The sequence below is a fragment of the Thermococcus sp. P6 genome (assembly GCF_002214525.1).
Taxonomy (GTDB): domain Archaea; phylum Methanobacteriota_B; class Thermococci; order Thermococcales; family Thermococcaceae; genus Thermococcus.
This window is the reverse complement of record NZ_CP015104.1, coordinates 831523-886864: the sequence shown is the minus strand read 5'-3', so window position 1 is coordinate 886864 and position 55342 is coordinate 831523. Positions and strand designations below refer to the sequence as shown.

Annotated in this window: 56 protein-coding genes and 1 tRNA gene (2 of these 57 running past the window's edge); 27 read left to right on the top strand and 30 right to left on the bottom strand. The window is 55.2% G+C overall.

Annotation, left to right across the window (positions count from 1 at the left end):
• From A3L12_RS04810 to A3L12_RS04785, 6 genes are all read left to right on the top strand, one after another.
• Window positions 1-658: the 3' portion of a 1-phosphofructokinase family hexose kinase gene (locus tag A3L12_RS04810; protein WP_088882560.1), read on the top strand. The gene continues 284 nt to the left of window position 1, outside the view; only the last 658 of its 942 coding nucleotides appear in the window; its start codon lies beyond the left edge, outside the window; it ends in the stop codon at window positions 656-658.
• Complete coding sequence (locus A3L12_RS04805; RefSeq protein ID WP_088882559.1) at window positions 655-1116, top strand: PTS sugar transporter subunit IIA; 462 nt, start codon at window positions 655-657, stop codon at window positions 1114-1116. Before A3L12_RS04810 ends, A3L12_RS04805 begins: the two co-directional genes overlap by 4 nt.
• Window positions 1117-1157: 41 nt before the next feature.
• Window positions 1158-2588, top strand: coding sequence for a PTS fructose transporter subunit IIC (locus A3L12_RS04800; RefSeq protein ID WP_088882558.1), 1431 nt, complete (start codon window positions 1158-1160; stop codon window positions 2586-2588).
• Window positions 2589-2633: 45 nt separating this feature from the next.
• Complete coding sequence (gene ptsP / locus A3L12_RS04795; protein ID WP_088882557.1) at window positions 2634-4520, top strand: phosphoenolpyruvate--protein phosphotransferase; 1887 nt, start codon at window positions 2634-2636, stop codon at window positions 4518-4520.
• A 127-nt stretch (window positions 4521-4647) separates the two neighbouring features.
• Complete coding sequence (locus tag A3L12_RS04790; protein WP_088882556.1) at window positions 4648-5370, top strand: proteasome assembly chaperone family protein; 723 nt, start codon at window positions 4648-4650, stop codon at window positions 5368-5370.
• Between the two features lie 9 nt (window positions 5371-5379).
• Complete coding sequence (locus A3L12_RS04785) at window positions 5380-5760, top strand: DUF473 domain-containing protein (protein ID WP_088882555.1); 381 nt, start codon at window positions 5380-5382, stop codon at window positions 5758-5760.
• Here A3L12_RS04785 and nucS read toward each other — a convergent pair.
• Together nucS and radA are read right to left on the bottom strand one after the other, a co-directional pair.
• Entirely contained in the window at window positions 5757-6509 is a 753-nt protein-coding gene (nucS, locus tag A3L12_RS04780; RefSeq protein WP_088883220.1) for an endonuclease NucS, read from the bottom strand. The genes A3L12_RS04785 and nucS overlap by 4 nt on opposite strands.
• A gap of 35 nt (window positions 6510-6544) precedes the next feature.
• Complete coding sequence (gene radA / locus A3L12_RS04775; protein WP_088883219.1) at window positions 6545-7618, bottom strand: DNA repair and recombination protein RadA; 1074 nt, start codon at window positions 7616-7618, stop codon at window positions 6545-6547.
• A 1285-nt stretch (window positions 7619-8903) separates the two neighbouring features.
• Here radA and A3L12_RS04760 point away from each other — a divergent pair.
• The 5 genes from A3L12_RS04760 to A3L12_RS04740 all read left to right on the top strand — a co-directional run bounded on the left by A3L12_RS04760 (window position 8904) and on the right by A3L12_RS04740 (window position 16827).
• Window positions 8904-10151 (top strand): ORC1-type DNA replication protein, encoded by a 1248-nt coding sequence (locus tag A3L12_RS04760; protein WP_088882552.1) that lies wholly within the window; start codon window positions 8904-8906, stop codon window positions 10149-10151.
• Window positions 10151-12154: a DNA-directed DNA polymerase II small subunit gene (locus tag A3L12_RS04755; RefSeq protein WP_088882551.1), complete on the top strand. Its 2004-nt coding sequence runs from the start codon at window positions 10151-10153 to the stop codon at window positions 12152-12154. Before A3L12_RS04760 ends, A3L12_RS04755 begins: the two co-directional genes overlap by 1 nt.
• Before the next feature lies 1 nt (window position 12155).
• Window positions 12156-15971 carry a DNA polymerase II large subunit gene (locus tag A3L12_RS04750; RefSeq protein ID WP_088882550.1) on the top strand — a complete coding sequence of 1272 codons (3816 nt, stop codon included), beginning with the start codon at window positions 12156-12158 and terminating at the stop codon, window positions 15969-15971.
• A 39-nt stretch (window positions 15972-16010) separates the two neighbouring features.
• Window positions 16011-16697 (top strand): hypothetical protein, encoded by a 687-nt coding sequence (locus A3L12_RS04745; protein WP_088882549.1) that lies wholly within the window; start codon window positions 16011-16013, stop codon window positions 16695-16697.
• Window positions 16698-16751: 54 nt separating this feature from the next.
• Window positions 16752-16827: transfer RNA gene (locus A3L12_RS04740), tRNA-Gln, on the top strand.
• A gap of 72 nt (window positions 16828-16899) precedes the next feature.
• Here the strand turns inward: A3L12_RS04740 and tpiA are convergent.
• Complete coding sequence (gene tpiA, locus A3L12_RS04735; RefSeq protein ID WP_088882548.1) at window positions 16900-17586, bottom strand: triose-phosphate isomerase; 687 nt, start codon at window positions 17584-17586, stop codon at window positions 16900-16902.
• A 25-nt stretch (window positions 17587-17611) separates the two neighbouring features.
• Window positions 17612-18100, bottom strand: a complete 489-nt coding sequence (gene coaD / locus A3L12_RS04730; protein WP_088882547.1) for a phosphopantetheine adenylyltransferase — start codon at window positions 18098-18100, stop codon at window positions 17612-17614.
• 70 nt (window positions 18101-18170) lie between these two features.
• Between coaD and A3L12_RS04725 the strand changes: the two genes are divergently transcribed.
• The 3 genes from A3L12_RS04725 to A3L12_RS04715 all read left to right on the top strand — a co-directional run bounded on the left by A3L12_RS04725 (window position 18171) and on the right by A3L12_RS04715 (window position 21749).
• The gene (locus A3L12_RS04725) at window positions 18171-19343 is read left to right on the top strand and encodes a hypothetical protein (RefSeq protein ID WP_088882546.1); all 1173 of its coding nucleotides are present in this window, start codon (window positions 18171-18173) and stop codon (window positions 19341-19343) included.
• Window positions 19344-20678, top strand: a complete 1335-nt coding sequence (locus tag A3L12_RS04720; RefSeq protein WP_088882545.1) for an acetate--CoA ligase family protein — start codon at window positions 19344-19346, stop codon at window positions 20676-20678. It begins immediately after the preceding gene.
• A gap of 93 nt (window positions 20679-20771) precedes the next feature.
• Window positions 20772-21749: a bifunctional N(6)-L-threonylcarbamoyladenine synthase/serine/threonine protein kinase gene (locus tag A3L12_RS04715; RefSeq protein ID WP_088882544.1), complete on the top strand. Its 978-nt coding sequence runs from the start codon at window positions 20772-20774 to the stop codon at window positions 21747-21749.
• Here A3L12_RS04715 and A3L12_RS04710 read toward each other — a convergent pair.
• From A3L12_RS04710 to A3L12_RS04680, 7 genes are read right to left on the bottom strand one after another with little or no spacing between them, the layout of a single operon-like run.
• A complete protein-coding gene (locus A3L12_RS04710) occupies window positions 21746-22582 on the bottom strand; it encodes an NAD(+) kinase (protein ID WP_088882543.1) in 837 nt (278 codons plus the stop codon). The two genes, A3L12_RS04715 and A3L12_RS04710, sit on opposite strands and share 4 nt — an antisense overlap.
• Window positions 22583-22640: 58 nt before the next feature.
• Window positions 22641-23648, bottom strand: coding sequence for a flippase-like domain-containing protein (locus A3L12_RS04705; RefSeq protein WP_088882542.1), 1008 nt, complete (start codon window positions 23646-23648; stop codon window positions 22641-22643).
• A 2-nt stretch (window positions 23649-23650) separates the two neighbouring features.
• Window positions 23651-24802: an RsmB/NOP family class I SAM-dependent RNA methyltransferase gene (locus tag A3L12_RS04700; RefSeq protein ID WP_088882541.1), complete on the bottom strand. Its 1152-nt coding sequence runs from the start codon at window positions 24800-24802 to the stop codon at window positions 23651-23653.
• A gap of 10 nt (window positions 24803-24812) precedes the next feature.
• Entirely contained in the window at window positions 24813-25331 is a 519-nt protein-coding gene (locus tag A3L12_RS04695; protein ID WP_088882540.1) for a DUF3201 domain-containing protein, read from the bottom strand.
• Window positions 25332-25373: 42 nt separating this feature from the next.
• Window positions 25374-26273: an LEA type 2 family protein gene (locus tag A3L12_RS04690; RefSeq protein WP_088882539.1), complete on the bottom strand. Its 900-nt coding sequence runs from the start codon at window positions 26271-26273 to the stop codon at window positions 25374-25376.
• A 46-nt stretch (window positions 26274-26319) separates the two neighbouring features.
• Window positions 26320-28689, bottom strand: a complete 2370-nt coding sequence (locus A3L12_RS04685; protein ID WP_088882538.1) for a COG1361 S-layer family protein — start codon at window positions 28687-28689, stop codon at window positions 26320-26322.
• Window positions 28686-30941: a hydrophobe/amphiphile efflux-3 (HAE3) family transporter gene (locus A3L12_RS04680; RefSeq protein ID WP_088882537.1), complete on the bottom strand. Its 2256-nt coding sequence runs from the start codon at window positions 30939-30941 to the stop codon at window positions 28686-28688. Before A3L12_RS04680 ends, A3L12_RS04685 begins: the two co-directional genes overlap by 4 nt.
• 117 nt (window positions 30942-31058) lie before the next feature.
• On the opposite strand from A3L12_RS04680, the gene A3L12_RS04675 reads away from it, so the two are divergent.
• Together A3L12_RS04675 and A3L12_RS04670 are read left to right on the top strand one after the other, a co-directional pair.
• Window positions 31059-31586, top strand: a complete 528-nt coding sequence (locus tag A3L12_RS04675) for a GbsR/MarR family transcriptional regulator (protein WP_088882536.1) — start codon at window positions 31059-31061, stop codon at window positions 31584-31586.
• Between the two features lie 33 nt (window positions 31587-31619).
• Window positions 31620-32126 carry a CDP-2,3-bis-(O-geranylgeranyl)-sn-glycerol synthase gene (locus A3L12_RS04670; RefSeq protein WP_088882535.1) on the top strand — a complete coding sequence of 169 codons (507 nt, stop codon included), beginning with the start codon at window positions 31620-31622 and terminating at the stop codon, window positions 32124-32126.
• Between the two features lie 2 nt (window positions 32127-32128).
• Here A3L12_RS04670 and A3L12_RS04665 read toward each other — a convergent pair whose 3' ends face one another.
• The 5 genes from A3L12_RS04665 to A3L12_RS04645 all read right to left on the bottom strand — a co-directional run bounded on the left by A3L12_RS04665 (window position 32129) and on the right by A3L12_RS04645 (window position 36375).
• A complete protein-coding gene (locus tag A3L12_RS04665) occupies window positions 32129-33124 on the bottom strand; it encodes a biotin-dependent carboxyltransferase family protein (protein ID WP_088883218.1) in 996 nt (331 codons plus the stop codon).
• On the bottom strand, window positions 33117-33812 hold the full coding sequence (pxpB, locus tag A3L12_RS04660) for a 5-oxoprolinase subunit PxpB (RefSeq protein WP_088882534.1): 696 nt from the start codon (window positions 33810-33812) through the stop codon (window positions 33117-33119). Before pxpB ends, A3L12_RS04665 begins: the two co-directional genes overlap by 8 nt.
• A gap of 4 nt (window positions 33813-33816) precedes the next feature.
• Entirely contained in the window at window positions 33817-34584 is a 768-nt protein-coding gene (locus A3L12_RS04655) for a LamB/YcsF family protein (RefSeq protein WP_088882533.1), read from the bottom strand.
• Between the two features lie 43 nt (window positions 34585-34627).
• Complete coding sequence (locus A3L12_RS04650; protein WP_232462915.1) at window positions 34628-36076, bottom strand: sodium:solute symporter; 1449 nt, start codon at window positions 36074-36076, stop codon at window positions 34628-34630.
• A gap of 95 nt (window positions 36077-36171) precedes the next feature.
• A complete protein-coding gene (locus A3L12_RS04645; protein WP_157726698.1) occupies window positions 36172-36375 on the bottom strand; it encodes a hypothetical protein in 204 nt (67 codons plus the stop codon).
• Window positions 36376-36622: 247 nt separating this feature from the next.
• Between A3L12_RS04645 and A3L12_RS04640 the strand changes: the two genes are divergently transcribed.
• Both A3L12_RS04640 and A3L12_RS04635 read left to right on the top strand, forming a co-directional pair.
• Window positions 36623-36886: a ubiquitin-like small modifier protein 1 gene (locus tag A3L12_RS04640; RefSeq protein ID WP_088882530.1), complete on the top strand. Its 264-nt coding sequence runs from the start codon at window positions 36623-36625 to the stop codon at window positions 36884-36886.
• A 2-nt stretch (window positions 36887-36888) separates the two neighbouring features.
• Window positions 36889-37578 carry a ThiF family adenylyltransferase gene (locus A3L12_RS04635; protein WP_088882529.1) on the top strand — a complete coding sequence of 230 codons (690 nt, stop codon included), beginning with the start codon at window positions 36889-36891 and terminating at the stop codon, window positions 37576-37578.
• Between the two features lie 4 nt (window positions 37579-37582).
• Here A3L12_RS04635 and A3L12_RS04630 read toward each other — a convergent pair whose 3' ends face one another.
• The gene (locus A3L12_RS04630) at window positions 37583-38446 is read right to left on the bottom strand and encodes a hypothetical protein (protein WP_088882528.1); all 864 of its coding nucleotides are present in this window, start codon (window positions 38444-38446) and stop codon (window positions 37583-37585) included.
• 96 nt (window positions 38447-38542) lie between these two features.
• Here A3L12_RS04630 and A3L12_RS04625 point away from each other — a divergent pair, with 96 nt between their 5' ends.
• Together A3L12_RS04625 and A3L12_RS04620 are read left to right on the top strand one after the other, a co-directional pair.
• Window positions 38543-38971, top strand: coding sequence for a molybdenum cofactor biosynthesis protein MoaE (locus A3L12_RS04625; protein WP_088882527.1), 429 nt, complete (start codon window positions 38543-38545; stop codon window positions 38969-38971).
• 94 nt (window positions 38972-39065) lie between these two features.
• Window positions 39066-40010, top strand: coding sequence for an SPASM domain-containing protein (locus A3L12_RS04620; RefSeq protein ID WP_088882526.1), 945 nt, complete (start codon window positions 39066-39068; stop codon window positions 40008-40010).
• Here A3L12_RS04620 and A3L12_RS04615 read toward each other — a convergent pair.
• Window positions 39989-40906, bottom strand: a complete 918-nt coding sequence (locus A3L12_RS04615; RefSeq protein WP_088882525.1) for an Lrp/AsnC family transcriptional regulator — start codon at window positions 40904-40906, stop codon at window positions 39989-39991. The genes A3L12_RS04620 and A3L12_RS04615 overlap by 22 nt on opposite strands.
• Window positions 40907-40977: 71 nt before the next feature.
• Here A3L12_RS04615 and A3L12_RS04610 point away from each other — a divergent pair, with 71 nt between their 5' ends.
• Genes A3L12_RS04610 through A3L12_RS04600 form a run of 3 tightly spaced genes read left to right on the top strand, consistent with a single transcriptional unit; the run spans window position 40978 to window position 42570 of the window.
• On the top strand, window positions 40978-41466 hold the full coding sequence (locus A3L12_RS04610) for an adenosine-specific kinase (RefSeq protein WP_088882524.1): 489 nt from the start codon (window positions 40978-40980) through the stop codon (window positions 41464-41466).
• 41 nt (window positions 41467-41507) lie between these two features.
• Window positions 41508-42062: an XTP/dITP diphosphatase gene (locus tag A3L12_RS04605; protein ID WP_088882523.1), complete on the top strand. Its 555-nt coding sequence runs from the start codon at window positions 41508-41510 to the stop codon at window positions 42060-42062.
• 55 nt (window positions 42063-42117) lie between these two features.
• The gene (locus tag A3L12_RS04600; protein ID WP_088882522.1) at window positions 42118-42570 is read left to right on the top strand and encodes an Lrp/AsnC family transcriptional regulator; all 453 of its coding nucleotides are present in this window, start codon (window positions 42118-42120) and stop codon (window positions 42568-42570) included.
• 70 nt (window positions 42571-42640) lie between these two features.
• Here the strand turns inward: A3L12_RS04600 and A3L12_RS04595 are convergent, their stop codons facing one another.
• Together A3L12_RS04595 and eno are read right to left on the bottom strand one after the other, a co-directional pair.
• Complete coding sequence (locus tag A3L12_RS04595; protein WP_088882521.1) at window positions 42641-43471, bottom strand: radical SAM protein; 831 nt, start codon at window positions 43469-43471, stop codon at window positions 42641-42643.
• A gap of 49 nt (window positions 43472-43520) precedes the next feature.
• Window positions 43521-44813: a phosphopyruvate hydratase gene (eno, locus tag A3L12_RS04590; protein ID WP_088882520.1), complete on the bottom strand. Its 1293-nt coding sequence runs from the start codon at window positions 44811-44813 to the stop codon at window positions 43521-43523.
• Between the two features lie 117 nt (window positions 44814-44930).
• On the opposite strand from eno, the gene deoC reads away from it, so the two are divergent.
• Together deoC and A3L12_RS04580 are read left to right on the top strand one after the other, a co-directional pair.
• On the top strand, window positions 44931-45608 hold the full coding sequence (gene deoC / locus A3L12_RS04585) for a deoxyribose-phosphate aldolase (protein ID WP_088882519.1): 678 nt from the start codon (window positions 44931-44933) through the stop codon (window positions 45606-45608).
• Window positions 45595-45888 carry a family 4B encapsulin nanocompartment shell protein gene (locus tag A3L12_RS04580; protein ID WP_088882518.1) on the top strand — a complete coding sequence of 98 codons (294 nt, stop codon included), beginning with the start codon at window positions 45595-45597 and terminating at the stop codon, window positions 45886-45888. The genes deoC and A3L12_RS04580 overlap by 14 nt, the downstream gene beginning before the upstream one ends.
• On the opposite strand, the gene A3L12_RS04575 is transcribed toward A3L12_RS04580, so the two are convergent.
• From A3L12_RS04575 to A3L12_RS04555, 5 genes are all read right to left on the bottom strand, one after another.
• On the bottom strand, window positions 45885-46490 hold the full coding sequence (locus A3L12_RS04575) for an ECF transporter S component (protein ID WP_335755181.1): 606 nt from the start codon (window positions 46488-46490) through the stop codon (window positions 45885-45887). The two genes, A3L12_RS04580 and A3L12_RS04575, sit on opposite strands and share 4 nt — an antisense overlap.
• A gap of 73 nt (window positions 46491-46563) precedes the next feature.
• Window positions 46564-47898 carry an ornithine aminotransferase gene (locus A3L12_RS04570; RefSeq protein ID WP_088882516.1) on the bottom strand — a complete coding sequence of 445 codons (1335 nt, stop codon included), beginning with the start codon at window positions 47896-47898 and terminating at the stop codon, window positions 46564-46566.
• Window positions 47899-48039: 141 nt separating this feature from the next.
• Window positions 48040-49029: a thioredoxin-disulfide reductase gene (trxB, locus tag A3L12_RS04565; protein ID WP_088882515.1), complete on the bottom strand. Its 990-nt coding sequence runs from the start codon at window positions 49027-49029 to the stop codon at window positions 48040-48042.
• 86 nt (window positions 49030-49115) lie between these two features.
• On the bottom strand, window positions 49116-49655 hold the full coding sequence (locus A3L12_RS04560; RefSeq protein ID WP_088882514.1) for a metal-dependent hydrolase: 540 nt from the start codon (window positions 49653-49655) through the stop codon (window positions 49116-49118).
• A 4-nt stretch (window positions 49656-49659) separates the two neighbouring features.
• On the bottom strand, window positions 49660-50862 hold the full coding sequence (locus tag A3L12_RS04555) for an AAA family ATPase (RefSeq protein ID WP_088882513.1): 1203 nt from the start codon (window positions 50860-50862) through the stop codon (window positions 49660-49662).
• Window positions 50863-50922: 60 nt separating this feature from the next.
• Here A3L12_RS04555 and A3L12_RS04550 point away from each other — a divergent pair, with 60 nt between their 5' ends.
• Together A3L12_RS04550 and A3L12_RS04545 are read left to right on the top strand one after the other, a co-directional pair.
• Complete coding sequence (locus A3L12_RS04550) at window positions 50923-51408, top strand: THUMP domain-containing protein (protein WP_088882512.1); 486 nt, start codon at window positions 50923-50925, stop codon at window positions 51406-51408.
• Window positions 51409-51453: 45 nt separating this feature from the next.
• Window positions 51454-51954: a ferritin family protein gene (locus A3L12_RS04545; RefSeq protein ID WP_232462864.1), complete on the top strand. Its 501-nt coding sequence runs from the start codon at window positions 51454-51456 to the stop codon at window positions 51952-51954.
• Here the strand turns inward: A3L12_RS04545 and A3L12_RS04540 are convergent.
• The 5 genes in view from A3L12_RS04540 to A3L12_RS04520 are tightly spaced (each overlapping or abutting the next) and all read right to left on the bottom strand, a layout consistent with a single transcriptional unit that may run on beyond the window.
• Window positions 51951-52352 carry a 4Fe-4S dicluster domain-containing protein gene (locus A3L12_RS04540; protein ID WP_088882510.1) on the bottom strand — a complete coding sequence of 134 codons (402 nt, stop codon included), beginning with the start codon at window positions 52350-52352 and terminating at the stop codon, window positions 51951-51953. The two genes, A3L12_RS04545 and A3L12_RS04540, sit on opposite strands and share 4 nt — an antisense overlap.
• The gene (locus tag A3L12_RS04535; protein WP_088882509.1) at window positions 52349-53338 is read right to left on the bottom strand and encodes a respiratory chain complex I subunit 1 family protein; all 990 of its coding nucleotides are present in this window, start codon (window positions 53336-53338) and stop codon (window positions 52349-52351) included. The genes A3L12_RS04540 and A3L12_RS04535 overlap by 4 nt, the downstream gene beginning before the upstream one ends.
• Window positions 53335-54630: a nickel-dependent hydrogenase large subunit gene (locus A3L12_RS04530; RefSeq protein WP_088882508.1), complete on the bottom strand. Its 1296-nt coding sequence runs from the start codon at window positions 54628-54630 to the stop codon at window positions 53335-53337. The genes A3L12_RS04535 and A3L12_RS04530 overlap by 4 nt, the downstream gene beginning before the upstream one ends.
• The gene (locus A3L12_RS04525; RefSeq protein WP_088882507.1) at window positions 54627-55154 is read right to left on the bottom strand and encodes an NADH-quinone oxidoreductase subunit C; all 528 of its coding nucleotides are present in this window, start codon (window positions 55152-55154) and stop codon (window positions 54627-54629) included. The genes A3L12_RS04530 and A3L12_RS04525 overlap by 4 nt, the downstream gene beginning before the upstream one ends.
• Window positions 55151-55342: the end of an NADH-quinone oxidoreductase subunit B family protein gene (locus A3L12_RS04520; protein ID WP_088882506.1), read on the bottom strand. It continues 321 nt past the right edge of the window; the window shows 192 of its 513 coding nt (coding positions 322-513); its start codon lies beyond the right edge, outside the window; it ends in the stop codon at window positions 55151-55153. Before A3L12_RS04520 ends, A3L12_RS04525 begins: the two co-directional genes overlap by 4 nt.

Below are 55342 nucleotides of genomic sequence, written 5' to 3'. Positions count from 1 at the left end.
AGAAACTAATACTGGAATGCTTACTGAGATTAATGAATGGGGGCCTGAAGTTAGCAAACAGCTCTTCGAAGTCGTGAAACAAAAGATTTCTCGATATTCTAAACGAGCAGATGTCACAGTATTATCTGGTTCTCTCCCTCAGGGATTGCCAGTTTCTGCTTACAAGGAGATTATCGCGGAGATTCGAGAGAATACAAAAGTCATCCTTGATGCGAGTGGAGATGCGTTAAAACATGGAATCAAAGCTTCCCCGTTTATGATAAAACCTAATCTCCAGGAATTTTCACAGTTACTTGGAAGAAATTTTGAAGAACTCGATGAAATAGTAGCCGCGGCTAAAGAGTTGATGAATGAATATAGGATAAACATCATATGTGTTTCCATGGGAGCGCGAGGAAGCATTACTCTAACTTCGGACGGAGCATATTACGCTGAGCCACTTCATAGTGAAGATGTAAAAACCTCCGTAGGTGCGGGGGATGCATTGGTAGCGGGTTTTGCTTATGCGTTAGAAAAAAGTCTTGATATTGATGATGCTATTAAAATTGCAACAGCCACTGCTTCTGCCTCATTAAAATCGGAGGATACGGGTCCAATTGATTTGAGAGTTTTTAAGGAATTACTTCCAAGGGTCAAGTTACAGAGGTGGCCGGTATGAGTGAGGTTAAAGGGCTAGTCCGGGAAGAGCTAATCAAAATGGACCTAAAGGGAAGAAATAAGAGTGAAGTTATACTGGAGCTCGTTGATATACTTTACAAACATAAAGTCGTCAAGGACAAGGAGCGGTTCTTTGAGGATGTATGGGCAAGGGAACAGATAACGTCAACAGGAGTCGGATTTGGTATTGCAATACCTCACGCTAAAAGCTCTGCTGTGGTATCACCTGCAGTGGCCATTGGAAAATCAAGTAGAGGTGTTGATTTTGAGGCCATAGACGGTAAGCCTGTGCACTTGGTGTTCTTGATAGCGGTTCCTGAGAATGCTCAAGATCTTCACCTAAAAATGTTGAGTTCTCTCTCTAGGAGTCTTGTTCATGAAGAGTTTAGAGAAGCTCTGATGCGGGCAAAAACACCACACGAGATTGTGGAGACTTTGAGCAAGAATATTGAAAGATAAGCGGATTTATTTATCCAAAAATGTTAGGGAGGTGTTAAAAGATGCCGGACGAAGAAAATCGAAAAATAAAAATTGTGGCCACTACGGCGTGCCCAACTGGAATAGCCCACACATATATGGCAGCAGAGGCTTTAGAGAAAGCCGCTAGGGAATTGGGTCTTGAAATAAAAGTTGAGACCCAAGGAGCAAAAGGGGCCGAAAATCAACTTTCAGAGAAGGACATTGAAGAGGCAGATGCTGTGGTAGTAGCTGCCGCAACGAAGGTAGATCTCTCTAGGTTTAGAGGTAAGCCAATAGTGGAAGTTCCCCTCCAAGAAGCTATAAAGAACGCAAAAGAAGTCCTGCTGAGGGCTAGTGAGCTTGCAAAGAAAGAGTCCGCCCGCAGAAAAGAGCAACCCACAAAAAAACCTGAAAAGAGCGGAAAGAGTAGTGACATAATCCCAGTAAACGCGGTAAGTGGTGCATACAAACATTTACTAACAGGAGTTTCCTTTATGATACCCTTCGTCGTCGCGGGGGGCGTGTTGATAGCACTCTCGTTCGCTTTTGGTATCCACGCATTTGAGCAGGAAGGAACACTAGCTTGGGCGCTCATGAAAATGGGTGGAGGAGCAGCATTTAAATTGTTTGTTCCAGTGCTCGCAGGATACATAGCGTACTCTATTGCAGATAAGCCAGGCCTTGCCCCAGGTATGGTTGGTGGCTTTTTAGCAGTAGACATGGGTGCAGGATTTCTTGGAGGTATCGTGGCGGGGTATATAGCGGGATATTTTGTAGAATACCTGAAAAAAGTAAAAGTTCCTGAGCTTTTAAGTGGAATTTACACAATCTTCGTAATTCCACTAACATCAGTATTTGTCGTGGGGAGTTTAATGATATACATAATAGGCAACCCAATAGCAGGTATTGAAGAGGGCCTAAGAAACTGGCTCTCCACTGTAAGTACTGCGGGCGCCATAACCTTTGGATTGATACTTGGAGCCATGATGGCTTTTGATATGGGCGGTCCCGTTAACAAAGCAGCCTACACATTTGCGGTTGGTCTTCTTGGGGAAGGAATCTACACACCAATGGCAGCAGTTATGGCGGCGGGTATGACACCTCCTCTCGGTCTTGCACTCGCTACAACCCTGAAGAAACACCTGTTTACAGAAGAGGAAATTGAGGCAGGAAGGGCCGCATGGATTTTGGGAATATCTTTCATTACAGAAGGTGCGATTCCATTCGCCGCAGCAGACCCGTTCAGAATAATTCCATCGATAATGGTAGGATCGGCAATTACTGGGGCACTCTCCATGGCACTAAATCTCGAACTGAGGGCGCCTCATGGGGGGATATTTGCAATAATTCTACCAAACGTCGTCAATCATCCACTTACTTACTTAGGTGTGATAACAATTGGAACAATAATCACAGCACTGGTGGTTATCGCCGTGAAAAGGTACACACGTAAATGGGAAACGGTCGCTTGATAATTTTTTAATTTTTTTCTTTTCTGTGTCGCAGGAGGGGATAAAATGGAGATTAAAAGAAAAGTCGTTGTCAAAAACCCCGAAGGACTTCACGCCCGTCCAGCGTCTGAGCTAGTTAAAGCTCTTTTGGGAGTTTCCAGTGAGGTTTATATTATATATAACGGCATGAAGGTGAATGCAAAGAGCATCTTAAACATCTTGAGCTTAGGTGTCAACCCCGGCGCTGAAGTTGAGGTTATCGTAAGCGGAGAAGACGCTGAAAAAGTTATCGAGATTGTGGAGGGAATCCTAAATGGAAAGACAAAAAATAAAGTAATCCAAATCCCAAGGAGCAATATAGTATCTGAAGGCTACGGGCTGGGGACTCTTAGAGTACTAAACAGAAAAAAAACAACAGAAAGACAGTTTATCAACCTTAAAGATATCAAACTTGCCGCAAAAACTCTCTCTTCCGAGTTGAACAAAATTATAAGTGATCCCTCATTGCCAAGAGAAGTGCGGGAAATTTCACAGGTTCATCAGCTCCTTCTTGAGGATCCGTTTCTCTGGAAAAAACTGAAAGATGCAAGCGTGGATGGGAGAATAAAGATTGGAGACTACGAACATATCCGCGATGAAATAATCTCCTTATTGTTGAATACCAATAATCCTCTTATACAACAGAGAGTTGACGATATTAAAGACCTATTTAGAAATCTTCTTCTTGAGTCTGCTGAGAGACTTGATGATCTAAACAATAGTGTGGTGTATAGTGAAGAGTTCTTTCCCTCAGATATCATAAAGTTGAGCATTTTTGGCGTCAAAGCTTTCCTTTCTACCTCCGGCTCCCATACCACTCACGCCGCTATTCTAGCTCGCGCCTTTGAAATCCCGTACATAATTCAGCTTCCTGATCTCTCGAAGTATGAAGGAAAAACGGTTTTTGTTGATGCGGTACTCGGTAAGATCGTTATAGATCCCGATAACGCGAATGTTAGAGAATTTGAAAAGGTAATAAGAAGATACACAAAAGAAAAAGAGGAAATAGAAAAATATGGCAGGCTCAAGTTTAACGGCATAAAAGTGATGGCAAATATTGGTGTGCCCCAAGAAATAGAGATTGCCAAAAGGAAAGGAGCAGACGGAATTGGCCTCTTTAGGACAGAATTCCTATTCGTTGGGCGAGACAATCCTCCCTCTGAAGAGGAGCAATATTTAGTTTATAAGAAAGCTTTAGAAACATTTTACCCTGAAGAAGTTGTCATTAGATTATTGGATATTGGAGGGGACAAGAAACTTGAATACCTGTCGGGAGATGATGAAGAAAACCCATTTTTAGGATTAAGGGGGATCCGTTTACTCCTAAGGCACAAAGAGATTTTAAAAACCCAGTTGAGAGCATTCTTCAGAGCATCGACCTATGGTAATCTCTCAGTTTTAATTCCTATGGTAACTCTGCCTGAAGACATCAAAGAACTGCTCGGGATTATCCAAGAGATAAAAGAAGAACTTTTGACTGAAGGAGAAAAAATAGGATCCTTCAAACTGGGCATTATGATAGAGGTGCCTTCAATAATGTGGCTCATTGATAAGATTGCCCCATATATCGACTTCGTGAGTATAGGCACAAATGATCTAACGCAATATATCTTTGCAGCAGATAGGAACAATCCTTTAGTATCCAGATATTACCAAGACGAGCATGAGATAATATTTGAGATTATTACTACTATAGCCGAAAAAGCTAAAAACTTCAATCTGCCAGTTAGCGTCTGTGGAGAACTGGCAGGGAGAGAAGATGCTATAGCGAAATTACTGGAATCTGGTATCACGAAATTCTCTGTTTCATCTTTCAAGATTCCCTTCATAAAACGAAAGATATATGAAATTCAAACTGTTAAGAAAGGAGATGTAAAGGGCAAACCTTCGAACGATCCTAGTGTTTTGTTATAAACTATATACTCGGAGGGAGTTAAAATCAATTCCGGCTTTCTGTCAATCACTGGTGTGGGTGACCCCCTTCTCGTGAAGATTCAAAAACCCCTTAAACCATAAGGTCAAACATACGCATGGTGATAGCATGGAGAAGCCCGTTAAGCTGGTTCTCCCCGAGATCGAGGAGCCCACCCTCATAGAGGGCTACCCCGGGATAGGCCTCGTGGGGCACATAGCGGCCAACTTTTTAGCCAGAGAACTTGGAATGGAACTCATCGGCTACGTGGAGAGCCCCTTCATACCGCCCGTGGCCCTGATCCTTGAGGGAAAACCCAACCCCCCGGTAAGGTTCTACGGTAAGGACAACATGATACTCGCCATGGCCGACATCTACGTTCCCCCGACCCTCGTGAGCGAGATCGCAAGGGAACTCGTGGGCTACCTCAAGGAGATGAAAGGAAAGAGCGTAATATCGATGGGGGGCATCGGAATAGGATTCTTCAAGGACCAGCTGGAGGTATGGGGCGTTGCCACGGGAGAAGAACTCAACAGGAAGCTCGAGGAGGCCGGAGTGAAGATCCTCCAGTACGGCTCCATAATGGGGATGAGCGGGAAGCTCCTCTGGGAGGCGGGAAAGGAAGGCCTCGATGCCTACGTCCTGCTCGGAGAGACCTTCGGCGACAAGCCGGATCCGAGGGCGGCGGCCAACGTTATCGAGGTTCTCAAGAAACTAGCTCTAGTAGAAGTTTCGACCGAACCCCTCATCAGGGAGGCGGAGGCGATAGAGGCCCAGCTCAGAAAGATGCACGAACAGGTGGAACAGGCACGGAAAAAGGCCGGAAAGCAGTACGAAAACATCTACCTGTGAGGTGAGAGCATGGAGGCGGTAATTCTGGCCGGGATCTCAAGAAAAGCCCTCGACGGGCTCCTCAGGAACCCCTACAGGACCCTCGAGATAAGGAGCGCCAGAAACGTCATCGCACTGGAGACGGCAAAGGGAAAGGGGAGGGTTTTCCTCACCTACGAGACGCTTCAGGACGTCAGGGCCGGAACAGAGGGGCTAATCGCCGAGGTACTCCAGGTGGAGGGCATGGAGCAGAGGATTCCGTGGGAGGAGAGCGACGAGAGGGAGGTAACGATTTACAGGGTACAGGTGAGGCTCCTCGGCCTCGGTAGGGTGGTCGAAGTTAGAAAGAAGAACGCCGTGATACTGGCAAGCGTCCGGGAGATGCTACCCCACGAGATGGACATGGGTTAGAACAGGGTCCTCTGTCTTCCTTTTAAGGAGCCCCCCCTCTTTGGGGGCAGAACCTTCCTGAACTCGAGGCCCTCCTTTTCGAGAAGCCTCCTCGCTCCGGAGGTCAGGGAGGGGGCCACTAGGATCCCTCGAACGTTTTCGTCCTCTTTTTTAAGGGCCTCGACATACCTCTTCAGCTGGCTAACGGCGTGGAGGTCGGCCTTCCTGCGCTTTAACTCGAGAACGACGAGGTTGCCATGCCTGTCCTTTCCGAGGATATCAACGATACCATGGCCAACCGGCTTCTCACGAAAGAGAGGCTTGAAGCCCGGTTCTATGACCCCGGGGTTTTCGAAGATCATCCCGGCCATCTCGGCCTCACTCCCCGTCAGGTTCAACTCCTCGTAATCCTCAGCCCGGAACAGGGCCACCAGGTAAACCCTCTCGAGCTCAACGTCGAGCGTTTCCCTCGGCTTCCGCCTAACGGAACGGAGGATTACCCTCCCATCCCGCTCCAGAACGGTCACAACACTTCCCGGGGGCTGCCAGTTGACGGGTTCACGCTTCCTGTTCTGGTGGACGAGAAAGGAACCGTCGGGCTTGACCAGTATGATCCTGTCACCAGACCCAAGCTCACTCTTCGCCCGGCCGTCGTAGTAAACCCTGCAGCGGGCAAAGACCGTCAGAAGGGCCTCGGAGGAGAGGGCCGAGTCCACAACCCGTAAAAGCTCCTCCTTTGAGGGATCCGTCAGGGCCTCGACTTTTGACATGAAGGGGGATAGAAAAGGGTAGTTAAAAAGATAACTCAATCCTCAACCCCTTTGTCGGTGATCCTGAATATCGCCTCGCCCTCGGGCAGGTGGGGACTGTCTATCAGCCTCGCAACCCTCTTGCCGGCCTTACCCTTCCGCAGGTAGATCCTCAGCGTGGCGGAATGGGCCAGAATGTGGCCACCAACGGGCCTCGTCGGGTCGCCGAAGAAGGCGTCGGGCTTTGCCTGAACCTGATTCGTTACAAAGACGGCCACGTCGTAGAGATCCGCTATGCGGTGGAGATCCGAGAGGTGTTTGGCCAGTTTCTGCTGCCTCTCTGCGAGGGTTCCCCTGCCGACGTACTCGCTCCTGAAGTGGGCCATGAGCGAATCAATGATGAGCAGCTTAACCGGCCTTTCGGTATCGGCCTTTTCCTTGATGATCTCCTCAGCCTTCTCGATTAGGAGCATCTGGTGGTTGCTGTTGAAGGCGCGGGCAACGTAGATATTCTTAAGGGTCTCTTCGGGGTCGAGCCCGCGGTTCTCGGCGATCTGCTTTATCCTCTCGGGTCTGAAGGTGTTCTCCGTATCTATCCAGATCACGGAACCCCGGAGACCGCCCTCCTCCGGAGGAAGCTGAACCATGACGGCCAGCGTGTGGGCGAGCTGGGTCTTACCGCTACCAAACTCACCGAAGACCTCGGTTATGGACTGGGTTTCAACCCCCCCGCCCACGAGCTTGTTAAGGCTTTTGCTTCCAGTGGAAATCCTCCCTATGGTCTCCCTCCTCTTCATGTACTCGTCGGCCCGTATGAAGGTACCGATATCGGCCGCCTCCCGGGCAGCCTGAATTATCTTGAGGGCGGCACCCTCACTTATGCCCGAGATCTCCTTGAGTTCCAGTGGAGAGGCCACCGCTATGGCCTCGATGCTATCGTAACCCGCCTCACGAAGCTTTTCGGCCGTAGCCGGCCCCACGCCCGGGAGGTCCTCGATGGTCTTGATCTCCTTCTTCTGGCTTTCCACCTTCTTTCCGGAGGAGTCCAATGACCCTTCATCGGTAACTTCGAGCTCTTCAAACTCCTCGAGCTCTTTTATTTCATCGTCAGCAGTTTTCTTTCTCGCCATCTCCTCCACCTTTCCCGATGATTTCCACATGACTGAAGGGCCGGAGGGTTATATACTTTTCTTCTCCAGTGGACGTGGAACAGATGGCACGATAAAAACCCCGATTAGCAACCAAAAGATCGGTTTTATGGAAAAAGGAGCACGACTTCACCGGAAAGGGGACCTGAGCTGGAGAGTTTTCTGGCTCCGTCAACCGTTTTCGGTGCATGGTTTCGTAGCGTCGTTATTTCCAGTGGAAAGAAAGGTCTTTTTCGATGCTCATCTTAAGGACCCCCCAGAGTTTCATTTCCACTGGAACTCATTTTCGAAACGGACGGGTCTAAAAGGGAATCCATAGAAACCAGGGTTTATAAATGGGTATTACAAATGTCAAATTAACGGCTTTTAAAGTGTTAACCTACAAAATTGAATAAATTTTTATTGTTGGCTTTATTAAGATCGTTTTTAGTGAACATTGTTCATAGAAAACTATAAATAGGAGAAGTTGAATAGAAAACGGGAGAGTTTGCACCAAAACAAACGGAAAAAAGTGGGAGTAGCTTTCCACGAGTTCCACTGGAAATACAACTCTCTGGGGGATACCTTTTGTTTACCTGTTATTAAATTGTTAACATTAATGTTTTCCCAAAATGATCACTAAAGTGCTTCAATGAACCGATGTTGATGTTCACAAACGTTCATTCTCCTCTCGATGGGAAGGATCGAAGGTATCCTTCTGCACATTTACAAACATAAATTTCTGATGTACATTAAAGTGCACTGGGTAGGACCGTCCCATAGCCGATTTCCTGTGGAGGGGGATGAATGCAACCGGGCAGTGGGCGGGTGGAGAACGTAGGCCCGGAAACCGGTTCAAGAGCATAAGGCCCGTGGAGTCCTCAGGTCAACCGGCAGGTGCAAACCGTTAATCGGGCTGTTTTTGAGATTTTGTCCGGAGTTGCCTTCCTGCTGGGTTTTAACCGCTCTCCAGCCCGCTTTACCATGAATCCGGTCTTAAAACCGGTCCTCCTTTCGGTATCCTTCCTGATTATAAGTCTCCTTCGCCAACCCATTTTATACATCCTGCTGTTCAACAAGGCATATAAACCACCTGAGCTGATTATTCCTGCTTTCCTCTGTATCCGGTGCTTCCTCTGGAAGGACTATCATATGTTCGAAAATTACCCAATAAAATTGGATAATCGTCTATAATTAGATGTAAAATGTCACATATCCGGCATATCACGGCTTCACCGGGATAAAGTGTGCCGTTGGAGTGTTGTTTCCAGTGGAAAAGGTGGTGTCCATGGACGACAGTTACCTCGATTCGATCTTTGAGAAGTACCTCCATGCCAAGAAGATATTCAGGAACAAGGAGGTCCTGCGCCACAGCTATACCCCCAAGGAGCTTCCCCACAGGAGCGAGCAGATCGAGAACTTAGCCCACATTCTCGTCCCGGTTCTTCGTGGTGAGACTCCCTCAAACGTTTTCGTTTACGGTAAGACCGGAACGGGTAAGACGGTGACGATCAAGTTCGTGACCGAGGAGCTGAAGAGGATATCCCGGAAGTACGATGTTCCCGTGGATGTCATCTACGTTAACTGCGAGATAGTGGATACCCAGTATCGCGTTCTGGCCAACATCGTGAACTACTTCAAAGGAGAGAGCGGCGTTGAGGTTCCCCTCGTCGGCTGGCCGACGGATGAGGTTTACGCCCGGCTTAAGGAGATTCTGGACGCCCGGGAGCGCTTTGTTATAATCGTTCTGGACGAGATAGACAAGCTCATCAAGAAGAGCGGAGATGACATCCTTTACTCCCTCACGAGGATAAACACCGAGCTCTCGAGGGCAAAGGTGAGCATAATCGGCATCTCCAACGATCTTAAGTTCAAGGAGTATCTCGATGCCCGCGTGCTCTCGAGTCTGAGCGAGGAGGAGGTCGTTTTCCCGCCCTACGATGCCAACCAGCTCAGGGACATCCTTCTGCAGCGTGCCCGGGATGCCTTCAACGAGGGTGTTCTGGACGATGGCGTTGTCCCGCTCTGCGCCGCTCTGGCCGCCAGGGAGCACGGGGATGCGAGAAGGGCCCTCGATCTGCTTCGCGTGGCGGGGGAGATAGCGGAGAGGGAAGGGGCCAGCAAGGTTATGGAGAGGCACGTGTGGAAGGCTCAGGAGAAGATAGAGCAGGATACGATGGAGGAAGTCATAAAGACCCTTCCGCTCCACTCAAAGGTCCTCTTATATGCTGTGGTGCTCCTTGACGAGAACGGTGAACTGCCCGCAAACACGGGGGATGTTTACTCGGTTTATACATCTCTCTGCGAGCACATAGACCTCGAACCTTTAACGCAGAGGCGCGTGAGCGATCTCATAAACGAGCTCGACATGCTCGGCATAATCAACGCCAAGGTCGTCAGCAAGGGTCGTTACGGGAGGAGCAAGGAGATTCGCCTGAACGTTACTCCTTATAAAATAAAGAACATATACCGGCACGACCACCAGCTCCAGACGATGCTCACCCTGAGTATGTCACATCAGAGGAGGCTGCTCTGATGGGCCTGATAGAGGATCTGATGGCCAACAACTACCTGATCACTCCCTCGGCCTACTACCTCCTTACCGACTCGTACGGGAAGGATTTCACGCTGGCCGAGTTGATAAAGTTCGCGAAGGCAAGGGGAACGTTCGTGATTGATCATCCCTTAGCTAAGGACTTTCTGGCGGAGAGGGGCCTTCTTCCAGTGGAAGTCCCCTCCGGTGGGGGACCTTCGCTCGATGAATACCTTCCCCGGAATCAGGCCCCTCCCGAGGAAGTCCGGGAAGAGGGCCCCGGTTCGGACGATTCCGATCTTTACGTGGCCGCCTCGGAAGAACAAAACGTTGAACTTCCTTCTCCTGAGAACACGCTCGAAGGTTCTATTTCCACTGGAACCCCCCCTGAAAACAGTCAGAAAACGCCCGAAAATTCCCAATTGGAGGAATTTAAAGAGGGCTCCTCAGGGGGGGAGAGTTATATTTCCACTGGAACTCCCGGTGATGACGTCCAGACCGGCACCGTAGCGGCGCCTGGTCCGGAGCTGGAGAGTGCGGAGGATTCCCCCACCGGGAACGGTTACGCGAACGATGAAGGAAGGGGAGGTACCTACGACGAGTATGGCGTTCCAGTGGTCTATGAAGAGGAAATCGCGGAAGAAGGGAAGAGTTACTCGGTTTACTCCGATTTTAAGGTCTCTCCAAAGGAGGGGTTCCACTACAGGGCGAGGGAGATCCCGGAAGATTATGAAATAGTCTTTGACGTGAAGAACCTTAAGTTCACCCCCCCGAAGGCTAAAAGCGCCTCCGGGAAAGAGGGAGACCTCATAATCAAAACCTACTCCCGGTACTTCCGCAGCAGGCTCACGAAGATGCGCAGAATTTTCCGGGAGAACCCCGAGATCGGCGGGGTGATAGACATAGGCAAGCTGGGTTACGTGAGGGACGAGGAGGTAACGATAATCGGTCTCGTGAATCAGAAGAGGGAGACTGCGAAGGGCTTCATGTTCGAGGTGGAGGACAGGACGGGCGTTGTCAGGGTATTCATCAACAGGAACAACGAGGAGAGCAAGAAGTTCTTCCAGATAATGCCCGATTCGGTCGTGGGCTTCAGGGGGCGTTACTCCAGCAGGGGGATATTCTTTGCAAACAGGATATACCTCCCGGACGTTCCGAAGTTCAGGAAAAAGAAGCCACCGCTCGAGGAGAAGGTCTATGCCATCCTTCTCAGCGACGTCCACGTTGGGAGCAATAAGTTCTGCGAGAAGGCCTTCATGCGCTTTCTTGAATGGTTGAACGGCGACGTTAACAACCCCGAGGAAGAGGAGCTCGTGAGCAGGATAAAGTACATGGTACTGGCCGGGGACGTTGTGGACGGCGTCGGGATCTATCCGGGTCAGTACAACGAGCTCGCCATTCCTGATATCTTCGACCAGTACGAGGCGCTGGCCAACCTCCTTTCAAACGTGCCCGACCACATAACGATGTTCATCGGCCCGGGCAACCACGATGCCGCGAGGCCCGCCCTTCCCCAGCCAGGCTTTTACGAAGAGTACGCCAAGCCTCTCCTGAAGCTGAAAAACGCGGTTGTGATAAGCAACCCCGCGGTGATAAGGCTCCACGGCAGGGACTTCCTGATAGCCCACGGGAGGGGCATAGAGGACGTGGTCAACATCATCCCCAACAGGAGCCACCACAGGCCCGCCGAGGCGATGGTTGACCTCCTCAAGCTCCGCCATCTGGCCCCCACCTTCGGTGAGAGGGTCCCCATAGCACCCGATCCAGAGGACACTCTCGTTATAGAGTCCGTTCCGGACCTCTTCCAGAGCGGTCACGTTCACGTTATGGAGTATAAAATTTACAACGACGTCTTCCTGATAAATACCGGCACGTGGCAGGCCCAGACGGAGTTTCAGAAGATGGTCAACATCGTTCCCACCCCCGCGAGGGTTCCGGTGGTGGACGTTGAAACGGCCAGGCTAAGGGCCGTTATAAGGTTCGATGAGTACTGTGAGGGAGTGTGAGATGGTAACCAGTTCCCCGGAGATGGAGGCTTACTTCGAATCCCTTGAGAGGGAGATAGACAGGGCTTACGAGCTCGCCAGGAAGGCCCGGGAGCAGGGAAAGGATCCAAGCCTCGAGGTCGAAGTCCCCCGGGCAACGGATATGGCGGGCCGTGTTGAGAGCCTCGTTGGGCCGAAGGGCGTCGCGGAGAGAATAAGGGCGCTCGTCAGGGAGTACGGCAAGGAACTGGCGGCCCTCAAGGTCGTTGACGAGATCATCGAGGGTAAGTTCGGCGACCTCGGGAGCAAGGAGAAGTACGCGGAGCAGGCCGTTAGAACGGCTCTGGCCATCCTCACGGAGGGAATAGTCTCGGCTCCACTGGAGGGCATAGCCGACGTTAAAATCAAGCGGAACACGTGGAGCGACGGTTCCGAGTATCTGGCTCTCTACTACGCCGGCCCGATAAGGAGCTCCGGTGGAACGGCTCAGGCGCTCAGCGTTCTCGTTGGCGATTACGTCAGGAAAAAACTCGGTCTCGACCGCTTTAAACCCTCTGAAGAGCACGTGGAGAGGATGGTCGAGGAGGTGGACCTGTACCACAGGGCCGTTACCCGTTTACAGTATCACCCGGAGGCGGATGAGGTAAGGCTCGCCGTGAGGAGCATCCCGATAGAGATAACCGGTGAGGAGACGGACAGCGTTGAGGTTTCCCACAGGGACGTCCCCGGCGTTGAGACCAACCACCTCCGCGGGGGTGCAATACTCGTTCTGGCCGAGGGAGTGCTCCAGAAGGCCAAGAAGCTCCTCAAGTACATAGACAAGATGGGAATCGATGGCTGGGAATGGATAAAGGAGTTCGTTGAGGCAAAGGAAACCGGTAAGGGCAACGAAAAACCGGAGCCGGCTGAAAACGGTGAGGATAACCCTGTGGAAGTCGAGAAGGGGTTCTACTACAGGCTTTACGAGCGCCTCCGGGAGACCGTAGCGCCAAACAAGAAGTACACCAAGGAGATCATCGGTGGAAGGCCCCTGTTCGCCGACCCCTCGAAGAACGGGGGCTTCAGGCTCCGATACGGTCGCTCCCGCGTCAGCGGTTTCGCCACGTGGAGCGTGAACCCGGCCACCATGATAATCCTAGATGAGTTCATAGCCATAGGCACGCAGATGAAGACTGAAAGGCCGGGCAAGGGGTGCATCGTCACCCCCGCGACGACCATCGAGGGCCCGGTGGTTAAACTCGACGATGGAAGCGTCATAAGGGTGGACGATTACGATACCGCCCTCAGGGTGAGGGACCGGGTGAGGGAGATACTCTACGTTGGAGACGCCCTCGTGAACTTCGGCGACTTCGTTGAGAACAACCAGACCCTCTTACCGGCCAACTACGTCGAGGAGTGGTGGATTGAAGAGCTCGTGAAGGCCATAGGAGACACCTACGAGGTTGAGCTCAGGCCCTTCTCCGAAAACCCGCGCGAGGCCGTGGAGGAGGCTGCGGAGTACCTCGAGCTCGATCCGGACCTTCTCGAAGCCCTCCTGAGGGATCCCCTCAGGGTCAGACCGGACGTTGAGGTCGCCATCCACCTCTCGACGGTTCTTGGGATACCCCTGCATCCCCGCTACACCCTCTACTGGAACACCCTCAAACCGGAGGAAGTGGAGAATCTCCAGAAGGCCCTGCTCAACGCCAGTATCGAGTGGGACGAGTACAGGGGAAACCGCTTCGCGAGGAAGGTTACCCTTGAGAACGACCCCGAGATCAAGCGCCACCTCGAACTCCTCGGCCTTCCCCACAGAATGGAGCGGAAGGGTGAGCTCATAGTCATCGATTACCCGTGGAGTGCGGCCCTGCTCACGCCCCTCGGCAACCTCGAGTGGAACTTCCAAGCCAAGCCCTTCTTCACGGTCATAGACATCATCAACGAGAGGAACAAGATAAAGCTCAGGGACAGGGGGATAAGCTGGATAGGGGCCAGAATGGGCAGGCCGGAGAAGGCCAAGGAGAGGAGGATGAAACCACCGGTTCAGGTTCTCTTCCCGATAGGTCTGGCCGGTGGCCCGGGCAGGGACATCAAGAAGGCGGCCGAGGAGGGCAGGGTAGCGAGCGTTGAGGTGGCCTTCTTCAAATGTCCAAAATGCGGTCACACGGGGCCCGAGCACATCTGTCCGAACTGCGGCGTTAGAAAGGAACTCCTCTGGCACTGCCCGAGGTGCAACGTTGATTACACGGAAAGCGAGGCTGAGGGCTTTGATTTCCGCTGTCCGAAGTGTGGCTCCGAGTTAAAGCCATACGGGAGGAGAACCATAAAGCCCTCGGAGCTGCTCCGTGCGGCCATGGAGAACGTCGGGGTTTACGGAATAGACAGGCTCAAGGGCGTTATGGGAATGACCTCGGGCTACAAGATCGCCGAACCCCTTGAGAAGGGCCTCCTCCGTGCCAAAAACGACGTTTACGTCTTCAAGGACGGTACCATCCGCTTCGACGCCACGGATGCACCCATAACCCATTTCCGCCCGAGGGAGATCGGGGTGAGCGTTGAAAAGCTGCGGGAGCTCGGCTACACCCACGACTTCGAGGGAAAGCCCCTCGAAAGTGAGGACCAGATACTCGAGCTCAGGGTTCAGGATGTCATACTTCCCCGCGAGGCTGGCATATACCTCCTGAAGGTGTCCCGGTTCATCGATGACCTCCTCGAGAAGTTCTACGGACTCCCCCGGTTCTACAACGCCGAGAAGATGGAGGATCTGATCGGCCACCTCGTCATCGGACTGGCTCCCCATACCTCCGCTGGTATCGTGGGCAGGATAATCGGCTTTTCGGACGTCCTCGTGGGTTACGCACACCCCTACTACCACGCGGCCAAGAGGAGGAACTGCGACGGTGACGAGGACAGTGTAATGCTCCTCCTCGATGCCCTCCTCAACTTTTCCCGTTTCTACCTTCCGGAGAAACGCGGTGGAAAGATGGACGCTCCGCTCGTCATCACCACGCGTCTGGACCCGAGGGAAGTTGACAGCGAGGTCCACAACGTGGACGTGGTTCGCTATTATCCCCTCGAGTTCTACAAAGCCACTTACGAGCTCAAATCACCGAAGGAGGTTAAGTTCATCGAGCGGGTTGAGGACAGACTCGGCAGGCCGGAGATGTACGAGGGGCTGAAGTTCACCCACGATACCGACGACATCGCCCTCGGTCCGAGGATGAGCCTCTACAAACAGCTCGGGGATATGGAGGACAAGGTGGAGAGGCAGCTCGCCCTGGCCGAGAGGATAAGGGCCGTTGATGAGAATCGCGTGGCTGAGACGATAATAAACTCCCACATAATCCCGGACCTGAGGGGTAACCTGAGGAGCTTCACCCGCCAGGAGTTCAGGTGCGTGAAGTGCAACACCAAGTACAGACACCCGCCCCTGACCGGGAAGTGTCCAAAGTGCGGGGGCAAGATAGTGCTAACGGTCAGCAAGGGGGCGATAGAGAAGTACCTTTCAACGGCCAAGATGCTCGTCACGAGGTACGACGTTCTGGACTACACCCGGCAGAGGATATGCCTCACCGAGAAGGACATAAAGTCCCTCTTCGAGAACATCTTCCCCGAGAGGCAGATGACCCTCGTGGGATTCTCAGCCGACGTGTGCGAGAGGATGATCCAGGAGAGGACCGGCAGGTCGAAGGGCAGGAACGGCTACCTGGATGAGCTCAGGGAACGGGGGGAAACAACCGGGCGTAAGCCTGCTGAGAGGCCGAAGCCCTCCGAGGGTTTAAGAAACGCCGTCGCGAATGAAAAGAGGGTGGCCAAAAAGAAGAGGGCCATAAGCCTCGACGAGTTCTTCGGTCCCTAACCCGTTAACCATATATACCATTACGTCCAACCTCCCCCGATGGAAACCGGCTTCAAGCTGCTCCCCAGCGTGGCATACCTAAGGGTTCAGAGGCAGTCCTTCGTGGGCTATTCCATGCCCTTAGCAGGATGGATAGGCGAGTATATGGTAAGCTACAGAAAGCTTCCGAGACCGGGCTTTCTTGACAGGGCGATGCGCAAGCTCGGTTTCCGCCCTGCCGGTGAGGAGCGCGATGAAACTCACATGAACCGGTTCTTCACGAAGGGGAGCGTTTCGATAAGCGCCAGCTGGGACGTTGAGAGGGAAAGCCTGTTCCTCCAGATCTTTCCCCTCCGGTCGAGGCTTTCTCGGGGTCTGACCATCCGTGCGGAGGCCATAGACTTCTACGACCAGCATGTGGTGAGCATAGAGCCGACCGACAGGCTGCCCCCGGGGGTAAGGGGCATCGGGATAAAGGCCCTCATCCTTGAGGACTTCTACCCCGTCGAGGTCCCCTACTGGGGGATGCTCCACGAGGACTGGGAGGCGGATCTGAACCTCGTGGTTATGAGGGACGGGGTTTACGACAGACTCTTCCGTGAGGAGTACCGCTGTCCCGTGTGTTTCTCTCCTTTGAGCGAGGAGAACGGGGTTTTGAAGTGCACCCGCTGCGGGTTCGTCTACGCGCCGGAGCACGACTTCGAGAGGGTCGTGGAGGAGCTTGGCGAAGAGGAGTTCGCCTTCTGATCATGGTCCCACACGCTAAAACTTATAAGTTCCTTCGCCGCTTTTCTCCCGGGCAGCCCCGTGGTGTAGTGGCCAATCATGCGGGACTTTGGATCCCGCGACCCGGGTTCGAATCCCGGCGGGGCTACCATCAATTTCTCGGCCCGCTCAGGGAATACTACAGGGGCAGGATGAACAAGGCCATGGCCGAGGTCACCCTCCCTCATTCCTTTAGTATAAGCGAAACAAGATCCCTTATTGCCTTTTCCGGGTCTTTTGCCTTCGTAACGCCACTCGCAAGAAGCACGCCGACGCTTCCAAGCTCGAGGGCCTTTTTCACGTCCTCTCCCGTGCTTATCCCCGCGCCCGTGAGGACCCCAACCCCGGGGTTGATCTTTTTGACCATCTCCACGGTATCGGTTATCACTTCAGGTTTGGCCTTGCTCACGGGAATTCCCGTGCCTATGAGCTCGGGCGGTTCAACGGCCACGTAATCCGGCTCAAGAGCAGCGGCAGCGGCACTAACCTTTGGATTGTTCGTGCACACCATCGTCATCAGGCCCACTTCTTCCGCCCGCCTTATGGCCCCTTCGAGGTTTGCCAGAACCATCCTGTTCTCGGAGTGGTTGAGGAGGGTCCCAACGGCACCGGCCTCTTTAACGGCCTCGGGCAGAACGTGACCGGTATGACTTCCGGGCGTTATCGGGTCGATGTGCTGGGCGAAAACCGGGATCTCGACCTCCTGAGCGACCCTGTAAAGGTCGGCCAACTGGGGAGCCACCACGATGGTTATCCCCGTCTCCTTCCACACCTTCTCAGCGGCTCTGGCTATCCTCAGGGCCCCCTCTCCGGTCGCCTGGATGTAGGTTTTGAAGTTTATAGCTACAATTGGCTCCTCAAGTTTTCCCATCTGTATCACCGTGGGTGGTCTGGCGTTACCCCTTAAATCCTTTTTTGTCCCCCTTCGGGTTCCCGAGCGGGTCTATGAGGCCCGCCCTTATGAGCGAAGAGCTTATCTTCGGCCCGAGGGCGCTTTTCACGAGGCCTATGACGACAACATCCAGCGGCTTCAGGCCCTTCTCCTCTCTGGCCCTGTTGACTATTAGGGCCCCCTTGTAGGTCTCCTCGCTGACGACTATTGCCTCGAGGCTCTTTATCTCATCGGCAAAGCCTATGGCGTTGTTTATCCTGATGATCCTGTAGCCGGAGTAGCTGTTCACCTCGAGGAACTTGATGAGGTCCCTGAGGCGAAGCTCGTAGGGCAGGATCCTCTCGGCGTAGGGCTTTCCCCGTATCATCTCGTCCGATGTAAGGCCAATGTAGACGTATTTTCCCACCTCGAAGGCCTTCCTGAGAAGGGCCTTGTGGCCGAGATGGAGCCTGTCGAAAGTTCCGCCGACGACGACCTTGCGGTATTTCCTCATGATACCATCTCGGAGGGTTGAACCAATAAGCTTTTTTATCATACCGGGAGATTTCGACGGAGGTGGTCGGATGAGGCGATTGATGACGGCGTTGATGGTGTTCCTGCTTCTTACTCCCCTCTCGCGAGTCGCCGCGGGTGCGGTTGATAACCCCCAACCGCTTTTCGAGGTGGGGATAACCCTTACCGTGAATCAGGTTCGGATCGGGAACTCCACCACGTGGCTGGGAACCTTCAAAATACACGCACACCTGAAGGACCCCGGTATGAGGGCCTACTTCGAATACCTCGCGGCCAACAACAGCACCTACGCGAGGGAGCGTTTCAGCAACTTCGTGGAGCAGCTTATCTACGAGAACCTGAAAGACGACATAGAGCGGGGGTTTGAAGGGGTTAACGTTAGCAGCACGATATACCTTCCCCCGGAGGGCCCCGTCAGGGTTCTGGACAACTGGTCGGCCCTTGTGACCTTCTCGGTCACGAACTTCCTCGTGGGTGACTGGAGGGTGCTTCGCTGTCCCCTTTCGGGTCCCCTCGATTTCGTCTACAGGGGGCACGTCTTCGATTACAGCTGGGACCGGTTCACCCTGATCCTTCCGAGGGATTATGAGATAGAGACTCTGGCTCCGGTTCCCGACGAGCTGAGCGATAACGTTGCAGTATGGAACGGAGGGGACTTCATCCCCCTGATAGAGCTCTACACCCCGCTCTACTCCTACGTGGAGTTCCTCAACTCGACCAGAAAGGAGATATCTCTCCTCTACGACCCTGAGGAGGGCTACGTCCAGTTCAACGCGACTTTCAGCGGGGCCAACGCGACTTCCGTCGTGGTTAACCAGCTCCTCGCCAGCTTTAAGGACACCATGCAAATCATGAGCATAGACGCCCTGCAGAGGAACGGCTCCCTCGTGGTGGTGGGAATAGCACGTCCCGAGGTTGCCTACGCGGAGACCTCCTCGGAACGGGTGTGGAGGGCGATGGTTAAGCTTCCCGGGTCCTTTGACAGTATCTCAGTTGTGGGTGGAAGCTACACCATAGCGCCTGATCATACGGTTGTGATAACCGTCAGGGAGAAGAAATCCCGCGGGAGGATCTACCTCTACGGGGCCGGCGCCGGTCTGGTTGGAGTTGCCGTCTTCCTCCTGTGGAGGAGAAGGGGCAGGACTCCCGGGGAGGAAGGCGAGGCCTCTCAGGGAGCCGAACCGGAAAACCCCTCCGAAGAGCCAGAGGGCGGAGGTGAGTGAATGGACTTCTTCTTTTATCCTTCCAGCGTCGCCATCTTCGGCTCATTTCGGGAGGGAGCGATAGCCCGGGAGATCCTCCGGAACGTCCTCGAAGGGGGTTTCGAAGGGAGGGTCCTTCCGGTCAACCCGAAGGGCGGAACCGTTGAGGTGGCCGGGCGAGTCCTTAAGATCAGGGAGCGGCTCGAGGAAGCCGTTGACGTTGCCATAATAGCGATCCCTGCGCCTTTAGTTCCGCCGCTGATCGATGAGATAGGGCCCCTCATCAGGGGTGCCGTGGTCATAAGCGCCGGTTTCTCCGAGGCCGGAAAGGAGGAGCTTGAGCGCGAGCTGGTTGAGAGGGCAAGGAGGCATAACGTCCGGCTGATCGGTCCGAACTGTGCCGGGATCTTTGGAGTTCACGGAAAGTTCTTTGGGTCCTTTGAGGTTCGCGTAAAACCCGGCGGACTGGCGCTGATAAGTCAGAGCGGTGCCTTTGGGGGGGCCGCTCTGGCGATGGGCAACGAGGAGGGCATAGGCTTCTCCGCCTTCGTTTCCTATGGAAACGCCTCGGACCTCAACGAGAGCGACTTCCTCGAGTACTTCGCCGACGATGAAAACACCAGAGCGATAGCCCTTTACATAGAGGGGGTTAAAGACGGGAGGAGGTTCATGGAAGCCCTTCGCTACGCCTCCCGAAGAAAACCCGTCATCGTCTTGAAGGCCGGAAAGAGCTCGAGGGGAGCCGAGGCCGCCTCATCCCACACGGGTTCCCTCGCGGGAAGCTACGAGATCTACAGGGCCGCCTTCAGACAGGCGGGAGCTATAGAGGTCGAGGAGATGGAGGAGCTCTTCGACGCCGCCAAGGCTTTCGAGATGTATCCCGGAGCGGGGAGGAGAGTTGCTATCATCACCAACTCAGGCGGCCCGGGGGTTCTCGCGACGGATAAACTCGAGGCGCTCGGCCTTCAGGTTGCCGAACTGGGGGAAGAGACCGTGAAAACCCTCGGTTCCTTCCTACCGCCCCAGTGCTCACTGAGGAATCCGGTGGATCTGATAGCCGACGCGGACTACGGGAGGTATAGGAAAGCCATCGAGACCGTATGCAGGGATGAAAACGTGGATGCGCTCCTCGTCATCTGCGTGCCGCCGATCTTCGTTCCAGCCGGGGAGGTGGCCAGGGCGGTTATCGATGCCCGCTGTGACAAACCGGTGGTGGTCAACTTCATGGCCGGCGATCTCGTGAGGGAAGGCGTCAGGCTCCTCGAGGAGCGTAACATAAAGAACTTCCCCACACCCGAGAGGGCCGCGCGGGCGTTGAAATGGCTCAGCCTCAGGAATGATGCGAAGGGGGAGTGATTCTCCCCTCTCCCCGTTTATCCCGGGAACCGATGGTCCCGGGATCGGTCCGGTTTAAAAAATCTTTTAAGCCCCTCCCGGTATTTCCCTCTGATGATCGCCTTAGGGATAGAGGGTACCGCACACACGCTGGGGGTCGGTGTGGTTACTGAGGACAGGGTCCTTGCCAACGTCTTCCACACCCTGACGACCGATAGGGGTGGCATACACCCCAAGGAAGCGGCCGAACACCACGCGAGGCTTATGAGACCCCTCCTTAAAAAGGCCCTGGAGACCTCGGGTATCGGAATGAAGGATGTCGATCTGATAGCCTTTTCGCAGGGGCCGGGTCTGGGGCCCGCGTTGAGGGTGGTTGCAACGGCCGCAAGGGCCCTCTCGATAAAGTACCGGAAGCCCATAGTCGGGGTGAACCACTGCATAGCCCACGTCGAGATAACCAAGATGTTCGGCGTGAGGGATCCCGTCGGGCTCTACGTTAGCGGGGGGAACACCCAGGTTCTGGCCCTCGAGGGCGGACGCTACCGCGTCTTCGGGGAGACCCTTGACATCGGCATAGGAAACGCCATAGATACCTTTGCAAGGGAGCTCGGCATAGGCTTTCCCGGTGGTCCTAGGATAGAGAAGCTCGCAAGAGAGGGAAAAAAATACATAGAACTTCCCTATGCCGTAAAGGGCATGGACCTGAGCTTTTCGGGAATACTAACGGAAGCCGTCAGGAAGTACAGAAGCGGAAGGTACCGGGTTGAGGACCTCGCCTACTCCTTCCAGGAGACGGCCTTTGCGGCCCTCGTCGAGGTGACCGAAAGGGCCCTTGCCCACACCGGCAAGGATGAGGTGGTGCTGGTGGGTGGCGTAGCCGCCAACAACCGCCTTAGGGAGATGCTCTCCATAATGGCGGAGGACAGGGGGGTGGACTTCTTCGTTCCGCCCTACGATCTCTGCAGGGACAACGGGGCCATGATAGCCTACACCGGCCTGAGGATGTACCTCGGTGGCGTTCGCTTCAGGATCGAGGATACGAGGGTAAGGCAGAAGTTCAGAACGGATGAGGTTGAGGTAACCTGGGGCTAAAACTTCTTCTTTATCTTCAGGGCGTACTTCGGGTAAACCTCGTTGCTGAAGCGCACGAACTTTGCCTTTCTGGGTGAGAGCTTTATCCTTATCTCCGTTTCAGGTTCGAGGTGGGTGTAAAACTGGCCGTCAACTGAGAGTATGACGTTCCGGGTTACGGTGAGGTTCCTGACCTCTATCGTGCTGTGAGCCGGCACCACCATTGGCCGCGAGCTGAGGGCTATCGGCGCTAAAGGAGCTATCACCGCCACGTCCAGCCTCGGGTCCACGAAGGGCCCGCCCGCGCTCATGGCGTAGCCCGTTGAACCGGTTGGAGTGGAAACTATCAGGCCGTCGGCCCTTATCTCATCCGCCAGTCCGCCGTCCACGTAGTACTTGAGGTTGATTATCTTCCCGGGGGTCCCGGTCAGGATGGCAACCTCGTTGAGGGAGTCTGGAACCGTGTTCTCACCGTTCAGGTAGGTCCTCAGCTTTATGCGTTCGTCGATGTGGTATTCCCCATTAAGAAGCCTGCTGATGGCGAAGAAAGCCTCGTGGGGCTCCACCTCCGTGAGGAACCCGAGGGTGCCCATGTTGACCCCGAGGATGGGTATCTCCCTCCTGGTTCTGTGCTCGATCCTCAGTATGGTGCCATCTCCCCCGATGGCGATTATGAAATCCACGTCGAAGTCTTCGAGCGGGATTACGTCCCCCTCGTTGAACTCCGGGAGGTGCTCGTAGGTCTCCCTGTCCACGATGACATCGTACCCGCTGACCCGGAGGAAGTCGTAGACGCGGTAGGCCAGCTTCAACGCCGCTTCCCTGTCCCTTCGGGCGACTATTCCAAACCTCATACCCTTCCTCTCCGGACTTTAACTGGGAGATACCGAAAGGTGAATTTATACCTTTCCCTCATCCTCTCTTTATCTTCACGCTGAAGCGGGCCGTAACGATCGCTCCTATCGCCGTGGGGGCCCAGTAGGATACGAGCCTTTCCAGAAGGGTCGCTGTTACCGCCACCTCCCTTTCTATGCCGATGAGTATGTAGGCCGTGGAATTCACCGTTTCCACGAGCCCCGCCCCGCCGGGTACGACCGACAGCATTCCGATCACGGTTCCTATCATCTGGACCACCATCACATCGGGAAGCCCCACGGGATGTTTTATGCTCATGAAGATGAAGTAGGAGCGCAGGAGCACGAAGAACCACGAGACAAAGGAGTAGAGGAGGGAAATTAGAAAGGCCCTGCGGTGTTTCAGGAGAAACCTGAAGTTCCGCTGGAACGCCGGGACGTCCACGTCCACCATCTTCAGGAACTTCGCCTCGTACTTCGATGCTTTCTTGGGGACTACCCTCACAAACAGGCGATAGATCCAGTGGAGAACCCTCCGGGTTCTACTCTCGCTGAGGGAGACCCCAAGGGTGGCCATCAGCAGGGAGAAGAAGATGAAATCCATGAGCAGGATGGTCAGCGTTAGGCTCCGGGAACCGAGCCTGTAGGTGTGAACCGTCGCCAGGAGGAGCATTATCACAATGGGAACGACGTCCATTATCCTGTCCATCATCACGGTCGCGAAGACGTTGGCGTAGGGCTCACCGGTTTTCTTGGAGAGGTAGTACACCCTCAGGGCCTCGCCACCGCCCCGCATTCCGGGGGTGATGTTGTTCACGAAGACGCCGCTCATGAGGATCTCTATTATCGTCCACGGTGAGGCCCTTATCCCGAGTGTCCTTATCAGGACGTGCCACCTGAGGGCCCACGCTATGAGTCCCAGAAGGTATGCCAGAACCGCCAGGAGGAAGTAATCGAGCCGCGATGTCTTCAGTATCTCCACCACGCTTCCTATCCCGGCCCACCACAGGAGAAGCAGGATCACGATTAAACCGAAGCCCGACAGGAGGTATTTCTTCCAGCCCATGATTATACCCTCCTCAGGCGGGCGATGAAGAAGCCCTGAGTGAGGTGTCTGTTGGGGTAGAACCTCTGAACCCCCTCCATCCCTATGCCCCCGGAGCCTATGAACACGCTCTGCTCCTCGAGTTTTAAACCTTTTTCGAGCATGTACCTCACGTTGGCCTCGTTCTCCTCGTAGCTCAGCGTGCAGGTGGAGTAAACGAGAACGCCCCCCTTTCTGAGGGACTTTATGGCGGAGTCGATGAACTGCCTCTGGTAGCGTGCCGTTGCGTTTATGTCCTTCGGCTTCCTCGTTTCCCAGAGTTTGGGCCTTATCCCAAGGGCGGTGCAGGGTGCATCGAGGAGTATCTTATCTGCCTTTATTCCAAGTTCGGGAAGCTTCCGGGAGTCCATGAGGACCGGCTTAACGTTCTTCACCCCGAGTCTTCCAAGCTCCTCCTCCATTTTCCTGAGCCTGTTTTTCGACTTGTCTATCGCTATTATCTCTCCCCTGTTCTCCATGAGCTGGGCAATGTGGGACGTTTTCCCGCCGGGGGCCGCGGCCATGTCCACTATAACCTCCCCCTCCCCGGGCTCGAGGATATGGGCCACCACCATCGACGGCAGGCTCTGGGCGTAGAAGAGACCCTCCCTAAAGCTCTCCAGCTCGCTGAGACTCGGGAGCCTGAACTTGGGGAGCGTGACCTTGACAGCTAGACCCCTCTTTGAGAGGATCATCTCCTTTGCGCTCATCCTTGCGATGCCGATACCAACCAGAAGGCCCCTTGGATCGCGGATCTCGACCTCGTCACCCGGTTTTATTTTCCTGTCGGCCTGCAGAACGCCCGGAGCGTAGAGCATGGCCCCCTGATAGACGCTCTCGCTCGCGAACTTGTTGGCCCTCACCACCGGCAGTTCGGGTTCGAAGTCATCGGGAAAGTTCGGGCCCTCGCGCTCGAAGTATATCCCCTCCTTCAGGTAGGGGCTCCTCTTCGGCCTGAGTCCCTCCTTTCTCAGAATCCCCATCAGCTTCGAACGGCTCGTCTTGAGCGTGTTCACCCTGATGTAGTACTTCTCCACGGGCGTTCTGAGGGATGCCATTATCTCCTCCGCTTCGTCTCCGAAGAGCCTTCGGTAGTAATCCCTGAGCTTCTCCGGAAAGGCCTCCCTGTAGTCCATGGTAACAACCTCAGAGATCGAATATCCCAAAGCGCTTTCCGAGGTCTATCGTCCTCAGGATCCCCCTCTTCAAAGCTTCAACGCTTCCGAAGTTGGCCTCGAACTGGAAGACTCTCTCATCGCTCTCCTCTATCCTTCCGAGTACTTCCACGGGGGAGACCCTCCCGTCGCGTCTCCAGTTGTAAACGTCGTTGAGAAAATCGTCGCTGCCGTAGATGAAGCTCCTCGGGAAGATCTCGATGAACGCTCCGGTGAAGTTCTCGTTTATCCTCTCCCTCGGCACCGCAACCACGAGGTAATAGCTCTCCGGCGTTGCCCCGGCCTCCATCTGAGGCTTTATCTCGAAGGCCGGATGGGGGTATTTCATAACCTTCCACTCGCCGTCGAGGAATATGTACGCTCCAAAGACCTCCTCAACGTCCTCCACTTTGAAGCCTTTCTCAGAGAGTTCGGACCTGAGCTCTTCGTTAAGCCTGAGGATGTCTTCCCACATGCGGTTAAGAAACTCGTGGATCTCCCTTGCCTTCATCCCTTTCACCGGAAATAGAAAATGGAACAGGTTTAAAAACCTTCATCCGGACTCAAGCATCTCGTTGATCGTCCCGAGGATGTTAGTCTCCACCTTCCTTTCGTAGCTCACCAGTTTGATCCTGTAGTTAACCCCGAGGAGGGTCGCGTCCAAGTAGAGGTCGCCCTTAACCATGCTGACCTCGCCGTTCTTCACGTGGGTGGCCCATACTCCCGGAAGGGCGTTCTCGTCAATGTACACCTCCACGTTCAGGGTGGCGTAGCCCTTCGCCGGGATCACCACCGTCTTCAGGGTTTTTCCTTCCATGACCTTCACGCCGTTGGCGTAAACCTCGAAGCTCGCGTTCCCCACAGGAACGGGGAAGCCGTTGGGGTTGTGGAGTTTAAGGTGGGCCATCAGAATGGCCTTTCCGTCCCGCTCTCCCGCCCACTCGAAGGTCGTCCCCACGAGTGCTGGGCTTTTGACCAGACCTCCCGCCACTTCCCTGCTCTCCACCGTGAAGTTGAGCTTGGAGAGGATGTCCTCGTGGACGGTTTGCTTCACGTTGAGGTTCAGGGGCACTGCCCAGAGGAGGCTTCCCTTCAGGTGGATTCTGGCCTCCCCCGTCTGATCGTTTTTCAGGTAGGCCACGAGGGAGCGGACGAGCTTTTCGTTGTCCATCACGAGGACCATGCCCACCCCGCGTTTCGTGGCCCCGTAGTCGAACCTTGCACCCCTCGCGACCTCAATCCCCATGAAGCTCAGGCTCAGGTTCTCCACCTTTAAGGGGATCAGGAGGGGTTTGCTCAGCTTTCCCTCCACCCATATCTCCGTGGTCTTTTCGTCCACGTAGCCCCAGCTCGCGCGAATCTCGGGACTGGCGGTTGCGAGGGCGTACGCCACGTAGGCCGTCCAGATTAGGAGTATCAGCACCAGACCGAGTATGAGGTGGCCCCACTTCATCCTTCCCACCGTTCTACTTCCCCGGGGCTGGCTTTAACTTTTTCCTTCACCTCCTTGTCCTCCTGTAGGTGTAAATCACCGCAACCACCGCCAGCACCCCGACCACGATGGCGAGGTTCCTGAGGTTGGTTTGTGTTTTCGTGTTCTCCTTTACGCTCACGCTTATCGTTTTTTCGAAGACGTAAACGTTGTCGTCTCCTTCCTCCGGATCCCCAACCGCCCTTATGCGCAGCTGGAGGTTGTAATCCTTGGGTATCGCATCGTCCTCGATGCTGAGGATCAGCACCCCCTCACCGGTCTGACCGGGCTCCAGATTGCCCACGTAGTCGGTTCTCTTGTCCAGAGTGAAGGGCTGGTCGGCCTTTACGACACCCTCGATAACCACGCTCGTGGCCTTCTCGCCGCCGGTGTTCTTCAGCTTTATGTACACGTGCGTGCTCTCCCCCTGAAGGGGCTCGGGATCGAAGCGGACGGCGACGATCTCCACATTCGGCTTCGAGCCAATCACCACGGGGATTTCAAGGGTAACGTTCTTCTCCATCCCGAGGTCGTTTGTGTAGCTCACGAGCAGGGGCAGGCTGTAGGTTCCGGAACTGGCGTTCCCGGCCACGTTGACCTTGAAGGAGGCACTCGCCGAGTCCCCCTTTCCCAGACTTCCCACTCCTATGACCTGCTGGCCGCTGTCGCTGAGTGAGAAGGGCCACTTCGGCAGGGGTCTGACCACCACTTCCCTGGCAGTTCCGGTCCCGACGTTGTTCAGCTGGAAATCAATCTCCACGTTGTCCGTTCCCGGGATTATCCTGCCCGGTGAGGTGGAAACCTTTGAGATTATCAGCCTTGCCCTCCCCGTAACGTCTATTCCAACGAGCCTCTCGTCAGTTATCTCCTTTCCGTTCGGCTCCGTGAGGTAGCTTAGCTCTATCCTGAGGGGGTAGATGCCGTTCTCGAGCCTGTCGTTGGCCCTGACCCTGAACTCGAGGGTAACTTCTTCCCCGGGCTCGAGCTCCGCCACGTACTTCACGTTGTCCTCCCCGATCGGAAGGAAGGCATCAACGTTCTGTTTGGCGAGCTGGGTCATTATCTGGTTCAGGGCATCCTGAAGGTTCTGGCTCAGCTGCTGGCTCCCCTGAATGGGAAGCTGGCCCAGAGCGGAGGTATCGACCTTCTTTATCTCCCCCTGCACCGGGACCTGATAGGAGTTTATCTTCAGACTGAGCGCTCTGACCTTCTCGGCTCCGGTGTTCTCGAGGGTGAACCTTACCGTGAAGGAATCCCCCGGGCTTATCTCCTCCGGGGAGGTCTCGACCTTCTTTATCTCCACGAAGCCTTCCCTGAGCTTTTCCACGTTGAGCGCCACGAAGTTGTAGCCCTGCATCATCCTCATGCTGGACCCGAGGCCGGTTGAGTAAACGACGCCGACGTAGAGCGGGTACGTTCCGACGTCAGCGTTGGGGTTTATCTTTATCCTGAAGGTCAGGGTGGCGTTCTCCTTCCCCTCGAGGTACTCGATGTACTTCATGGAACTCCCCTCGGGATAGAAGACACTCTGGGCCATCCCGCTTCCGCTCAGGGCCATCGAAAGCGCACTCGCTATCGAGGAGCTCTCGTTGAAGCTCACCGGCGTGGGGCTCAGGAAGACGTTTACGTACCGCACCTCACGTGCACCCACGTTTCTGAGGTGGACTTTAACGGTGACCGTATCTCCGGGGTGAACGACTTCCGGCATCTCGACGCTTGAGGTTATCATCCCGGGCAGGGTCGCGGCCCTCCACTCGGGGGGTCCGCTTATGCTCACTCTGGCGCCGTTGGGATAGATCTCGTTTGCCGTAACGTAAACCGTCTGGTTGTCCACGTTTACCTCGACGGTTTCTCCCTCCCTTACGGGAGTTACATCCGGATACGTTACCTCCATCAGCACGTCTTCCTTACTTATCCCCAGTTCCGGGTGCTCCTCGATGGTTTCCATAATCGCATCCGCCAGCTCCAAAGGTGATGCGGAGTTCAGCCACTGGTAGAATCCGGCGGCGGTTCCCACGAGGCAGGAGGTAAAGGCGGCGCTGTTGTTAACGTACTGCTCGCACTGACTGGCGTCGTAACCCTGCGTCTCGGCCATGGCTATGAGGAAATCCGGGTTCATGAGAAGGCGGTTTATTTTGTTCGGATCCGGGACGAGTATCGTTTTGTACTCCGCGTTAAGGATCCTTCCATCCTTCATTACGATGAGGAAGGCGTAGTACTCGCCGTTACCGTAGTCCTTTTGGGTGTCCGCGAGGGTAACTATGAGCGGGCCCACGAGAACGGCCTCGCCCTTTGTCAGGTAGCCTTCAAAGAGCGGACTTCCCGTTGAGGCACTCACGCCTCCCGGGAACAACGCAAAGGTTACCATCATGGCCACGATGAGTCCGATCTTCTTCATTCATCCTCACCTCCATTTTTCCTTCCGTAAAAAATCTGCAGTAACGCTGGGGTTACGAGGTACGCGGCAAACATTGACGCGAATATTCCAAAGGCCAGCGTCTTTCCGAAGTCGTGTATCGGGGGCAGTTCGCCCGAGAGCAGGGCAAGAAAACCTCCGGCCGTCGTCAAAGCTCCCGCCAGTATGCCGGGCCCCACGGTCTCCACGGAGGTAACCATCGCCCTCGGGTTGCCCTCCCTCATCTCTTCGAGGAAGCGGTGGGTCAGGTGCATACCGTAGTCAACTCCCAGACCCACTATCATCGATATAACCCCCGCCAGCGTCTGAGTAAAGGGAATCCCCGCGAGGCCCATAAATCCGATCGTCCAGAGGGCACCGAGGAACATTGGGGTTATCATCGCCACCGAGACCTTCGGCCTTCTGAATAGAAGAAGGACTATAAGCACCACAAAGACCGTTCCGTAAGTTGAGATTCTGTTTATCTCGTTGCTTGTGAGCCCGTCGAGGACGTAGTTAAGGTAGGTGTCCCCCGTAAGGGAGAGCTCAACTCCCGGCGGAAACTCGGTCTTTTCGGCCCTCTCCGTTTCCTCCTCAAAGTACCTCATGATCCTCCTGAATTCGTCCGGAGACCCACCGAAGCTCCCCTTGAGGGTGATGTAAGTGGTTGAGTAATCCCTTGAGATGAGGTTGCTCCCCTCGAGGGCTTCGTTTATCTTCTCCCTATCGGCGGGTAGGTAGCCGTACCTGTCATAAACCTCATCGGCGATGCTCTCGGTTTCTGTAATGCCGTTGTAGTAAGAATCGGCCTTCAACTCGTTTTCGAAGCGGTATATCCCCCTTATCACCCCAGGGTCCCTGACGTCCTCCCCCCTGACCATTATGTAAAGCTCGTCCTGTCCGCCGAAGGTGTTCGTTATTTCCCCTATGGCCTCTATCTCGGGCACCCCCTTGGGGGCGAGCTTTTCGAGTCTCACCTCCGTCGTCACCAGAGTTGTCCCGTAGGCGAAGATGAGGGTCAGGATGAGAACGACCCCAAGGAAACCCGTCGGTCTCTTCCTTATGGCCTCACCGAGGTTGTGGAAGGCCTTACCCACGAACCCCGACTGCGAGCGAACCTCCGGAACGCTGTAGTGGCCCTTTAGGCGTTTGGTCACGTCTTCCTCGAGGATTATGATGGCCGGGGTTATGACCACGGCGTTGACGGCGGAGAGGCTCAGGCCCAGAATCAGGGCGGTTGCGAGGTGGTGAAGTATCGGGAGGCTCGAGAGGTAAATTGCGGCAAAACCGGCTATGGTCGTGAGGGCCGCCCCGAGCAGGGCCTTTCCGGTCTCAGCCACCGCCTCCTCGGAGGCCTCCTCTATGCTTCTTCCGCGCCTTCTCTCCTCGTAATAGCGGTTGGTCACGTGGATACCGTAGTCTATGCCCATCCCTATCATCATGGCCCCCACGGTTGTCGTTGCCATGTCGAGGGGTATCCCCATCAGCCCCATGAAGCCGAGCGTCATAACCACTCCGAAAACGAGCGGGATGAGGGGGATGGCGGCCTTTACGGGGGAGCGGTAGAAGTACACGAGGAGCGCCACGATGAGGATGAAGGCTATCGCGATGGTTCTGTTGAGGTCACTCTGGAGTAGCTGGAGTATGCGGTACGTTATGCCAATGCTTCCGGTCTGGACAACCTCGACGTTCTGAGGGAACCTGACGCTTTCTATATCCTCTTCTATTCCCTCGTAGACCTTTTTTAGGGTTTCACTGTTCTTCTCCCTGCTCAGCGTTACTACCATTATCGTGCTCGTGTAATCCCGGCTCACCAGTGAGTACCTCTCCTCCGGCGGGATCATCTCGAGAACGAACTTCACCTCCTCTTCGCTGTCCGGAAGTCTCCCAAGGACGTTCACGTAGAGGTCCGCGATGCTCACGGTGCCGGTTACGTACTCCCTCTTTTCGAGCCTCTGCTCGAGTTCGTAGATCGACTTTATGACCTCGGGATCGCGGATGTCGTAGACCCCGCCCGGCCTTATGGAATCCACCTTCACCATTATCAGCACGCTGTCGCCACCCTGGAACTCGTTCTGGAAGGTTTTGTAGTCGTTTATCGCCGGGTGGTTTTCGGGAAGCATGCTGTTAATGTCGCTCTCAAAGCGGAGCTTCTGGATCCCGTAACCCGAGAGTACCAGAAGGAAGATCGCCACCAGCACGAAGGCAACCCTGTACCTCACGATGATCCTCGCCGTCGCTTTCAGCGGGTCCATGGTCCCTCCCCCATTTTCTGAACTTTCGGAATTTTCCGAAAGTTTTAAATATACAAAATTTAAAAACCTTTCGTAGGTTACCCTATCCGGGTTATCGCACAAAGCAGGGTGTCGGGGATGGGGGTTGAAGAGGCCCGAAGAATACTCATGGAGCATTTCGCAGGGACGGCGAGGAGGTTTGGCTTCAAAGAACTCTACGGTTACATCTACGGCGTTCTTTTCCTTGCCAGAGAGCCGATGAGTCTGGGCGAGATCGCTGAAGCCACGGGTTACTCCCTGTCCCACGTGAGCACCGCCCTCAAATCCATGGAGCGCATAGGTCTGGTCGTGAGGATCAAGAAGCCCGGCGATAAGAAGGCCTATTACAGGGTAATAAAGGGTCTGAGGGACTGGCGGCAGGCGGCCTATTACTCCAGCATAATTGAAGACATCAAACAGATGAGGAGGAACTTCGAGCGGGCCCTCAGGGAACTCGAGGGGGACGGGAGCGAGGAAGCCCGGGCGATGAGGGGGGACATTGAGCTGGTCATGAGGAGGAACGCGCTCATCGAGAGGATAGTCAGGTTCCTTATGGAGCACGATGATGAGGAGGTCCTCGAGAAGCTTTTGAAGTGCTTCGGACTGGAGGAAGGCGGCAGACTTTAAAACCCTAAGTTAGCACTCAAACGGGGTGAAATCGTGTCATCGGTGCTGTGGGCTCTATGGTACATCCTTCCGGCTTACGTTGCCAACGCATCCCCGGTTCTCGTCGGCGGTGGAGAACCCATGGACGGCGGCAGAAACTGGCGGGACGGCAGGAGACTCCTTGGTGATGGAAAGACGTGGAGGGGGTTCTTCGGAGGGATCGCGCTGGGCACCCTTACCGGAGCGGTTCAGTACGTTATCACTCCCGATTATTACGGCACCCTGAAGGTAGCTCTCCTTCTCGCCTTCCTGCTCTCCCTCGGTGCCCTTGTGGGCGACCTCATCGGGAGCTTTATCAAGAGGCGTGTGAACCTGCCCCGGGGTGCCCCCGCCTTGGGCCTCGACCAGCTGGGCTTTGTAATAAGCGCCATGGTCTTTGCCTATCCGGTTAAGACCCTCCCCAGCGGTGGGATCCTCTTCCTGCTCGTGGTGACCCCCTTCGTCCACTGGGGGGCGAACTACCTCGCCTACAGGATGGGATGGAAGAGCGTGCCGTGGTGAGCTTACCTCTTCTCCACCTTTGTAAAGGCCACCACCCGCTCCCCAACCTTCAGCCTGTAGGCCTTCATTTCACCTCGGATAAACCCCTTTATGGCCTCCATGATCTTTTCCCGCTTCCTCAATCTCTCTTGAGCTTCCTCCACGCTTACAGCTTTAAACCTGAGCCTCCCGCCGGGTCTCGTCTGGGCAACCTTTGGTATATCAACCCTCGCAACAACCCCGATCTTTGGATAGCCCCCGGTCGTCTGCCCGTCGGCGAGCATTATTATTGGTTTACCGTTCTTCGGGACCTGAACCGCTCCCGGAGGGACGGCATCGGTGATTACCTCCGCTCCCTTTTCCGAGTGCTCTATCTCGGGCCCCTCAAGACGGTACCCCATCCTGTCGGATTCGGGGGTTACCTCGTAGGTCGAATTCAGGAAGGTTTCAATACCCTTCTTGGTAAAGTGGTCCTCCTGAGGGCCCGGAATGACCCTTATCTCACTCTCCTCCGCATAGACAGGTATGAACTCCTCCGGGAGTTCTTTTCCCGCTTTGCCCGTGAGAATAGCATACCCGAGTTTCAGCCCCTCCCCGGCCTTCAGGGCCTTTCCAAAATTTGCCCTTAGATAGGTGGAGCAGCTGCCGAGGATCGGCTCGCATTTTATTCCCCCGGCGAAAGCTACGTATCCATAAAAACCGCTTTTTAAGATGCCTATCTCCAGAACGTCCCCCCTCTTTGCCCAGTAACTCCTCCAGGGGCTTATTTCAACTCCGTTCAGCCTTACCTCAGCATCCCCACCAACAGCAAAGACGGCCGAGGCGTTGAACCTCAGCGTGGGTCCCTTTAAAGCAAACTCCAGCAGGGGGGCTTTATCGTCGTTTCCGACCAGGTAATTCGCCAGCCTCGCGCTTACCTCGTCCATCACCCCTCCCACGGGGACCCCGAACCTCTGATAGCCCCTCCTTCCGGAATCCTGAACGGTCGTTAGGGATGGAACGCTCAGGAGTTCAATCATCCTCCTTCCCCCGGTTCCCTTCATAGATCTCCCGGAATTCCTCTTCGCCTATGGGAACGAACTTAACGTAATCCCCGGGGGTTACGATGCTCGGCGGGGTTTTCAGGGGGTCGAAGGTTTTCAGGGGTGTTCTTCCTATCAGCCTCCACCCTCCGGGGCTCTCTATTGCGTACCATCCCGTCTGTTTCCCGGCTATCCCCACGCTTCCTGCTGGAACCTTTAAGCGCGGTTTCTCCAGCCTTGGTGTGGCTATCCTCTCGTCCATCCCCCCGAGGTATGCAAAACCCGGAAGGAAGCCGAGCATGTAAACCCTGTAGAGGGGCTTCGAGTGGATCTCAATAACTTCATCGACGCTTAGACCGTTGTATTCCGCAACGAACCCTATATCCGGCCCGAAGTCGCCGCCGTAAGCTACTGGAATCTTCACAACCCTTCTCTTACCCTTCTCAGGCTTTGTCCCCAGGAAAGGTCCCACAGCCCCGGCAACTTCCGAATAGGAGATTCTCAAAGGATCGTAGTAGATGTAGAGGCTCGTGTAGGTGGGAACTACCTCGATCAGCCATTCCGGGGATGCCTTTTCCATTGCCCTGGCCACGGCATGCACCTTTTCGTTTATCCCCTCGTCTATTTCATCGCCGAAGATAACCGCGAGCGCGGAATCCCCGGCCGGCTTGAAAAGGGGGAACATGGGATCACCGTATGAAGTCCTTCATGGGCAGAACCTTCACCCCTTCCTCCTCAAGGCGTTTTCTTACGTGGGCAGTTATCTCGAGGGCCTTTGGATTGTCACCGTGGACGCAGACGGTGTCCGCTTTTAGATCCACCCACTCGCCGTTGATGGCTTTAACGCCCCCGTCTTTAACCATTGAGATCACCCTTTCCGCTATGGCCTCTTTGTCATGAATAACCGCCCCCTTCAGGCGCCTTGAGACGAGGGTTCCGTCGGGGTTGTAGGCCCTGTCGGCAAAAACCTCGTGGGCAACACTCAATCCCATTTCCTCCGCTATCTCGAGGGGTTTCGAGTTTGAGAGCCCGACGAAAATGAGTTTCCTCTCGAAGTCCGCTATTCCTTCAAGAACGCCCCTCGCGAGCTCTTCATCCTTTGCAAGGGCGTTGTAAAGGGCCCCATGGGGTTTAACGTGCTGCAGGGTCAAACCTTCGGCTTTTGCGAAGGCGTAAAGGGCGCCTATCTGGTAGAGAACGTAGTTCCTCGCCTCCTCCCGCGTTAGGTCCATGTACCTCCTCCCGAAGCCGAGAAGATCGGGGTAGCCGGGATGGGCCCCGACTTCAACCTTCATCTCCCTTGCGAGCCTTACGGTTCTCCTCATCACCAGCGGATCCCCGGCGTGCCAGCCACAGGCAACGTTCGCCGAGGTTACGTACCTCATGACTTCTTCATCCATGCCGAGCCTGTACCTTCCGAAGCTTTCACCCAGATCGGAATTCAGATCGACCTTCATCAGATCACCCTCTGTAAAAATTAGTAATTGGTAAAATAAAAATTTAAGCTTTCGTAAGAACTTCCTTGTATTCTTCCATAACCTTGAGCTCCCTTTCGCTTGCCTTTGTGATTGCTGAAATCAGGAGTGCGACTATGGTGTTAACTATCACCGCCACCAGTCCCGCTACCGCCGGGTGTTCAAGCACTGGAAGGCCGAGCTTTCCTCCAATCTGCGGTGAGAGGAACGCTGCAAGGAAGCTTCCAACTATCAATCCCCATATGGCACCGTTTCTGTTTATGTACCTCTTTGTGGTTGGGACGATTGCTGGAAGGAGAAGCGGCAGGAATTGCAGTCCACCGGCACAGGCTATCGAGGCTATGTTGAATATTAAGCCGGGCTTTAAAAGGGCAAAGTACCATCCTATAAGGGCCCAGATTATCATGAATGCCCTGCTGACCAGTACGTAATGGCCTTCGCTCGCTCCCGGTTTGATGTGCTTTTGATAGATATCTCTGACCAGAATCATGGAAGTTGAACCCAGGAACGAATCGAGGGTTGACATTGCTGCCGCTGCGGCCCCGGCAAGCAGGAATCCGGCCAGAACTGGATTGAGGAGCTTGTATATCATCACCGCCGCAACGGCGTCTGCACTTCCGTATTGGGCTTTAAGTGCTGATATGAATCCCGGACTGAGGACTCCCGGAATCCCTTTAACGTTGGCAACAGCGGCCGAAAGTCCTATCAACGCTGCTGCAATGTAGTAGGTGCTCAGGTAAATCGCAGTACCAACGGCGGAGGTCTTTAGGATTTTTTCGTCTTTGGCTATGTAATACTTAATCCAGAGTTGCTGGAGGAGCATGAGACCGGGGCCGTATATGAGGATTGCACCGAGCATCTTTTGGGATGTCCAGTTCATTGTTAAAAGTTTTGGATTGACCGCCCTAACGGAATCCATTAGGGCCGTGAAGCCCCCGGGTACAATTTTGCCAACTATCACAAAGGCCGCCACAAAGATTCCGAGGTACATCCAAACCCCCTGAAGGACGTCTGTCCAGTAGGCTGCCCTGAGTCCTCCGAGGAACAGGTAGGTAGCTGCAACGAGTATAAGGACCAGTGATGCCCATTGGTAGGGAACATGTCCCTGGCTTGCAACATCGAGGATTATTCCAAGGCCAACGGCCTGGACTACTATGTATGCAATTATGAAAAGCGCCATGACGGTTGCGGTTATCACTCCGAGGGCTTTGCTATCATAAAAGTCGCTCAGCATATCGGCGGGTGTCATGTGCCCCCTTGCTTTTCCTATCTTCCATATCCTTGGTCCGACCAGGTACATGAATATTCCCGCTAGCACTGTCCAGGCAGATGCGGCTATCCAAAAAGTAACTCCTGCCGTTGAAAAAACCGCCACGCTCGTCAGGAAGGCAAAGGCGCTGTGGTAGGTTGCGGCAGTTGCGAGAAATGTCACGATTGTACTCCCTCTCCTGCCAAGAATGTAAAAGTCTTCCATAGACTTCTTCATGATTTTCCCTGCCCAGACTCCGATGCCTATCACGAGCAAGCTGTAGAAGAAGATGATTGTGGTGGCGATCTGCCAAGCTTCCATTATTCACCACCCCTGAGATCGTAGTAAGCCCATACTGTAAAGAGGGATAGGGCTATTATCCACCATATCACTGAATAAGCAAAGGGCTTGCTCATGTGGAGAACTGACGGCTCTGGTGTGTTGAAGAGATACACTGCAAAGGGGAATATCCATAGAACTACTGTTAGAATTGCCAGGTTTTTGTCATTTATAAAGCGAGGCATTCTGGAACACCTCTTGGAGAGATTGTCATTTGTCCATATAAAGGTTTCGTCCCCCATAATCTCCGGGGAGCTGGGGTGAAGCAAATGTTGAAGTTCTCGCTTTAGTTTATGAGCTTAGAGGCGTTTTTTTATTCAGATCGACCTTCATCCCCGGCACCGCAGGTGGTAGGAGGAGGAAGATTTAACCTTTGTCCCCCGTCCGATAATCCTTTTTAATCCCTGGGTGAACTCCGGGGTGGTGGTTGGTGTGAAGATCCGCGTCCGTTACTTTGCCCGTTTCCGTTCCCTTACCGGCACGGGTGAGGAAGAGCTCGAGGTTCCAGATGGGACGACCGTCCGGGAGCTGGTGGAAAGGCTGAAGGAGAGACATCCAGCGTTGAGGGAGGAGGTCTTTGGCGAGGATGATCTGGCCGATGTGAACGTCTCGCGGAACGGCAGGTACGCTTCCTTCGACGAGGTCTTGAAGGAGGGCGACGTGGTGGCCCTCTTTCCGCCGGTGAGTGGTGGTTGAGAATGGTAAGGTTTGAGAGGTACGACAGGCAGATCATGATCTTCGGTGTCGAGGGCCAGAAGAGGCTGGCCGGCTCAAAGGTCGCCGTTGTCGGCGTCGGCGGTCTCGGGAGCCCCGTGGCTTACTACCTCACGGCCGCGGGCGTCGGGACGATACTCCTGATCGATGAGCAGAAGCCCGAGCTGAGCAACCTGAACAGGCAGATACTCCACTGGGAGGAGGATCTGGGAAGGAATCCCAAGCCCCTGTCTGCTAAATGGAAGCTTGAGAGGTTCAATTCGGACGTTAAAATCGAGACCTTCGTCGGGAGATTAGCCCGGGAGAACGTCCACCGCGTGCTCAACGGCGTCGACGTCGTCGTTGACTGCCTCGATAACTTCGAGACGAGGTTCCTGCTGGATGACTACGTTCAGGAAGCGGGCATACCCCTCGTTCACGGGGCCGTCGAGGGAACCTTCGGTCAGGTCACCACGATCGTTCCCGGGAAAACTCTTAGCCTGCGCGGGATATTTCCGAACGTGAGGGAGAAAAAGGGCAAATTTCCGATACTTGGCCCTACAGCAGGGGTCATCGGGTCGATTCAGGCCATGGAGGTGATAAAACTGCTCACCGGGATCGGTGAGCCCCTCTTAAACAGGCTCCTCATAGTTGACCTCGCCCACAACAGCTTTGACGTCGTTGAGCTGGGGTAGAACATCAGGGGGACGAGGCCGGCGCCTCGACCTTTCTCCTTTCGTTTACCGACGTTATCCGTACGGTTTGACTCCATGAACCGTCCTGAGTTATCGTCATCGACCCGAGGTTTGGATCGTTTATCGAGGTCACGGTTCTTATCCGGAAGCTTATCCTGCCACCCGCGAGTTTGCCCCCCTCAAAGTAAAGCTCGAGGAGGCCATCCCTTACCTCTACCTCCGTGTCGGGTGTCATTGCGAAGTAGGCCCTCCCGAGGGGTTCGATCTCGTCCCCCCCGAGGACGTATCTAAGGAGCAGCCTTTCTCCGGTTTCCCTTTCGTCGGGTTCCTTCTTCAGATACCTCCGGGCGAGGCTCACGATGTTGTACTCCCAGAGGAGCCGGGAAGCGTTGGGGTCCTCCTTTACCCATCCGGCCGGGGTGAGAAGGTAGGTAACGTTGCCGACCACTATCCTTGAGGTGTTGGTGGATGCTCCGTCGGGGACGCTCGTCGTTGTCGTGTTTATCCACGCATCTCCCGATTCGAGGTCCAGGTAACCTTCCTCGATTATTCTAAGGGTAACGTTGTCCCTCTGGGAGAGGTTCTCCTCCGTAACCACGACGATCATTGATATCGTGGTGTTGGCGGTGTAGGTGTAGCGTTCCATACCCGAGACTTCCTGAAGGAGCTTTTCCCGGGTTTCTCCCGGCCTTTGAAGGGGAGAGCTGGTCTGGGTTGTGGTGGTTTCCATTGTGGTCGTTGTGGTGGTTGAGGGGGTGACCTTCGTCTCCTCGATAGCCGGGCTGGAGCCGGTCGTGTCCTTACCCCCGAGGCAGCCGGAGGTGATTATGATCGCCACCAGAAGGATGATTAGAGCGTGCCTCCTCATGAATCTCACCGGAGGGGCTTCCATCGGGACCACTTAAACTTTTTCTTTAACCCGAAGGTTTTAATTCCCGGAGCCTTACCTCATTCGGGGATCGGGATGAAGGTCAGGATAACAAAAGAAGCCTTCGACCTCGGGGAGGCCCTCGGCTACCTGTCCGTCCCTGAGGCCGGGGGTTACGTCATCTTCCTCGGAAGGGTGAGGAACGAGAACCGCGGCAGGAGGGTGAAGAAGCTCGTTTACGAGGCCTATCCGGAGATGGCCCTTGGGGAGATGGAGAGGATCAGGGAGGAAGCTTTGAAGCGCTTTCCAATCCTCGATATTCTGATATGGCACCGTTACGGGGAGCTTGAGGTCGGTCAGGACACCATGCTGATAATCGCGAGCGGAAGGCACAGGAAGGAAGCCTTCGATGCCTGCATGTGGGCCGTGGAAGAGGTGAAGCATCGTGTCCCCATCTGGAAGAAGGAGGTTACGGACGAGGGGACCTTCTGGATCGAGGGGGATCGTCTGATTCCCGGGGAGTGACTTTTCGTTTTTTGCAAACTACTTCCAATAGTATGCAAAATCGGAATAGAAAAGGTATATATACGATGGCGCCGTCTATTCTACGGTGGGGTTTATGGAGAGGGCAGTAACCGATGCGGTTACCGATTTCGGGAACGTTCCAAAGGTGGTTTCTGTGGGAAAGCCCCCATGGAGTAACACCCCCCATAAAGGTAAGCTTGAGCGTCTGATACTTCAGCTGGGCGCGGGAAAAGGCCGGTTCTCCGAGGTGGAGGGCATACCCCGTTCCATAGGGTGCATAGGCAACAATTCCTTTATCCTGAGGAGGGAACCCCTCAGCCCCGAGCGGGTCATGGATCTGATCCGGGAGTTCGGTCAGCTGGGGGGCAGAGAGCTCTGGCTCACCAACTACGACAGGGTGGAGTACCTCACTGCCATCGCCGCCCGCGCCTCCGAGCTGGGCATTCCAGAAGTCTACGCCGTGGTGAGGATCGAGGATCTTGAGATGGTCAACCCCGTTGAAGGGGTTCGTTTCATCGCAGAGCTGGAGTACAGCAGGGAGAATTTCCGGAAGCTTGAGGCCCACGGGTGGCTCCACGGGGGACTCGTAGTGGCAAGGCCCCATGAGGTGGACGAGCTCAGGAGCCTCAGGACCTCCTTCCCCGGGGAGGTCTACGTTGACGTTCTCTTCCCGGGTTCGGCCAGAAGGCTGGGCTTCAACGTTCTGGAACTCAGGAGGATATTGAACCCGAGTACGGGTGAATACAACGACTGTTTGGCCGGTACCATCGCTGTGACCGCCGACGGGTACGCGCTCCCCTGTCCGCTCCTCAGGAACTACGTGGTTGGGGACCTGAGAGAGGTCGGGCTTGGGAAGGTTCTGAGGAGAAAGAGACTCAAAAGGTTCTGGAGGCTGACCAAGGACAAGGTACCCGCCTGCAGCACCTGTCCGTTCAGGTACATCTGCCACGACTGCAGGGCGCTGGAGTATCAGGCTACGGGCGAGATAGACGGCCTCGAATACTGCCCGGTAGCCCTTCAAAATTCGAGGATGGAATGATAACCGCTCCCGTCTTTTTTTACCATTCTCGAGTATCTGGTCGTTCCGTTTCTATCGTTCAGCTCCTTGAAGGTCGGGTCAAAGTACTGGATCACGAGTTTATCCACGTAGTTGCTGAACTCCAGTATCTTCGCCCCCAGATCTTCTTTTGACGAGAAGAACCATTCTATGACGTATCCCTCCCCCGGGAATACGCCGATTCTCACCTCGTGCTCTTTGAACCTCTCAATAACGGATTCGTCGAGCTTCTCCGTTATTCCCAGCACGCTCCTATCGTGGAAGCTGTTCTCTATTACAGCCGCAAAACCCCTCAGGATGTCCATTTCCTCGAGTCGTTTTATCATAAACTTCACGGTGGGGCGGCTTTTTTTCAGCCGTTCTGCGATCCTTGTCAGGGGCGTTCGGGCGTCCGCCTTCAGGATGTCCATAAGTACCGCGTACTTGTAGCTTAAATCCCACCTTCCAAAGTCGTCTTCGCCGGTGTAGGGGTACCCCCTCACCTCGTGGTACTCGTAGTCGTCAGAGTACTTTGACAGCATCCCGTCTATATCTCCCCTCTGATCGTCGGGTATGTAGAGTATGGCCGATAGCCCGTTTTTGAACCCGAAGGCAGGGTTCACGTATCCAACGAAGGGGTTCCGGGTCATCCTGTATCCGGTTTCAAGTATCCTGTCCGGGGGGACGCTCAGAAAGGCGAGGTAACTTCGGAGGCCTATCAACCTCGGATTGTAAAAGGCATTGACGGAGATGTATTTCCCGTAGTACCTGTCGTACAACCTCTTGAGCCTGTAATAGTTTATGCCCTCCTCCTCGGCTATCCGCTTCAGACTCTCTACCGGGTGCCTGTTCAGGATCTCCTCAAGAAATTCAAGCTCATCAGGGAGTGGTTCGCTCATCTCACCTCACCGTTGGGCCCTGACGGAAAAAGTTATATCCCCCGTGGTATTAAACCCTTCCGGTGGTCGCTATGGTGAAGATAGAGGTTGTTGAGATCGAAAAACCGGAGGGCGTTGAGGTCATCATCGGGCAGGGAAACTTCTCCATATTCACGGTTGACGACCTCGCCAAGGTTCTCCTTACGACGGTCCCGGGCATAAAGTTCGGAATAGCGATGAACGAGGCCAAGCCCCAGCTCACGCGCTTCACAGGCAACGATAAGGAGCTTGAGAAGCTCGCAGCTAAGAACGCCCTCAGGATAGGCGCTGGTCACGTGTTCGTCATACTCATGAAGAACGCCTTCCCCATAAACGTGCTCAACGCCGTTAAGGACCACCCGGCCGTTGCCATGGTCTACGGGGCCAGTGAAAACCCCTTCCAGGTGATAGTGGCCGAAACTGACCTCGGAAGGGCTGTTCTGGGAGTGGTGGACGGTAAGGCCGCCAGCAGGATCGAAGACGATGAGCTCAAGAAGGAACGCAGGGAGTTAGTTGAGAGGATAGGATACAGGATAGACTGAAACCTTTTTATTGTTCCCTCCCCCCTGAATCCGGTGATTCCATGGAACTGGCTTTCGTCACCTCCAACACCGGAAAGGTCGAAGAGGCCCGGAAGTACTTCGAACCGCTCGGCGTTCGGGTGTATCGGCTTCCCGTTGCCTATCCCGAGATACAGGCGGATACCCTCGAGGAGGTTGCCCTCTTCGGCGTTGAATGGCTTGCGAAAAAAATTAAAGGACCGTTCTTTCTCGATGATTCCGGGCTGTTCGTGGAAGCCCTTTCCGGCTTTCCCGGGGTTTACTCGGCCTACGTTTACAGAACCCTCGGGATAGAAGGACTACTTAAGTTAATGGAGGGTGTTGAGAACAGGAAAGCCCACTTCAGGAGCGTTATAGCCTACTGGGACGGTGAGGCTCACTTATTCACTGGAAGGGTCGACGGTGAGATCACAAACGCTCCCATGGGAACCGAGGGTTTCGGCTTCGATCCCATCTTCAAACCCGAGGGATTCGACAGAACCTTTGCCCAGATGACAACCGCTGAGAAGAACACGATCTCCCACAGGGGTCGGGCGCTGAGGGCCTTTGCTGATTGGTTAAAGGAAAACCTTAAATAAGCCATCGGTACAGAAGCTAAAGGTCATCGTTGAAATAGTGACGAAGGGGGTAGGAATGGGGGCAGCACTCGATAACATCGATCTGAAGCTGTTGAAGGAACTGAAGGAGAACGCGAGGGAGAACATAGCGAGCCTCAGCAGGAAGGTTGGAATACCGAGGACCACCGTCCACTACCGTATCAAGAAGCTCGTCGAGGATGGAGTCATAGAGAAGTTCACCGTTAAGCCCAACTACAAGAAGCTCGACCTCGGAACAACGGCCTTTATCCTTGCCAGATACGAGCCGGAGTCGGGGTTGAGCCAGAGGGAGGTTGCCAAAAGGATAGCCGCCCTCGATGGGGTCTACGAGGTCCACATAATAGCCGGTGAATGGGATCTCCTCATAAAGGTGAGGGCTCCAAATTCTGAGGAAGTTGGTAAGATAGTCGTCGACAGACTGAGGGAGATAAGGGGTATCGGTCAGACTGTCACGATGGTTTCCTTCGTTACGGTTAAGGAGGAGCTCTGACCGTTTCGGGCGATGATCGGCGTTCTCCTTTCTGATTTCGTGATGATGCGAGGTTGGGTGAGCCCGCTTTTTACATAACGCAGCACTCGTAGATTATCTCGACGTCCCTTATTCCCCTCGCCCACCGGATGATCTCCTTCGGCGGGTTCGTCAGCCTGTCAACGCCGGCCAGAACGGCCCCTCTGTCGAACTCGAGGCGCCATTTCCCGGGGGGTCGCATGCAGCCTATGCTCACCTCCCCGTCGAAGCGTTCCCGGGCGTACTCAACGACCTTCAGGCTCTCCCCAACGTCCGGCGGGTTTAGACCTTCCATCTCCGTTCCCCTCGTTGGGATCAGCACGTCCAGAACGAGAACGTCTATGGGATAGCTCGCCAGCAGGTCTATGGTTTTGAACTCCCAGTGGATCCTCCCGAAGTCGAGCCCTATCGTTAGGTGGGGTGCCACCCTCACTCCGGCATCGGTCAGGAGGTCGAGAACCTTCCGGTAATCGTCGGCGGTTTTATCTATCCTGTAAACCCTTTTTATCACCCCGTCGTCGCCCACGAAGTCGAGGGAAACGACGTCAACGTATTTAATCCACTCCAGATCGTCTTCATCCACGAAGCCGACGTGGGCGTTGAGCTTCAGGTTCGTTCTCCTTTTTATCTCCCTGATCTGGGGGGCGTATCTATCTATGGGAACCTTCAGCCGGGAATCCATGCCTCCACTGAGCAGGCAACCCGTGTAACCCCTCCCTTCGAGGTTCAGGCAGTAGTCGAGCAGGCTCCCGCGGGGCTTCTTCATGCCCCTGAGGTAGTGCCTCCCGCAGTGGGCGCAGTTGAGGTGGCAGTAGTTCCCGGTGAGGGAGATCGAGGGGAACTTAACGCCCGGGATGTACACCTTGAGCTTTCTACTGCCCACTCCGACCACCCGCTAAAAAATGGAGGACAAAGGTCCGTTAAAGAAAAGCTCAGAGGAAGGGGTTGCGGAACTTCCTTCCCGGATAAAGGGCTACCCCCTCGAGCTCCTCCTCTATCCTGATGAGCTGGTTGTACTTGGCGTTCCTGTCGCTCCTCGCCGGGGCACCGGTCTTTATCTGCCCGGCGTTGAGAGCAACGGCCAGATCGGCTATGGTTGAGTCCTCGGTTTCCCCGCTCCTGTGGGACACGACGACGCCGTAGCCAGCCCTGAAGGCCGTGTAGGCTGCGTCTATGGCCTCGCTCAGCGTTCCGATCTGGTTGACCTTGAGGAGGAGGGCGTTGGCGGCGCCCATCTCTATGCCCTTCCGTATCCTCTTCGGGTTGGTGACGAAGAGGTCGTCCCCGACTATCTGCACTTTTCTTCCGAGTTCTCTCGTTATGGCCACGAAGCCATCCCAGTCCTCCTCGTGGAAGGGATCCTCGATGGAGACCACCGGATAGCTCGAGACGAGCTCCCTGTAGAGCTCTAACAGTTCTCCGCTATCGTATTCCCTCCCGTTGACAACGTACTTTCCTTTGTCCGGGTGGAAGAACTCGCTCGATGCCGGATCCATGGCGAAGGCTATCTCATCGCCCGGTTTGTAGCCGGCTTCCTCAATGGCCTTTATGAGAAGCTCAAGGGGCTCGTGGGGTTCCTTCAGTGGCGGGGCGAAGCCACCCTCGTCACCGACGTTGACCGCGTCCTTGCCGTACCTATCCGCTATAACGCCCTTGAGAACGTGGTAGGTCTCGGAGACCCACCTTATCCCCTCCCTGAAGGAGTCGGCACCGATGGGCATGATCATGAACTCCTGAAAGTCGAGCTCGTTTCCGGCGTGCACACCGCCGTTGATGACGTTGCTCATCGGGACGGGCATTACGTAGGTGTTGGTTCCTCCTACGTACTGGTAGAGCGGCAAAGCCAGAGCGTTGGCGGCCGCCTTGGCAACGGCCAGCGAGACCCCGAGCATCGCGTTGGCCCCGAGGTTGCTCTTGTTCTCGGTTCCGTCGAGCTCTATCATGAGGGAATCTATCTCCCTCTGCCACGTGACGTCCATGCCCGTGATCTCGGGGGCTATGATCTTGTTGACGTTCTCCACGGCCCTTCTGACGCCCTTTCCGTGGTAGCGCTTTCCGCCGTCGCGGAGCTCCAGTGCTTCGTGCGTTCCGGTGGAGGCTCCACTCGGAACGGCGGCCCTTCCCATGCTTACCGGCGTGTAAACCTCGACCTCGATCGTCGGGTTTCCCCTGCTGTCGAGTATTTCCCGGGCAAGGACTCCTGTTATCTCAAAGGGGTTCTCCATCTCAATCACCTCGGGTGATATTCCCCCGGGGGGCATAAAAGGTTTTAGTTTCGGGTTCCCATTCGTTGAAGGGGAAAGCCTAAAATACCTTAGAGGAGAACGAAGGGTGGTGGGACCATGGACGATCACCTCGATATCAACAGGTATATCGACCACACGAACCTCAAACCTTACGCGAGAGCCGAGGACATAGTCAGGCTCTGTAACGAGGCGAGGGAGTACGACTTCTACGCGGTCTGCGTCAATCCCTACAGGGTGAAGCTGGCGAAGGAGCTCCTCAGGGGTTCCAACGTGAAGGTTGCAACCGTCATAGGCTTCCCGCTCGGCGCAACGCCCACGGAGGTTAAGGCCTTCGAGGCCAGAAGGGCACTGGAAGATGGAGCGGATGAGCTCGACATGGTCATCAACATCGGCGCCCTCAAGGATGGGGACTACGACTACGTCCGGGAGGACATAAAGGCGGTCGTGGAGCTCGCCCACGAGCGGGGTGCGATCGTTAAGGTCATAATCGAAACCTGCTATTTGACGGAGGAGGAGAAAATAAAGGCCTGCGAGCTGGCGAAGGAAGCCGGGGCGGACTTCGTGAAGACCTCCACGGGCTTTGGAACCGGGGGGGCCACCGTCGAGGACGTCAGGCTCATGAGGCGGGTCGTTGGAGACGGGATGGGAGTTAAAGCAGCAGGCGGAATAAGAACCTACGAGCAGGCCCTTGCGATGATAGAGGCCGGTGCAACCAGAATCGGAACGTCAAGCGGTGTAAAGATAATGGAGGGTGCGAAAAATGCCCGGGATTAAGGAGGTAAGGGACATCCTCGAGAAGGCCCTGTCCGAGCTCCGTGAGGCCGGCCTTGAACCGGACATACTCCTCGCCGGTCCGGGCTTTCTCAAGTACTCCGGCGAGGCCCTGAAGAACTGCAGGCTCAAGGTGTACAGGATAGATGAGCTGGGGTACGATGCGGTGGTGGCGGACTCGGGTTACCTCGGTCAGGTAAAGAGGGGCTCGAAAAGGATCTCGGTGGAACCCCTCCTTGAGGAGAAAGAGGTGTGGGAACAGCTGAAAGATCTGGAGGTTTAGAGCATATCCACGACTTCCGGGTACTTCTTTTTTATTGCCTCCGCCAGAGCGGTTCCGACAATTATTCCGGTAACGGCCTGAAGGGTGTTTCCGGGAACCTCCACCATAGCGTTCGGGACCCCGAACATGTAGGCCTCGAAGGTAAAGTAGCCGAGGACCATTACGATCCCGCCGATGGTTCCCGCAACCACGAGTACCGGGGTCCTATCGCTTCTTCTGGCTATGTAGCCTACGACCAGTCCCTCAAGCCCCTTGACGATGAGGGTTATCGGGGCCCATCCCGCGTAACCGCCGAGGATGTCCCCGAGGGCCGAGCCAACGCCTCCGGCAAAGGCACCGACCACCGGTCCGAAGAGCATTGCCGAGAACATTACCATCGTGTCCCCGAGGTTTATGTACCCTCCAGTGGCAGGGGTGGGCACCTTTATGAGGTTGGTAACCACGCCCACAAGGGTCGCCATTATCGCCGAAACCGCTATGACCGAAGGTCCGCTGTATTCCCTTCTTCGGGCAAATATGTAGACTATGAAAAGGATCGTGGCACCCGCGATTACGTAGAGTCCGTAGGGCTCAAGGATTTGAGTCAGATCGGTCATCTCCATCACCGGCCTGATTTAAAGTTTAAACTTTAAAACCTTACCCTCGGATTCCGGGATCCTAAAAAAGGTAAGGAAATTAGCCGAGGGCCGCCTTGAGGCTCTCCTCGAATATCTCCATGGCAACGTCGATCTCTTCCTTCCCGATGATCAGCGGGGGTATGAAGCGTATGCTGTTGTCACCGCATCCGAGGAGTATGAGGCCCCTCTTAACGGCTTCCTTAACGATGGCGTTCCTGAGCTTGGGGTTCTTCTCCTTGGTGTCCTTGTTCTTGACGATCTCCACCGCCTGTGCCAGTCCGATGCCCCTCGCGTCCCCGATAACCTCATACTTCTCCTCGAACTCCTTGAGGTAGCCGTGCAGGTAATCTCCGACCTCCCTGACGTGCGGGAGGAGCTCCTTGACCAGGTCCACGACCTCTATTCCAGCCGCTATCGCAACGGGGTTGCCGGCGAAGGTGGAGGCGTGCCTGCCGGGCTTGTCGAAGGTTATGTCAGCCCTGTGGATAACACCGGCCAGGGGTATTCCCCCGCCTATGGCCTTGCCGAACTGGATCGTGTCGGGGGCAACGCCGAAGTTCTCTATGGCCCAGAACCTTCCCGTCCTTCCGACGCCCATCTGGACCTCGTCGTCGGCCAGAAGGATGCCGTAGCTGTCGGCGAGCTTCTTGAGTTCCCTGAAGAAGTTCTTCGGTGGAACGACGTAGCCGCCTTCGCCCTGTATCGGCTCGAAGACTATGGCCCCAACCTCCTCCGGTGGAACGTGCCTGAAAACGTACTCCTCAATGAACTCCAGAACCCTGTTGATGAGTTCGTCCGGCTCTGCGTAACCGTCTATGTGCCACGGGTTCCGGTAGGGGTTCGGGTAGGGGATGTGCTCCACTCCCGGCATGGTCGGGAAGAAGCCGTCCTGCTGAACCCACTTGCTGGCCGTTAGCGACAGTACCGCCTGGGTTCTTCCGTGGAAGGCGTGGTAGAAGGCTATGAACCTCTTTCTCTTCGTGCCGTACTTGACGAGCTTCATCATGGCCTCGTTCGCTTCCGCCCCGCTGTTCTGGTAAACGACCTTCTTCTTGAAGTCGCCCGGAGCCAGCTCGGCGAGTTTGTTCGCCAGAATAATCGCGTTCTCGTAGAAGAAGTCGTTGAGTGCGAAGTGTGTGAACCTCTCGGCCTGCCTCTTTATGGCCTCAACGACCCTCGGGTGGGCGTGGCCGACGTTCAGCACACCCACACCGCTTCCGAAGTCGTAGAAGGTGTTTCCATCGACGTCGTAGACGAGTATGCCATCACCGTGGTCTATAACTATCGGCAGGGTCTCCGGATCCTGCGTGGTGTATGCGAGGGCCTCGAAGTTCTTCTCTATGACCTCCCTGGCCTTCGGTCCCGGAAGCTCTTTAACCTTCGGTCTGATCAATTCACATCACCGGCCGACTATAGGGCTTGCACTATATAACCTTATGTTCATAACTGAACATCTTTGATCGAAGAATTTTCGGTAAATTTTCGGGAGAACCGCATGATGAATCCGGGTAACTCGAAAAGGTGAAGGAGGGGGTCACTCCCCGGTCTTTGAGTTCCACTCTTCGAGGAGCTCCTTGGCCGAGTTGGCCGCTATGGCTCCCTGACCCACGGCCACGGCTATCTGCTTGAAGACGTTGGTTATATCCCCCGCGGCAAAGAGGCCCCTTACCCGTGTGCGCATGTGCATGTCCACGGGGATGTAGCCGTATTCGTCCGTGATGCCGAGGTGCTTCACGAAGTCGGTCTTTGGCTCGTAGCCTATGAAGATGAAGACCCCGTCCACTTTCATCTCGCTCTCCTCACCCGTAACGCGGTTCTTCAGCCTCACCGCTTCGACCTTCTCCTTCCCGATTATCTCCGTCACAACGGTGTTGAGGATGGTCGGGATTCCGCTTTCCCTGAAGCGGTCCTGAAGGATCTTATCCGCCCTGAACTGGTCGCGCCTGTGGACGAGGGTGACGTCGACCCCTATGCTCTTGAGGTAGAGGGCCTCCTGCAGGGCCGTGTTCCCACCGCCCACTACTATAACCCTCTTGCCCTTGAAGAGGGGTCCGTCGCAGGTTGCACAGTAGGAGACACCCTTCCCGGTGAGCTCTTCCTCCCCCGGAACGTGGAGCTTCCTCGGTGCCGCACCAACGGCCACTATCACCGTCCTGCTCTTGTAGACCTTCCCGTTCTTCGTTATGACGGAGAACTTGCAGGGCCCTTCGTAGTAGGGGCACTCGGAGAGGTCTACCTTCTCCACCTCGTCGAAGATCACATCAACGCCGAGGTTCTTGATCTGTTCGTGCATTCTGCTGGTGAGCTCAGAACCGCTTATCCTTACGAAGCCGGGGTAGTTCTCTATGACGTCCGTCAGGGCCATGTTGCCACCGAGGTCCTTGCTGATGATGAGGGTCTCCAGTCCGAAGCGCGCCGCGTATATGGCTGCCGTGAATCCGGCCGGACCGGCCCCGATGATGAGCAGGTCCCACGTTTTGTTCTCGTATTCGCCTCCCCTTGAGAATCCTCCGATGCTGAACATCTCCTTCACCTCCGATCTGCCTTGGGTGGTATATTTAAAAACATTACTACCCGGATATGGGTATTCAATGGCAACCACTGGAAGGATCAGAGGAGCGATACCTCCCGGTCGAGGAGGAGGTGCAGGGTGTAGCCACTGAAGGCCGAGAAGCCCACGAAGAGGGACTCCCCCGTTCCCATCCCCAGACCGAATTCCATCAGGGCGTAGGCGAGGAGACCGTATACTGCAGCGGCCAGCAGTGAGTGCACTATTCCCCTGTGTCTGGGCATTAGGGCGGTGAAACCGTACCATGCAACAACAGCAGTCAGTGCCCCGAGCAGCCATGCGGCGGTAACGTTGAGGCCTTCGCTTCCAAGGTTAAGGTTTATGTAATCGGGAACCTTCATGAAGACGGCACTTCCAACGGCCACCGCCACTATCGGCTTCGTCCCCCTGTGGATAAGTGCACTGGGATGGTCCACGTCCGGCAGATCCGCTCCAAGGACGTAGAACGCGTAGCCCACGACCATCGCCATGCTGCTCAGGACGAATGGAATGCCCGCATGGTCCCTGAGGATGAAGGCGATAAAAACGACGAGCGGATAGGATACTACCCCGCTCAGCACGTGGGTATCGTAGTTCGGCATTGGATCACTCCCCGCTCTCTTCCGCTTCTTCCTCGAGGAACTTTCTCACGTACTCCGGAACCTTGTAGTTACCCTTGGGGTCCCCAACAAGGAAACCGAGTCTTATGAGCTCGTTCAGCTGATCGTAAACCTGTATCCCGGGCCTCTTGACGGCCTTGGCTATCTGGATGTAGCTCACGGGTCCGCCGTTGAACTCATTGACTATGGCATCGACCAGATCCCTGTAATCCTTCGGAATCCTCGTTAGGTATTCCTCGAGGCTCTTCGGCTCCTCGAGGATGGTCGTGACGACGTAGTCATCTATCGGATCGAACCTGTGCTTTGCGGCCTCGCTGAGGACGTAGTGGAGCAACCTCAGGATCTGTCTGGGGTTTCCTTTCCCGAGCTCGTGGATGAGCTTTACCGCCTCCTCCGTAAAGGGATAAAGGGGATCGTCAGTATCCCTCACCCTCACGAGGTTGAGCCTCTTCTTCACGAGTTCGTAGGTTTCCTCGACGCTCATGGTCCTGAGCCTGAACTCGTAGTGGAGGCGCATGAAGAAGGCCGGGAAGAGCTTCGTGTACTCCTCGTAAGCTTCGGGAACGCATGCGAAGGCCACGACGCAGCCCTGTGGCATGTTGCTTATGAAGTGCCGGAGCATCTCGAAGAACTGTATCTTCTCCCTCTCGCCGGCGCTCTGCATGTTCTCAAGCTCGTCGAGGAGCAGGGCGCAGTAGGGGTACTTCCCGAGCTGTTCCGCGAGGAGTTCCGCTATGTCCCTGCTCTTGTACTCCTTCCTGTCGCTTAGCATCCTCTCGAGGCGGTCTATGAAGCCGAGCTTTCGTGAGATGTTTTCGAGGAACAGGTTCGTGCGGCTCTTCGGGGGCTTCAGGGCATGAAATACGTCTCTGGTAAGCTTGAGGATGTCGTTGGTATCAACCTTGACGTATATCGCCTTTCCGCGGTTCTCCTCTATGCCCTTCATCACCGTCTTGAGCCTCTGGGTCTTTCCGGTTCCGAGGGGCCCGACGATGCTGAACGCTATTGAACTTTTGTTCCCTATGACCTCGGAGAGTATCATCTGCAGGCGCATGTCAACTTCCTGATAGACGTGTATGCTCTCCACGTCCTTTATTCCCTCACTGGCGAGCTGTTCGAAGGGATTTCGAGAGATGCCGTAAACTTCGTATGATTGATGGGGGTAAAGCTTAAGGCCACCGGTTTCCATTTGATTCACCACACGCTTTATGAAGCCGGAATATAAAAAGTTGTCCATTGGTGAGCGAAGATGACGATCCTCCTCGTTACGGCCCCCCACAACAGGCAGGGGGATGCCATACTCGAGCTGGAGTGGGCTCTGGAGAAGGTCAGGGTCAGGGGGACGGACTGGAAGGGCGTTCTCCTCGCCGAGACGCCCCTCGAAAGGGACGAGGCCCTTAAACGACTGAAGGATTTCGAGACACAGGCGATACAGCGCGTCGTCCCCCTCGAGAGGTTAGTTCCGGCGAAGGGGGATGAGATAGAAAGGGCCGTGCTCGAAGTTGCGGGCAGGATAAGGGGCACCTTCGCGGTCCGGGTCAGGGTCAGGGGGAACCGGAGACTTTCCGGGAGGGAACTCGAGGTTGGACTTGGCTCCCTCATCGTGGATCGTTACGGCCTGAAGGTCAACCTGAGCGATCCGGATTATACGGTCGTCGTTGAGGTCCTTGGAAGGAAGGCCGGGATAGGTGTACTGAGGAGGGGCGAGATGCTGCGCTTTGAGGTTAAGGAATGAGACGACCGAAAGTCTTATCCGTTTCCAGCGAACACTCTCCAGGGGATGAAAATGTACGACGTTGATGAGATCATCGAAGGGCTGGCGAGGCTCGGCTACGATGAGGTGCTGGCCTACTGGATAAAGGGCGAAAGGGAGGAGGCCGGCTTTTACAGGGAGCTGGCCACGAGAGCGAGGGACCTCGGCCTCGGTGAGGAACCCGTGAAAACCTTCGAAAAGCTCTCGGAGGATTCGCTCAATCATGCCAGAGAGCTGGAGCGTTATCTGAAGTCAAGATATGGGGACAATCCCGTGAAGGCACCCGATCTGCAACCGATCGAGGTTCTGCCCGTGATAGACGGGCTGGAAAGGGCGGACCGGCTGGAGGAGGTTCTGAGGTTTGCCATGGAGAGCGAGCTTATAGCCCACAGGTCCTACAGGGCTCTGGCTGAGAGGGTTGATGATCCGGAACTGGCGGAACTCTACAGGAAGCTGGCCGAGGTGGAGAAGGGTCACTACGAGATGCTCCGCAAGATGTATGAGGAAATAAAGGAAAGACGGGGTTAGGCTTTTGTCTTCTTCTTTTCGGCGAGTTTCTCCTTGAGCCTCTCGATCTCCTCCCCGTGGAACCATCTCAGATTGTCGTCGTACTTGTCGGTGGTTGCGAGCAGGAACTCGTCGCTCATGCTGAGGGCGTTAACGGGGCAAACGTCAACGCACTGCTGGCAGAAGACGCATCTCCCGAGCCAGAAGGTGACCTTCCTCACCTCGGGAACGTACTCTATGACGCCGGCGGGGCACACGGTAACGCAGAGCTTACATCCGACGCACCTGTCCACGTCGTAGACGAGCTTGCCCCTGAACTTCTCCGGAACCGGAACGGGTTCGGTCTTCGGGAATGGATTGGTGGCGGGCTTTTTGAAGAGGTTGCCGAGGACCGTCGATAGGGTCGTTGGGAGCTTCATGCCACCACCCCCAGCGTGTCTATGATCAGGAGCAGGGTTCCGACCACGCTCGCCGGCAGGAGCCTCGCCCACAGCATGTTGACAGCCTGCGTTATCCTCAGCCGTCCGGTCGTTGCCCTGAAGAGGCTCATGCTCACGAAGAGCACCGCGAAGACCTTCAGGGTGTGGAACAGGAGCTCCACAACCGTTGCTGGGAGTCCCGTAAGGCCGAGTTGCCCCGAGATTCCCCACGGGAAGAATATCGCCACTACGAGACTTGCGCTCACGAAGGTCTTTATTGCGCCGGCGAGTTCGAACATGGCCAGGTGCCGGCCGCTGTACTCCGCCATGGGACCCTCGGCCAGCTCCGTCTCGGCCTCAGGTATGTCGAAGTAACCCACCTCTATCTCGCTGGAGAGCCAGAATAGGAACGCCACGAGGAGCAGGAGTGCTCCTATGACGCTTAGAGGAGTTCCCAGCTCCCACACGCTGTGCTCGTAGAACGTGCCCATGCTGAAGGGTTTTTCAACGCCGAGCCCCTTAAGGCGCCAGAGGATTGCGAAGAGGGCGAGCATCATCGGGGGCTCCCTCGAGGCGAGGATGGTCATCTCCCTCTGGGCACCCACCTGGGCGTAGGGAGAACCCGAGCTCACGGCACCCGCCATCCGGACGAATCCCACTAAGGTGAGGAGGTATATGAAGACCACGACGTCGCCCTTCGTCCCGAAGATGGGCTCGAAGCCCAGAGGCGTGTAGGCCAGGAGCGCTATCGAGGTCGCCAGTGCCAACAGCGGTGCGAGTTCAAAGAACCTGTTCGCATCCCTCGGTATTATCGATTCCTTGCCCGCCAGTTTGAGGAAGTCGTAGAAGGGCTGGAGTAACGGGGGACCAATGCGCCGCTGCATCCTCGCCACGAGCTTTCTGTCAATGCCCGCCCAGAGTAGCGAGGCGAGGGAGACGTAAACGTAAACTCCGATGAATTCAAGGGTAGCGTAGAGAAGGTTCATAGCACCCCACCCCTTGGGCAGCCCACTCCAACAACCTCGGGCTTTCCTTTTACCTCGGGGTTTGTCTCCTTCGTCTTCTCGATCGATAGCTTGAGGAGGTCCTTCTCCGTGAGGACCCTTTTCTTCCCGGTGTTCGCGTCTATCACCGCCACCCTGTCGGTACAGCTCAGGCAGGGATCTATCGAGGCTATCGCAACCGGAACGTCGGCCACCTGTTCACCGATCAGTGCCCTGGCAACTGCAAACAGGTTGGGGAAGGTTGGCTCCCTCATCTTCCACCGTACCGGCCCGTCTTTGCCTTTCTGGGCCAGGACGTAGTGGATTAACTCGCCCCTCGGGGCCTCGTAACGGCCCACCCCTTCCCCTTCGGCCTTCTTGAGCTGAAAGAGAAGGGCGTTGTCCTTGGGAACGGCCTTTATCCTTCCCTCCGGCATCTCATCCAGTGCCCGCTCGATGAGTTCGAGGCTCTGCCACAGCTCCCCGACACGAACCACCATCCTGTCGAAGACGTCTCCCTTTACGGTCCCGGTGAACTCCTTGGGGGTTACCGGTTTTATCCCGAGATCGGGGTAAACGCCGAGCTTTTCGTTGTACCTAACGTCCTTCTTCACACCGCTCCCCCTCGCCGTCGGCCCCTGAGCGCTGTACTCAATCGCCATCCTCTTCGGGATAACGCTCGTGTCCCTCAGTCTCGCCTCGATCGTTGGATCGTAGAGGAAGACCTCCTCAACCTTGGGCAGAACCTCCCTGCGGTAGTACTCGATCATGTCTTTCATAGCTCTGACGTGCTTCTCCTCAACGTCCCTCCTGACGCCGCCTATCATGTTCATGGAGTAGTTGACCCTGTTGCCGCCTATTAACTCCAGAACGTCCATGACCCTCTCTCTGGCGAGCCACGTGAGGTGGAGGACCGTGTCGTAGCCTATGCTGTGGCCCACAACCCCGAGGTTCAGGAGGTGGGAATGGATCCTCTCGAGCTCGCCCACGATAACGCGTATGTACTCTGCCCTTTCCGGAACCTCTATGCCGGCCATCTCCTCCACTGCCCTCGAGTAGGTGTGGTTGTGGGAAAAGGAGCAGATCCCGCACATCCGTTCCGCCAGATAGAGCAGCTGAATGTAGTTCCTTCTCATGCCTATCCATTCTATTCCCCTGAGGTTGTAGCCGAGCTTCACGTCAACGTTGATTATCCGCTCTCCGTCGAGCGTCAGGATGAACTTCTCGGGCTCCTCGAGTGCGGGATGAATTGGGCCCACGGGAACTTTCACCCAGTATTCAATCTTCTCGTTCATTTTGAAGCCCCCCTCTCGATCCTGTAGGGATGCCCCGAGTTTTTGACCATCTCCGGCGTGATCCCGGTCTCGTCCAGCCTGAGCGGGTAAACGCCCTCCGGCCAGTCGTCCGGAAGGAAGAGCTTTCTGGGGTCGGGTATTCCCTCGAAGAACAGTCCGAGGAACTCCTGAACTTCCCTTTCGTAGGCCAGCGCTCCCGGGAAGATGTCCGTGACGGTTGGGATCTTTGGATCGTCCTTTGGAGCCGAGGTGCCGATTATAAGGGAGATGCTCTCACCCTCCTCCCAGAACAGCTCGAGGTGGTATTTGGCCTCGAGAACTTCTCCCGCGTCCCTGGCGATGATTACGGAGAACTGCACCTCCGGATCGATCTTTTTTATGAATTCCATCGCATCGTGGAAAATCTCCCTGTCCACGGTGACCCACACCCTCTTCCTCGGATGGGGCTCTCTGTTCTCGCTAACCCTTATTTCCGCCCCGGGGAACTTCTCTTTTAGAATCCCCGTGAATTCTTCAACGTTCATTCCTTACCCTCCTCAATCTTTTCGATAAGCTTCCTGAGGGCGAGTACGACGCCGTAGAGTATGGCCTCCGGCCTCGGCGGACAGCCCGGAACGAACACGTCAACTGGTATGTGTCTGTCCAGCGGTGCGTTGGTGAAGGGGCTCTCGTAGAAGACGCTTCCACCCGTGGGGCACGCACCAACGGCAAC

Coding starts and splice junctions, on each gene's coding strand:
- A3L12_RS04605 (WP_088882523.1), top strand. CDS start 41,508: ATGGAACTGGCTTTCGTCACCTCCAACACCGGAAAGGTCGAAGAGGCC.
- A3L12_RS04625 (WP_088882527.1), top strand. CDS start 38,543: ATGAAGGTCAGGATAACAAAAGAAGCCTTCGACCTCGGGGAGGCCCTC.
- A3L12_RS04695 (WP_088882540.1), bottom strand. CDS start 25,331: ATGAAGGCAAGGGAGATCCACGAGTTTCTTAACCGCATGTGGGAAGAC.
- A3L12_RS04700 (WP_088882541.1), bottom strand. CDS start 24,802: ATGGACTACAGGGAGGCCTTTCCGGAGAAGCTCAGGGATTACTACCGA.
- A3L12_RS04755 (WP_088882551.1), top strand. CDS start 10,151: ATGGGCCTGATAGAGGATCTGATGGCCAACAACTACCTGATCACTCCC.
- A3L12_RS04575 (WP_335755181.1), bottom strand. CDS start 46,490: ATGGAGATGACCGATCTGACTCAAATCCTTGAGCCCTACGGACTCTAC.
- A3L12_RS04525 (WP_088882507.1), bottom strand. CDS start 55,154: ATGAACGTTGAAGAATTCACGGGGATTCTAAAAGAGAAGTTCCCCGGG.
- A3L12_RS04800 (WP_088882558.1), top strand. CDS start 1,158: ATGCCGGACGAAGAAAATCGAAAAATAAAAATTGTGGCCACTACGGCG.
- A3L12_RS04600 (WP_088882522.1), top strand. CDS start 42,118: ATGGGGGCAGCACTCGATAACATCGATCTGAAGCTGTTGAAGGAACTG.
- A3L12_RS04540 (WP_088882510.1), bottom strand. CDS start 52,352: ATGAAGCTCCCAACGACCCTATCGACGGTCCTCGGCAACCTCTTCAAA.
- A3L12_RS04615 (WP_088882525.1), bottom strand. CDS start 40,906: ATGAGCGAACCACTCCCTGATGAGCTTGAATTTCTTGAGGAGATCCTG.
- A3L12_RS04550 (WP_088882512.1), top strand. CDS start 50,923: ATGACGATCCTCCTCGTTACGGCCCCCCACAACAGGCAGGGGGATGCC.
- A3L12_RS04680 (WP_088882537.1), bottom strand. CDS start 30,941: ATGGACCCGCTGAAAGCGACGGCGAGGATCATCGTGAGGTACAGGGTT.
- A3L12_RS04545 (WP_232462864.1), top strand. CDS start 51,454: ATGAAAATGTACGACGTTGATGAGATCATCGAAGGGCTGGCGAGGCTC.
- A3L12_RS04560 (WP_088882514.1), bottom strand. CDS start 49,655: ATGCCGAACTACGATACCCACGTGCTGAGCGGGGTAGTATCCTATCCG.
- A3L12_RS04760 (WP_088882552.1), top strand. CDS start 8,904: ATGGACGACAGTTACCTCGATTCGATCTTTGAGAAGTACCTCCATGCC.
- ptsP (WP_088882557.1), top strand. CDS start 2,634: ATGGAGATTAAAAGAAAAGTCGTTGTCAAAAACCCCGAAGGACTTCAC.
- A3L12_RS04580 (WP_088882518.1), top strand. CDS start 45,595: ATGCCCGGGATTAAGGAGGTAAGGGACATCCTCGAGAAGGCCCTGTCC.
- A3L12_RS04750 (WP_088882550.1), top strand. CDS start 12,156: ATGGTAACCAGTTCCCCGGAGATGGAGGCTTACTTCGAATCCCTTGAG.
- A3L12_RS04665 (WP_088883218.1), bottom strand. CDS start 33,124: ATGATTGAACTCCTGAGCGTTCCATCCCTAACGACCGTTCAGGATTCC.
- A3L12_RS04710 (WP_088882543.1), bottom strand. CDS start 22,582: ATGAGGTTTGGAATAGTCGCCCGAAGGGACAGGGAAGCGGCGTTGAAG.
- A3L12_RS04645 (WP_157726698.1), bottom strand. CDS start 36,375: ATGCCTCGCTTTATAAATGACAAAAACCTGGCAATTCTAACAGTAGTT.
- radA (WP_088883219.1), bottom strand. CDS start 7,618: ATGGCGAGAAAGAAAACTGCTGACGATGAAATAAAAGAGCTCGAGGAG.
- A3L12_RS04650 (WP_232462915.1), bottom strand. CDS start 36,076: ATGGAAGACTTTTACATTCTTGGCAGGAGAGGGAGTACAATCGTGACA.
- A3L12_RS04555 (WP_088882513.1), bottom strand. CDS start 50,862: ATGGAAACCGGTGGCCTTAAGCTTTACCCCCATCAATCATACGAAGTT.
- A3L12_RS04720 (WP_088882545.1), top strand. CDS start 19,344: ATGGACTTCTTCTTTTATCCTTCCAGCGTCGCCATCTTCGGCTCATTT.
- A3L12_RS04690 (WP_088882539.1), bottom strand. CDS start 26,273: ATGAAGTGGGGCCACCTCATACTCGGTCTGGTGCTGATACTCCTAATC.
- A3L12_RS04610 (WP_088882524.1), top strand. CDS start 40,978: ATGGTGAAGATAGAGGTTGTTGAGATCGAAAAACCGGAGGGCGTTGAG.
- trxB (WP_088882515.1), bottom strand. CDS start 49,029: ATGTTCAGCATCGGAGGATTCTCAAGGGGAGGCGAATACGAGAACAAA.
- A3L12_RS04725 (WP_088882546.1), top strand. CDS start 18,171: ATGAGGCGATTGATGACGGCGTTGATGGTGTTCCTGCTTCTTACTCCC.
- A3L12_RS04655 (WP_088882533.1), bottom strand. CDS start 34,584: ATGAAGGTCGATCTGAATTCCGATCTGGGTGAAAGCTTCGGAAGGTAC.
- A3L12_RS04790 (WP_088882556.1), top strand. CDS start 4,648: ATGGAGAAGCCCGTTAAGCTGGTTCTCCCCGAGATCGAGGAGCCCACC.
- A3L12_RS04785 (WP_088882555.1), top strand. CDS start 5,380: ATGGAGGCGGTAATTCTGGCCGGGATCTCAAGAAAAGCCCTCGACGGG.
- A3L12_RS04635 (WP_088882529.1), top strand. CDS start 36,889: ATGGTAAGGTTTGAGAGGTACGACAGGCAGATCATGATCTTCGGTGTC.
- eno (WP_088882520.1), bottom strand. CDS start 44,813: ATGGAGAACCCCTTTGAGATAACAGGAGTCCTTGCCCGGGAAATACTC.
- A3L12_RS04745 (WP_088882549.1), top strand. CDS start 16,011: ATGGAAACCGGCTTCAAGCTGCTCCCCAGCGTGGCATACCTAAGGGTT.
- pxpB (WP_088882534.1), bottom strand. CDS start 33,812: ATGTTCCCCCTTTTCAAGCCGGCCGGGGATTCCGCGCTCGCGGTTATC.
- deoC (WP_088882519.1), top strand. CDS start 44,931: ATGGACGATCACCTCGATATCAACAGGTATATCGACCACACGAACCTC.
- A3L12_RS04535 (WP_088882509.1), bottom strand. CDS start 53,338: ATGAACCTTCTCTACGCTACCCTTGAATTCATCGGAGTTTACGTTTAC.
- A3L12_RS04685 (WP_088882538.1), bottom strand. CDS start 28,689: ATGAAGAAGATCGGACTCATCGTGGCCATGATGGTAACCTTTGCGTTG.
- tpiA (WP_088882548.1), bottom strand. CDS start 17,586: ATGGGAAAACTTGAGGAGCCAATTGTAGCTATAAACTTCAAAACCTAC.
- A3L12_RS04675 (WP_088882536.1), top strand. CDS start 31,059: ATGGGGGTTGAAGAGGCCCGAAGAATACTCATGGAGCATTTCGCAGGG.
- A3L12_RS04530 (WP_088882508.1), bottom strand. CDS start 54,630: ATGAACGAGAAGATTGAATACTGGGTGAAAGTTCCCGTGGGCCCAATT.
- coaD (WP_088882547.1), bottom strand. CDS start 18,100: ATGAGGAAATACCGCAAGGTCGTCGTCGGCGGAACTTTCGACAGGCTC.
- A3L12_RS04805 (WP_088882559.1), top strand. CDS start 655: ATGAGTGAGGTTAAAGGGCTAGTCCGGGAAGAGCTAATCAAAATGGAC.
- A3L12_RS04630 (WP_088882528.1), bottom strand. CDS start 38,446: ATGAGGAGGCACGCTCTAATCATCCTTCTGGTGGCGATCATAATCACC.
- A3L12_RS04705 (WP_088882542.1), bottom strand. CDS start 23,648: ATGGGCTGGAAGAAATACCTCCTGTCGGGCTTCGGTTTAATCGTGATC.
- A3L12_RS04620 (WP_088882526.1), top strand. CDS start 39,066: ATGGAGAGGGCAGTAACCGATGCGGTTACCGATTTCGGGAACGTTCCA.
- A3L12_RS04715 (WP_088882544.1), top strand. CDS start 20,772: ATGATCGCCTTAGGGATAGAGGGTACCGCACACACGCTGGGGGTCGGT.
- nucS (WP_088883220.1), bottom strand. CDS start 6,509: ATGTCAAAAGTCGAGGCCCTGACGGATCCCTCAAAGGAGGAGCTTTTA.